Consider the following 43,439-nt stretch of genomic DNA (forward strand, 5'->3'; position numbering starts at 1 on the left):
AGGTGATCACCAACGTCCGAGGCCCCGTGCGCGCGACGGTCATCGCCTCCACGCCGCTGGCCAGGGTCCGGGTTCGAGCGGGCCGATCCAGCCCGAGGCCCGCCCGGTGGGGCCCGAGGAGCGGGCCGGTGAACAGGTCGGCGGAGCGCACGAGGTAGACGGTCTTGCCCTCGACCTCCCCGAGCCCCCCTCCCTTTGGATGGTCAGCGGACGCCTACTTGGCGCGCTGCACGATCTCGAACTCGATGCGGCGGTTGTTCGCCCGGCCCGCGCGAGTGTCGTTGGTGTCGACGGGCTTGTCGGGCCCGAAGCCGTCGGTGGTGATCCGGCTCGCGTCGATGCCGTGCTCGACCAGGTAGGTCTTCACGGACTCGGCGCGGCGCTTGGACAGGTCGACGTTGTGGTCGTGGTCGCCGCGGCTGTCGGTGTGACCGGTGACCTTGATGCGGATGTCCGGGAAGTCCGTGAGCACCTTGACCGCCTTGTCGAGGGTCCTGGTCGAGGACTTGCGGATCTTGTCCGAGTCGGTCTCGAAGGTGATGCCCTTGATCGCGCCGGTGAAGGCCGCGACCTCCTTGGGCACCTCGTCGGCGCAGCCGTCCTCGTCCTGGTAGCCGTTGGCCGTCTCCGGCTCGTCCGGGCACTTGTCGAGCTCGTCGAGGATCCCGTCGCCGTCGCGGTCGGACTCGGGGCAGCCGTCCTCGTCCTTGTAGTCGTTGACCGTCTCGGCCTCGTCCGGGCAGGAGTCCTGGTCGTCCCAGAAGCCGTCGCCGTCGCGGTCGGACTCGGGGCAGCCGTCCTCGTCCTGGTAGTCGTTGACCGTCTCGGCCTCGTTGGGACAGGTGTCCTTGTCGTCGATGAAGCCGTCGCCGTCGGAGTCGGGCTCGGGGCAGCCGTCCTCGTCCTGGTAGTCGTTGACCGTCTCCGGCTCGTCGGGGCAGGAGTCGACGTCGTCGGTCAGGCCGTCGCCGTCGCGGTCGCCCGCGGGCTTGGCCTTCTCGCGGCCCAGGGTCACCGACAGGCCCAGGAGGACCTCCGGGTTGTGGGCGCGGAAGGCCAGGTCGACGGACTGCTTGTGGCTGACGTTGTCGCGGATGTCGAGGCGCAGCATCACGTAGCGGTTGATGTACACCTTGACGCCCGCGCCGAAGTGGAGGATCGGGTCGATGTCGTTGCCGAGCGCCGCGCGCTCACTCGACACGCCCATCCCGCCCGCGCCCAGGACGACGAAGGGGGTGACGCTCCACAGCCCGAGCTGACCCACGAGGTGGCCGCGGACGTGGTAGAGCAGCGCGTTGCCGCCGTCGACGGAGGAGGGCATCACGCCGCCCTCGGCCTCGAGGCCGAAGAAGCGCCCGAGGTTCTGGCCGGGGTAGTAGCCCACGCGCAGGCCGATGTCCGGGGCCAGGGTCGGCAGCTCCTTCCAGCCCTGGAGCTCGCCGAGGTCCAGGGAGGGCTCGAAGATCTCGTGGTTGGGGCTGGGGAAGAACACGCCGCCGTAGATGCCGATCTCGGTCATCCCGCCCTCGGGCTCCCAGCGGTTGATCCACTTCTCGTCGCCGCGGTCCTTGGCCTTCTTGGGCTTGGCCGCGCCGCCGCCGGCGGAGGCGTCACCGCCCGCGTCGGCGTCGCCATCGGCGGACGCGTCACCGTCGGCCGCAGCCGACGCGCCGTCGCCCAGGGACAGGGAGGCCTCGCCCCCGGCCTCGGCCGAGGCGTCGCCATCGGCACCCTCCTCCGGGGCCGCGGAGGCGAAGGGGGAGACCATGAGGATCGGGAGCGCGGAGAGAATGGAGAGTCCGAATGTGCGGAGTTTCATGGTTGCTTGCTCGAGCATGGTGGTGAAGGTGGTGGGCTCGTGGGGCTCACGTCACAGGCAGCTGGACTGCCACGGCCCGTTGCAGGCCGACACCTGCGAGAAGTCGTAGGTGCCGAACTGGCCGCTGGGGTAGGTCCCATCAGCGACGACGAAGTTTGCGACGACCATCGCGTTGGAGGTGTCGGTGATGGTGATCTCGGTCTGCGTCGTGTCGTAGAGCACCTCCACGTCGTAGACCCGGTTGGAGATCCAGCCGTTGGTGGTCGTGTCCTGGGGCTCCATGAGCACGGAGACGTTGGGCGTGTCCGTGCCGCAGGCGAAGTCCGTGTTGGTCCAGTCCTCCTGGCGATCGACGAGCTTGACGGTGATGCCGGGGAGGCCGTCGCAGCCGAACCAGTTTTGGTAGGTCTTCTTCCAGCTCAGCATGTAGAACTGGTCGGCGCTCTGCCAGCCCCACACGAAGCCGATGATGTCGTCATCGTCGGTGGTCTGGACCTCCATGGTCCCGGTGATGCGCACCGACTCGTGGACGATCGGGCAGATGTAGGCCGTCGGGTCCGAGTTGCTCGTCGTGCAGGTCGTGGTCCCGTCCGCCGAGAAGGTGTGCGTGGCCGGGGCGCCGAGGAAGCCGACCGCCTCGCACTCGGCCTCGGGCACGCCGCCGAGGATCCACGACTTGTCGGTGATGTGCACCGTCAGGTCGTCGGTGCCCTGGTTCCCCAGGCCGTCCGTCGCCGTGACCGTGTAGGTCGTGATGTCCGTGGGCATGGCCTCGGGGTCGGGGATGAAGGCGTCGTTGAGGGTGTCGGCCGGGGTCCACTCGTAGGTGTAGTTGCCGTCGCCGCCCACGGCCGTCGCCATGAGCTGGGCGCTCCCGCCGAGGGTGGTGTCGACGCAGCCGGGGACGGCGTCGGGGCAAACCACCCGCGCGGAGTCGCTGTCGTCGCAGTCGTTGCCCGGGGCCACGCCCTCGATCGGGCTGCTCTCGCCCCAGCCGTCGTCGTCCGCGTCCTCCATGCACGCGTTGGGGTCGTCGATCTCGGCCGCGCCCGGGAAGGCCGTGGCGCTCGAGTCGTCGCAGTCCGTCCCGTTTTGCGAGCCGGGGTAGGTCATCTCGGCGTTCATGTCGCCGTAGCCGTCGTCGTCGATGTCGGCGGTGCACAGCTCGGGCTCTTGCTCCGCCGCGCCCGGGTAGACGTCGGGGTTGTCGTCGAGGCAGTCGTTGTCGCCCTCGACGTAGCCCTCGGGCGGCTCCTCGCCGGGGCTCACCTCGACGCAGTTTTGGCCGCCCACGCCGTCTTGGTCGGCGTCCTCGCACCACAGCGTGCAGTTGAACACCTCGGGGTTGGTGTCGTTGCAGTCCGTCCCGGGGATGGTCGTGCCGACCGGGGACGAGTCGCCGTAGTCGTCGTCGTCCTCGTCTTGCATGCACGCGTCGGGGTCGTCGTTCGGCGCCGCGCCCGGGAAGGTGTTCTCGCTGGTGTCGTTGCAGTCCGAGCCGGGCACCGCGTTGGAGTTGCTCGGCATCTCGTCGCCGAAGTCGTCGCCGTCGGCGTCGGTCATGCACGCCTCGGGGTCATCGTTCGGCGCCGCGCCTGGGAAGGTGTTCGCGTCGTCGTCGTCGCAGTCCTCGCCGTTGGACTGCGGCACGCTGCCCGCCGGCGGGTCCTCGCCCGCGGGCACCTCCTCGCAGTCCTCGGGATCGCCGTAGCCGTCCATGTCGTCATCGGCGCAGTAGGTCTCGGCCTCGCCGGTCTCCGTAGAGCCCTGGTCGGCGGTCCCGGTCTCGGTCTCGTCCATGGTGCCCTCGGCCGTCTCGTCGGCCGTCTCGTCCGAGGTCTCCTCGGAGCCGACCTCGTCGGCGTTGCTGCTCGTCGACAGGCACTCCCCCTTCCCGAGGCCATCGTCGAGGCAAGGGTCGCCGCAGGCGGCGACGGACAGGGACAACAAGCAGGCAGAGCCAAGACCAAGGTGACGAAGAATGGTGCGTTTCATGATGAGTACTCGTGATGGCTATCGCTCGTCATCTTACGTGTAGAGCTCCCTCGGACGGATCCAAAAAACTCGCGCGGAGTCGAGCCGAGCGCTCCTGCTCGACTCCGCGCGCGGCCAATTGGCCACGCCAGGGCCCCGCCGCGAGGTCGCCTTGGTCGCCGCGGTGGGGTTGGTCCGGCCAACGGCTCCGAGGCCGACTGACGGAATTTGTCACCGCAACTGCGATCAAAGACTGACCCGGACTGGGGTCATAGCGCCCCCAGCCCGCGTCGGCTTGATTGGGGCCAAGTGCCCCAATAACGATCACTCAATCACGAACACGTGACTGCGTTGATCGGGGATGTCCGCCTGGAAGCCGTCGCTGACCAGCGCGCTCGAAGCCCCGCCAAACACCTCCACGTCCACGCTGCCGCTGCCGTCGAGGACCCGGCGCACCGTGACATCGCCAGATACCCCTGCAGCATCCATCATGTCCTGAGGGAGACGGACCGGCCCGGCGGCGGAGCCTCCAGGGGTGAAATTCGCCACCACCACCATCACCCTCCCCTCGTTCGGGGCAAAGCGAGCGAAGCTATAAAAGCCGTCGGGGCAGTCCCCGAACATGCCGGGGTTGTTGAAGTATTCGAGACCCCAATACCTCCCGCCGAGGGCGGAGTCGTCCTGGCTCAAAGCCAACAGATCGCCATAAAACGAGCGCAGCGCGAGCTCGTCGGGTGTGAGTTGGCCCCCGTCGAAGGCCCCGTCGTTGACCCAGCGCGAGAGCGCCTCGAGGGACCAGTAGTCGAAGATCGACGTGCGCCCGTCCTCTTGACCAAAGCCCTCGGCCCCGCTCCCGGGTTCGCCGACCTCCTGGCCGTTGTAGAACAAGATCGGGCCGTTGCCGAACAGGTAGGCCACCGGCGCGAGCTGGTAGCCGGCCTCCTTGGAGCCGAAGCCCGAGTCGTCCGGGTTGTTGCCGCCGACCACCGGCGAGGCGATGCGCCGCTCGTCGTGGTTCTCGAGGTATTGGGCGTAGCGCGGGCGCTGGTCGTCGTCGAGGGCGAACATCGTCGCGGCGTAGTCCTCCTGGGAGGCCGCGCCCTGGTAGATGCGCTTGAGCGAGTCGTAGCCCGCGTCGTAGTAGACCGAGTCGAAGCCCGCGTCGAGCAGGCCGTCGAGGTTCTCGTAGGCCTCGGCGATGAAGTAGACCTCCGGATCGCGGGCCCGGGCCTCGTCGATGATCCAGGTCCACGCCGGCATGGGCACGAAGTGGGCGAAGTCCGCCCGGAAGCCGTCGACCCCGCGCGCCTGCCAGTAGGCGATGATCGCGTCCATCTTGAGCCAGGTGTCCGGCATCGGATCGTAGTCGGCGACGTCCTGGGTGAAGTCGTAGCCCCAGTTGAGCTTGACCGTCTCGTACCAGTCCGTCTCCGCCGGGCTGGCCGAGGTCTGGTTGTTGCCGGTGACCTTGGCCGAGCTCCCGGGCGAGCCGTCCTCGGGCGCGAAGGCCCCGTCAAAGCTGAAGCCCGGCGGGTTGTAGTAGCCCGGCTTTTGCAGGCTCAGGGACTGGCCGCTCAGGTAGAAAAAATTGTTGCTGGGGTCGAAGAACGCGCCCTGGTCGTCGCCCACGCCGAAGTCGGCGTCGGGCTCGACGACCGAGTGGTAGCTGCGCGCGACGTGGTTGGGGACCAGGTCGATGAGCACGCGCAGCTGGGCGGCGTGCAGGCGATCGACGAGGGCGTCGAACTCCTCGAGGCGCTGGGTCGGGTCGACGGCGTAGTCCGGCGAGACGTCGTAGTAGTCGCGGATGGCGTAGAAAGAACCGGCCCGGCCCTTGACGATGTCCGGGTCGTCCGGGGGCATGTCGTAGCCGGTGTAGTTGGTCAGCGTGGCCTGGCGGAGCACCCCCGTGAGCCACACGTGGGTGAAGCCCAGGTCGACGAGCGCGGAGATGGCCGTGTCGTCGACGTCGTTGAACTTGCCCACGCCGTTCTCCGCCAGCGAGCCGTTCTCCGCCCGGGTCTGGTTGGTGTTGCCGAAGTGGCGGACCACGAGCTGGTAGATGACCGTGCGCTCGCCGATGGGCTCTCCGCCCTCTTCGCCCGTGTCCGACTCGGTCTCCGACTCCGACTCCGTCTCCGTGCCCACGTCGCTCTCGCTCTCGGAGCTGGTGTCGGCCTCGGTCCCCGTCTCGCTGCCGGTCCCCGAGTCGGTGCCCGAGTCGGTGTCGTCCATCGGGAAGCCCGAGGTCGGCATCTCGCCCTCGTCGGTGCCCGTCGTGAACGCGAAGCTCTCGTCGGTGCCCTCGCCGTCGTCGGAGCACGCCGCGAGCCCCAGGGAGGCGGCGAGGATCAGCAGCGGGCCAGGACGCAATTCGAGCCTAGACATCGACCGATGCTAACCGAATTTGGCCGCGCGCAGGCCGGCCCGAACGGCGAGCTCGCGCCGCGCGTCACTCGATGGGCATGAAGCAGCCGATGGTCGTCTCGATGCGGAAGGTCGAGTCCGTCGAGCGCCGCTCGGCGTGGAAGATGTCCATGCTGTAGACGCTGCCCGGGCTCAGGCCCATCTCGTCGAGGTTCGCCGTGCCCGCCTGGGCCGGGTGCAGCCCGCCCAGGTCGATGGCCAGCTTGCCGTCGACGAACATCCACAGGTCGTCGTCCCCGACGAAGGTGAAGGACTGGCCCTCTTCGTAGGTGAACAGCGTGTGGATCTCGGTGGTGAACAGGTAGTTGTGCGGGACGCCCATGGCGTCGGTCAGGCCCTCGTCGCCCCAGCCCATGCCGTCGATGGGATAGAAGGTCTGATCGTCGAACACCCGGATGTCGCCCTCTTCCACGAGCGGCAGCTCGATCTCGAAGCGCTGGTTGACCTGGGGCACGTCGACGTACCACTGGGCGAAGGTCTCGGCCGAGGTGATCTGCGGCGGGTCGGCCTGGAGGCCCGAGTAGACCGGCAGCTCGTCGGGGCCCAGGTCCTCCTCGACCAGGCCCGGGGTCGCCACGTCGGCGCTGTAGGCCTGGAAGTCGGGGTGCTCGACCTTGAAGTCGCGGATCACGGCGATGATGTCCCCGCACTCCCCCGGGATCTCGCCCGAGGACGAGCCCTCGCCCTGGGGCATGTCGAGCTTGCCCTCCTCGGAGCTCGACTCGGTCTCGCTCTCGTCCGTGGACTCGGTGTCGGGGTCGGGGAAGTCGTCCCCGGACAGCTCGTCGGCGCCGATCGTCACCGCCTCGTCGTCCCCGGCCTCTTCGCGCTGGCACCCGAGCGAGGTCGCAGCGAGACCCACGCCCAGGCTCACCCCCAGTCCCAGCATGCGCGCGCGAGCCACCATGCCCCATCGTCGGCCAACTCCCGCGCCCAACGCAAGCCGCGGAATTCCCCGAACGGCGCCGCACAACTGGCTATTGTCTCGGCGTGTTCCTCGACCCCGCGCAGCTCCCGACCCTCCCCGCGAACGTGAGCGCCTACCGGCGCACGCCGAGCTTCGACGAAGGCAGCGTCCCCGCGGGATTGTTGCGCGCGCACGACACCAAGGCCGGCGTGTGGGGGCGCATCGTCGTCGAGTCCGGGGCGCTGATCTACACCATCCTCGAGCCGCAGGCGCAACGCTGGCGGCTCGAGCCGGGCGTCGACGGGGTGATCGAGCCCGAGGTCCGCCACGAGGTCCGGCCCGAGGGCGCGGTCCGTTTCTTCGTCGAGTTTCTGCGGGCCTAGGGCGGGCCTAACAGGTCTCGAGCGTGCTCCCGAGCCAGTCGATGAGCTCGCGGGTGACCTGGTCGCGCTCGCGCTCGTTGATCATCTCGTGGCGCCCCCCGGGGTAGAGGGTCTGCTTCACCCGGGCGTGGCCAGTGGCCCGCAGCCGATCGACGAGGGCGCGCACGTTCTTGCCCTGGGCGCCGACGGGGTCCTGGTCCCCGGCGAACACGTAGATCGGCAGGTCCGCGCGGATCTTCCGGAGCTTGGCGTCGTCGCCCAGCTCGATCAGCCCGCCCAGGAAGTCCACCCACCACTGGTTGGTGACGTCGAAGCCACACCAGGGGTCGGCGACGTACTCGTCGACCTCGGCCTCGTCCTTGGACAGCCAGTCGAAGTCGGTGCGCGCGGGCTTGAAGGCGTTGTTGAACGAGCCGAAGGACAGGAAGGCGAGCAGCTTGCTCTTGCCCCGAGGGCCCTGGCGCAGGCGCTCGAGCTTGGCGACCACGCGCCCGGCCTTTTGCAGCAGGTCGCCGCCGTTGCTCGTGCCCGAGAGCACCGCCACGTCGACCTTGGCCGAGTGCTCGAACAGGTAGGTCAGGGTCATGAACGAGCCCATGCTGTGGCCAAAGAGCACCCGCGGCAGGTCGGGGTGCTGCTCGGCGATGTGGGCCCCGATCGTGCCCAGATCGTCCGCGCAGGCGCGCCAGCTGTCCTCGCCGCCCCAGCCGAGGTTGGCGTCGCCCCCGGCCGACTTGCCGTGGCCGCGGTGGTCGTTGGCGTAGACGACGTAGCCCTCGGCGTTGAGGGCCCGGGCGAGCCGCTCGTAGCGGACGCCGTGCTCCGCCATGCCGTGGGCGATCTGCACCGTCGCTCGGAGCTCGCTGCCCTCGGGCGGGAGCCAGCGGTAGACGAACAGCTCTTGGCCGTCCTTGGCGGTGAGCGTCAGCTCCTCGGTCATGGCCGCAGATATAGCAAGTTCTCGCTCACTCGGCCTGATCAACAGGCTCGGGCTCGGGCTCGGGCTCGGGCTCGGGCTCGTCGCTGTCGAACACCCGGGCGAAGAAGCCGCCCGCCTCGCCCTTGCCGATGTCCCCGGGCTCCTCGGCGGACTCGCCAAATTCTCCGATGCCCGCGATCCGCCGGGCCAGGCGCTTTTTGTAGTCGAGCTGCTGCTGCCGCCCGATCTGGATGCGCTGGGCCTGGGGCGAGCCCGCGCCGTGGAGCGACTCGGTCAGGTAGCCGACGGCGTTGCGGCCGAGGGTCATGTTCTCGATCAGCCGCAGGATCTTCCACCGGTCCTCGACGGAGACCTCCGCCGTGGTCGCCAGGTACTTGCGCAGCAGCGGGCCGACCTCCTCGGACTCGAGGTCGGCGCCCGTGGGCAGGGTCGCCACCAGCCCGCCGGCGAGGTCCTGGGCGAGGCGCCCGAGCTCGAAGGGCAGGCGGGTCACGTGGTGCTTGCACACGTTGGCGAGCATCTCGTCGTTGATGTAGGCCCCCGAGGCCGTGGCCTGGCCCTGGTGCGAGGCCGCGATGCCCGTGGCGTAGATGGTCTCGTTGAGGTGGGTCATCTCGACGAGCTTGTCGCGGATGTGCGAGGCCCGGGGCACCCCGTTTTGCTCGGCGATGGTCGCCGCCGCGCCGATCAGCACGTCCCCGACCCCGCTCTTGCACACGTAAGAGCGCCGGTGATAGCAGGTGAAGCGCTCGACCAAGGTCGCCGCGAACTCGACCTCCCCGTCCATGAACACGCGCTCGGTGGGGATGAACACGTCGTCGAAGATGACCAGGGCCTCCTGCCCGGCGTAGCGCGGGTTGCCGCGGTCGAGGGCCGTGGGCTCGAGGCTGCGGCTGTCGCAGGACTGGCGGCCGTAGACGTAGGTGATGCCCGGCGCGTCGACGGGGATGGCCCCGATGATCGCGTAGTCGCGGTCCTCGGGGCCCAGGCGCATGGTCGGCATGACCACGAGCCAGTGCGAGTTGATGCAGCCGGTCTGGTGGGCCTTGGCCCCGCGGATCACCACGCCGTCCGCGCGGCGCTCGACCACGTGCACGAACAGATCGGGGTCGGCCTGCTGGTGCGGCGCCTTGCCGCGGTCGCCCTTGACGTCGGTCATGGCCCCGCCGATGACCAGGTTGCCCGCCTGAACCAGCTCGATGAAGGCCTCGAGGCGGGCGTGGTAGCCGGTCTGGTGGGCCGCGTCGATGTCGTGGGTGACCGAGTGCAGGGCGTTGAGGGCGTCCATGCCGACGCAGCGCTGGAAGCAGGTCCCCGTCAGCTGGCCCAGGCGGCGCTGCATCTTGTTTTGCAGCACCAGGTCCTCGCGGCTGCGCGCGACGTGCAAGAAGCGACTGACCCGCTCGCCGGAAGAGGGCGAGGTGACGCTGGCCAGCTCGGGCTCGCGCACGGCCAGGTCGTAGGTCTCGGCCACGGCCTGGATCGAGGGTCGAATCACCGGGTGATCGACGGGCTCTTCCACGCGCGCGCCGGCGTAGAACACCCGCAGGCCCCGGCCGCGCAAGCTCGCGATGTAGTCGGCACCGGTGCGCAGGGGGGCGGCGGAGGCTTGGGCTGAACCGTCGGGGGGCGCCATGGTCGGACCATTGTGCGTCCTGCTCACCGCGCGGCCCAGCGCGCTAGCCCGCCGACCGAGGCGCGGAGTTGGCACGAAGTGCCTCCCCTGACCGAGGCGTCCTGGATAAATTCGCCGCCGTCCGGAGATGATGCCCTTACGGTGCCCGCCCGCGATCCAGCCGCGCTCTCAGAGGACTTCGAGGCCCTCTATCGCGCGCACTTCGCCTTCGTCTGGCGATCCCTGAAGCGCCTGGGGGTGCCCCCGGATCAGCTCGACGACGCGACGCAGGACGTGTTCGTGACAGCCCACCGCCGCTTCGGGAGCTGGGAGGGGCGGGCCTCGGCCCGCGCGTGGCTCTACGGCGTCGCCCGGCGCGTGGCCTTCCGCTATCGACGCTCGCAGGCCCGACGAGAGCGCAAGCACGCGGCGCTGCCCCGGCCCGAGCCCCCCGAGTTCGACGCGCAGCTGAGCGACCGCGAGGACCTCGCCCGGGTCGTCTCGGCCCTCGACGCGCTCAGTCCCGAGCGCCGCCAGGTCTACGTGCTCTCGGTGGTCGAGGGGCTCCGCGCCAACGAGATCGCCGACGCCCTCGACTGCAAGGTCCCGACGGTCTACTCGCGCCTGCGCCGGGCCCGGGCGGACCTCGAGCGAGTGCTGAGCCTTGCCCACGAGCCGAGTCAGCCCGCGGCGGAGCACCAGGGTCACGGCGCCAACGATCGGAGTCGACGTGCACGAGCTCGATGAGTTCATCCGCCGAGCCTTGTCGGCTCGCGACGACCCGCCTCCCGAGGCCGAGGCCGAGGTCCTCGCCCGGCTGCGCGCGACCCTGGGACCTCCAGGCCCGCCCGAAGACGGCGGGGGGATCGACGGGACCCAGCCCCCACCGGCCTCCGGAGCTGCCGCCTCGAACTCGGCCGCGCAAGCTTGGTGGGTAGCCAAGAGCGTCGCGGCGACCTTGGCCCTGACGGCCACCGGCTTGCTCGCGCTTCGGGCCGGGGCCGTGGCGAGCCACGCCCTCGCGCCGAGCCCTGCGCCCGTCGCCGAGTCCGCAGGCGAGTCCTCCACCTCGAGCGCGGGCGAGCCCTCGTCCGCCCCTCGACGCGCACAGACTCAGTCGGCGACCCCGCCCCCGACCGAGCTCCCTGCTCGAGCGCCCGCTCCCCTCGTCGAGCCGCGCACTGACACGCCAGACAACGCCCCCGCACACCCGGCCATGCCAAAGGCCCATCCATCCATCGCGCAGGAGCTCGCGCTCCTCGACGAGGCCGAACGGCTCCGCGCCGCCAACCCTGCCCAGGCCCTCGCCAAGCTCGAGGAGCACCGGCGCCGCTTCACGACCGGCGTGCTCGCTCGCGAGCGCGAGAGCCTGCGCGTGAGCTTGCTCTGTCAGCTCGATCGAGCCGCCGACGCAGACGCGGCTCGGCGCGCTTGGGCCTCGGCGAACCCCAGCACGCCGCTCTCGCCCAAAGCCCTCGACGAATGCCCCGGGATGAAAATCGGCGCGGCCGGAGATGAGCCCCGATGAATGCAACGCCTACTCGAACCACTGACTTGCCTGGCCCTGCTCCTCGCTAGCTGCGTCGTCGACGACAAGGAGCTCGGAGATGAAGCCGGGGACGACACCGAGAGCAGCAGCTCGGAAGCCGGGACCAGCGACGCCGAGACCAGCGACGCCGAGACCAGCGACGCCGAGACCAGCGACGCCGAGACCAGCGACGCCGAGACCAGCGACGCCGAGACCAGCACCGGCGACGCCGAGACCGACGGGAGCGAGACCGACAGCGACACCGACAGCGACACCGGAGGTGAGCCCGGCGACCCCCTCGTTTCGGAGGACTTCACCATCTCCGAGCTGCACTTGCTGCAAGAGCGGGCCGCGGGCACCGCGACCTTCAACTTCGTGAGCCTCGGCGACGTGACCCCGAACTCGCCCGCGGAGTGGGAGCGGATCCTCGCGTCAGCCGCCGCCTTCGAGGCCTCCATGGAGAACTTCGTGGAGGAGCCGGTCCTCGACGACTGGGACGATCTGGTGACCCCAGACTTCTACAACTACTGGAACGGGCCGATCGCAGGCTGGCGTACGGTCTCCTCCCAAGATCCCCCCTACTGGGACGGCGAGGGCACGATCCCGACGTGGGCCCCCGCGACGAAGAAGAGCACGGGCAACGGCTTCGTGCCCTGCACCCCCTCCGACAACTACTGGACCTGCCAGGACGCCTTCAAGTACGGCGACGACCTGCTGTCCGCCGCCCTCGTCGCGGCCGTCCAAGAAGACGAGGCGCTGATGGACGACGTCCGCCGCGTGCTGCTGCGTCAGACGGACGTCTCCCGGGCCCCCGGCGTCGACTTCTCGAACCGGAGCCGGTGGGGGATCGGGGACCAAGCGCAGGGGCTCGGCGGCGGCCAGCAGGTGTCCAGCACCAACCCCTTCTTCTTCACCTCGCTGTGGGTCGTCAAGATCGCCAAGGCCTACGACTACACCCGCAACCGCGCGGTCGAAGGGCAAGTGATCGACAACCCGGTGTACACGGCGCAGGAGCGCGCGCAGATCGAGGCCTGGCTGTTCGAGGCCGGGCTGTACTTCCGCGACGCGATCGAACAATTCCTGCTCGAGGAGATCTCGATCTTTGACAGCCTCGACGCGCGCATCGCCGGGACCCCGAACGCGAACATCGACAACCCCCCCTACGACGACTTCTCGTTGTGGGACGGCGGGCCGTTCGCTACCTACGGTCAGCTCCAGACCCAAAACCGCATCACGGACTCGGCGATGTCGGTGTGCGTGATCGGCTGGATGCTCGAGGACGAGGTGCTGATCCGGGACTGCAAGCTGTTCTTCGAGGAGGTCATCCGCTACAACCTCCGCCCCGACGGCACCATGGGCGACTACTACCGCGGGGGCAACAACGGCGAGACGGGGCAGCACTACGTGAGCGGCCAGCTCGGCCACCTCGTCGAGATCGCCGACCTGTTCGCTCGTCACGGCGACCCTTCGCTCTACGAGTACTCGACCTCCGAGGGCTCCAACCACCCGCAGCACCCCGAGTCGAGCACGGTCGGGGGTCCCAAGAGCTTGCTGACCGCGCTGCTGCTCACGGCCAAGCTCAACCGACCGGAGGGCTACGAGGGTCGCCACAAGCAAGGCCAGCTGATCAACGGTGACACGGGCGGCCCCGGCCGGCGCTACCTCCAGCACTTCCTGGTCTGGGCGCGCGCGAACACCTACTACCGCAACGCCGAGCTCGCGGCGCTCCTCGACGGAGACGCGGACATGGGCTTTCGCCCCTTGCAGCCGCCGAACGAGGTGTTCAACAACGGCTACGTCGTCGACACGACGCGGGGCACCTTCGCGGCCAGCCCCGGCGAGCTGTTCCTCCACGGCAAGAAGAGCGACTGTGCGGTCGACCTGTTCCCCTACCCGGGGCTGACCGCGCCGCCTTGCCTGTAGCGCGTCGCGGGCTCGAGACCTGGCTCGAGGCCCGCTGAGCCGAGCCCTGTCCCTCGTGCCGATCACCGGGGGACCGGGCGCGGCGGCCCGCCTCCGAGACACGAGAGCGCATGAGCGACGTGATGCCAGATGGCATATGGCGCCCAGCTGACTGCTCCATGTAGACATTGAATCCCTTTGCCCAATCGTCACAAAGGCACGGATCGCCGGCCTGCGCCTGCGAGTCGGGCGAGGCGACGGCGCCCTCGCCCGCGAGCGACGGCTGCTGCAACTCGACACGGGTTCGCTATAACGACCTGGCGGTGCCCCCCCGACCCAACCTCAGCTCGAGCTTCGTGCGCCCCTGGTGGTGGGCGCAGCTCGGGCTGTGGCTCGCGCTGGTCGTGCTCGCGCCTGCGTCGGCATCTGCGGGGCCTCCCGCCGAGCCAGGCGCGGGCTGGTCCCTCGCCTGGGAGGCGGGGGGCTCTTGCCCCAGCCAGGGCGAGCTCGCGGCGATGATCGCCGCCTACCTGCCCGAGCTGGAGGAGCCGCGACCGGCGGACGCGGACGCGGCGATCCGCGCCCGGGCCGAAGTCACCGAGGACGAGGGCGGCTGGACCGTGGACCTGGAGCTCGAAGGGCTCCAAGGGCTCCAGTCGCCGCTTCGGCGGATCTTCTCGGCCCCCGAGTGCGACGAGCTCGCGGCGGCCGCGGCCCTGATCATCGCGGTCAGCCTCGAGCCCCTCGCCGTCTCGCGTCGCGTCGGGCTGCACGCGCCAGCCGAGCCAGCCGAGCCCGCGCCAGCCCCCGATCCGGCCCCGAGCACAGCGAGCGGAGGCCCCGCGACCGCCCCCGAGCGCGACGAAGTCGAGCAGCAACGGCCTGCCCCCTCGAGCTCCCCCCAAAGATCCAACGCGAGCTCGAGGCCCACCTCGAGCTCGCGCCGCGAGCGGCCGCGCGTCGGCGCGGGCGTCCGCGGCGGGGCGGGCTGGGGGCCGACCCCTGCGGTCTACGCCCACGCGGGGGCGAGCGTCGGCGTGTTCGGCCGGGGCTGGGCCTGGCGGCTCGACGGCGGCGCCTGGCTGCCACGGCGAACCCTCCTGGACGACGGCCGAGCGGCGCGCATCCACGGATGGTGGCTGGGCAGCGCAGGCTGCTGGTTGCCGAGGGCGGGGGTGGTCACGCTCCCGCTGTGCGCGGGCCTCGAGCTCGGCCAAGCCATCGGCCGCGGCCTGTCCCCGACCCCAAACCCTCGGCGAGAGACCCTCCCTTGGGTCGCGCTCGTCCCGAGCGTCGGGTTGCGCTGGCAGGCGCTCGACCGGCTCACCCTCGTCGCTGGGGTCGAGGTCCCCGCGGGCCTCGTGCGCGCGCGCTTTCGGATCGGCGGCGAGCCGCTCGCGCCCCTGACCGCCGCGGCCGTCCGCGCCTCGCTGGGGCTCGACCTCACCTTTTGAAGGGCCGCCGCCGCGCGCCAGCCCTCACTGCGGGACCAGGATCATGCTCGTGCGCGCGGGCAGGTCGACGCTGGTCCCCGAGACCACCTGGCCGCTGAGCAGGTCGACCCAGCTGCCCCCGGGCAGCCCGCCCGCGCTCCGGTTGCCGTCGGCGCGGTTGAGCGCGACCACGACCATGTCGTTGGCGTAGCTCATCTCGTAGACCAGGGTGTCCTGGTCCGCGCTCAGGGTCGTCCGCGAGCCCCGGCGCAGCGCCGTCTGCTCGGCGCGGATCGTCGTGAGCTGCTCGAGGTGATCCCGCAGCCCTTGCTGCCCCGAGCTGTAGCCCGACCACTGCATGAAGCGGCGGTTGTCCGGGTCGCCGCCGCCGGGCATGCCGTACTCGTCGCCGTAGTAGATGAGCGGCGCGCCGGGGATGGTGAAGATCAGCGTGAAGCCCAGGGCCAGGCGCTCGAAGGGCGCCTCGTTGCCCGGGAGCGGGATGTTGGTCCACGCCATGTCCTTGCCGTCGGTCCACGCGTTGTCCCACAGCGGGATGTCCTCGGCGAGGTGCACCACCCGCGGGATGTCATGGTTGCCGATGAAGGTGCTCATGATCCCCGCGCCGTAGTAGTCGTCGTTGGAGTCCATGAAGCCGGCGAGCTCGGACATGCTGCCCTGGCGCATGATCAGCTTGCTGGCCAGCTCCATGCGCAGGGGGAAGTCGAACTGCCCGTCGAGCATGCTCGGCTGGACGTAGTAGGCGATGGTGTCGCGGTCGCCGTCGAAGGTCTCGCCGACCATGTAAAAGTGCTCGCCGGTCATCGGCTCGATCTCGGCGGCCACCCGCGCGCGCATGTCGATGAGCCAGCTGTCCTCGATGTGCTTGACGGCGTCGAGGCGGAAGCCGTCGACCCCGGTGTCGAGGATCCACTGGGTCGCGTTGTCCACGGAGAAGGCCCGGGCCTCGGCGTTGGTGAAGTTGAAGTCGGGCAGGTAGCCGGTGAACCAGCACCGCCGGCCCTGGTCGCCGCCCCACGAGCAGCCCTCGCCGCACACGCAGTTGCCGCCCTCGCCGTTGTCGTTGGGCCAAAACCACTCGGGGTGGTCGGCGTAGACCGGCGCGGTGTCGTGGACGTGGTTCATCGCGTAGTCGATGATCACCTTGATGTCGCGCTCGTGGGCCGCGTCGACGAGCTGCTGGAGCTCGGCGAGGGTGCCGAAGTGCTCCTCGGTGGCGTCGAGGTTCTGCGGCCAGTAGGCGTGGTAGGCCGAGTAGAAGTAGCCGTCGTTGCCCTGGCCGCTGACGTTGGTGTTGTCGAGGGGCACGGACAGCCACAGGGTGTTGACCCCGAGCTCGCCGAAGTAGCCCTCCTCGATCTTGGCCGTGACCCCGGCCCAGTCGCCGCCTTGCCAGTCGGCGAGGGCCTCGACGCCGATCGGCCCGTCGTTGCCCGGGTCGCCGTTGTTGAAGCGGTCGACGAACACGAAGTAGATGACCGAGTCGCGCCAGTCGAAGTCGCCGATCAGCCCGGGGTCGCAGGTCCAGTCCTCGCAGGTCTGGCCGTCGAGCACGGAGTTGAAGCCCCCGAAGCCGTCCTCGACTTGGTTGGGGTTGTCGGGGTCGGGGATGTACTGGGCGCCGTCGTCGATCTTGAACTTGTAGAGCACCGGCGTGTCCCAGGGGACGTCGGCGGTCACCCGCCAGGTGCCCCCGTCCAGGCCCATGCCCAGGCCGACGTCCCAGCCCGAGGGCGAAAAATCGCCGATCAGCGTGACGTTTCCGTAGCCCTGATCGAGGAGGCTGAACTCGTGGGGGCAGCGCTTGTTCTCGTCGGCGCACTCGGGCGGGCCGGTGGTCTCGCTGCTGGTGTCCTCGCCGGCATCGCCCCCGCCCGTGCCTGTGGTGCTGCCCCCGTCGCCGCCCTGGTCGGGGTCGAAGGTGTCCCCGGCCGTGGGCGGGTTGCCGAACTCGTCGTCGGAGCCCAGGTCGTCGATGCTGCACGCGCTCGCCCCCAGGGCAGCGCTCGCCACCGCAGCGAGCGCCCACGCGCGCGCTCGACCGGTCGTCGTCCCCATCCAAGCCAAGGTAGACACGGCGCGAGCATAGCAGCCCGGCCCGCCCCTTCGATGAGCCGCGTCACCCTGCGGGCGCTCCCGGAACAATCGGAGTTCGCGCCCCTGAGCAGTCTCTGAAGAAAGACCGCCGACGTCCGGAGAACTGCCCTGCCCTGCTCGGATCAGCTCGGCTCGGGTCGACCGGAGTCCGGGGCGCTGCCCGCAGCGAGCATCGTCGGCCCGAGCATGGCGTGGCTGCGCATGAACTCCCGCATGACCGGCCACGAGCTCGCCAGGTAGTCGAAGCGGCCGTACTTCATGCCCCGCAGCACGCTGCCCAGGAGCTGGCTCTCGTCGGCGACGCGGTAGCGGTCGCCGGCGAGCTGGGCCAGGGCCAGGGCGCGCAGGAGATCGAGCTGACGCATCAGCGTGCCGACGATGGCGTCCTCGATGGCCGCCGAGCGCCGGTCGAGCATGTCGATGAGCTCCCGCCAGCGCTCGCCGCGAGCGAGCACGAAGGCCTCGGCCACGAACCACACCGGGGCCCTGGCGAAGTTGCGCCGCCGCCCGGCCTCGAGCCGCCGCCCGGCCTCGCCCAGGTCGCCCTCGAGGGCGGAGGCGATGACCAGGAACGCGTGGATCTCCGGCGCGATGTTGGCCAGACCCTGGCGCTTGTCCCAGCCGCTGTCGACCACCGCGGCCAGGCGCTCCTTGGCCGCCCGGTGCTCCCCGCGGCGCATCGCCGTCAGACCCCAAAAGTAGGTCGCCTGGGCGCGCAGCTCGGGCGGCCCCGACGACTCGGCGAGGGCCCCCAGCTCGGCGTTGGCGACCTCGAAGTTGCCCGCGCTAAAGGCCTTGTGCCCGCGCTGCATCAGGCCGTGGGCCTGGCGGCGGATCGCGGTGATGCGCACCTGGGCGCCGAGGATCATGACCACCGCGAGGATCGAGAACACGGCCAGCACCGCGCTGCCCGAGCCGACCACGCCGACCAGGCCCGCGACGCCGACGCTCAGCGCCATCCACACCACGATCAGCGGCGGGACCTTGAGGGTCGGGCCGGGCAGATCCAGCGCGGCAGACTTGGGCTCGGGTTGAGGCGCGAGCGCGGTGGTCGTCGCGCCGCCCGGCGTGACCTCGCCGTCGGGGCTGCGCTGCTCCGCGCTGCCCGACCCAGGCTGGCTCTGCGCTGCCTCGCTCACCGCCGGGGATGCTACTGCCCCAGCCCGGCTCCGACCAGGGAGCAAGCCGAGGACCGCGCCAGGCAGGCCTTGGGCCGCGAGCCACGTGCTACGGTGGCGCCCCGTGGAAGATCCAGGTCGGCGTCCCCGTGACCCTGCCGAGCTCGCCCGAGCCTGGACGGCCGCCCGCCGGGCCCTGTCCGAGGGGGTGGCCTTCCTCGACGCCGAGGGCCGCGTCGTCGACTGCGACGCGCGCTTCGCCGAGCTGCTCCGGGCCCTGGTCCCCGGCGCGCCCTCGGCCGACGCGCTCACCGGGCGCCCCCTCGCCGAGCTCCTCCACCGCCCCGAGTTCAGCCCGATCCACCGCCACCTGTCGAGCCCGCCGCGCTCGGCCGAGAGCGAAGCCTTCCTGCTCGCCGGGCGCGGCTTCGCGGTCCGCCTCGTCGCCTGGGACCACCCCCGCCCCGAGCGCGCCGTGGTCCTCGAGCGGCTCCACGCCGCCGACCTCGAAGACGACGCCGACGAGCTCCGCGACCAGCTGGCGATGCGCGACGAGCTCCTGGCCGCGCAGCAGCTGCTGATCACCGCGCTCGTCGCCCCGATCATCCCGGTGTTCGACGGTCTGGTCGCCGTGCCCTTCGTCGGCGCCCTCGAGGACGAGAGCCTCGAGCGCATCATCGAGCGCCTCTCGGACACCGTGTCCCTGGGCTCGGCGCGCACCGTCGTCCTCGACCTCACGGGCGTCACCCAGACCGACGACAGCGCGGGCGACGGGCTGTCTCGCCTGCACCGGACCCTGTCCATGCTCGGGGCCGAGCTCGTGCTCACCGGCGTGGGGGCGGAGCTGGCCGAGATCTTGTGCGACGCCGAGCTGCCCGCGCTGACGATCCGCAAGAGCCTCGAGGCCGCGCTCCGGGCTCACCTCCAGCGCGCGTCGAAGATCCAGCCCCCCGGGCCGTCGGCCGTGATCTCGAAGCCCACGTCTCGGGCCCCGCCGGCCTCCGCCGCCGCCCGAAAGGACGACGCGTAGCCCCGGCTCAGCAGCGGGCTCCAGTGGTGCGGCGGCCCGCGCATCGCCAGCTTCCCGCCCTTGCGCCCGATCTTGCCCACGGGCGCCAGCGTCGTGCCGGTGTGGAACACATCCCAGCGCGCGCTCGCCTGGGTGACGATCTGCTTGGGGCTCAAGACCTTGAACAGCACGCGGTAGGCCAGCGAGGTGAACAGCGCGTAGTTGGTCCGGTGGACGTGCTCGAGGTAGGCCTCCTCACCGCCGAGGACGTCGAAGGCCACGTAGGTGATGAGCGCGTGGCAGACCACCTCCGGGACCCACGCGCTCGACTTCGGCGGGCGGTGAAAGAGCGCGGCGATCGGCTCGGGCAGGTCGGGGGAGAGCGTGAACGCGGGCAGGCCACCGAGGTACGCGCGCACCGTCGCGCCCTTCATGCCGCACTCCGGGTAGGAGTCGAGGCCCTCGGGCAGCGGGGCGAGGTAGGCCTCCACGGCCTCGAGGCCCGCGCTCATGCCCGGCGCTCTCCCTCGCGGTAGGCCGCGGGCGTGGTCCCGTACCAGCGGCGAAAGGCGCGGAAGAACGACGCCTGCTCGACGTAACCCAGCAGATAGCCGATCTCGGTGAGGCTCAGCGCCGGATCGGCGAGGTAGCCCCGCGCCAGGGCCTTGCGCGTGCTCTCGACGAGCTCGCCAAAGCCCGCGCCCTCGTCCGCCAGGTGCCGCTGCAAGGTCCGACGGCCAAAGCCGAGCCGCTTGGCGACCGCCTCCGCGCTCGGGGTGCCCGTCGGCAGGAGGTCGCGGATCGCCAGCGCGACCTGGCGAGACAGGGCCTTCGCCTCCGCCGGCGGAGACGCGCGCTCGAGCACCGCCCGGAAGTACGCGGCCAGCTCACCGTCTGCGCTCGCCACGGGTGCCGCGAGGACGCTCGCGTCGAGGGCCACGGCCGCCTGCGGACAGCCGAGTTCGAGGGTCGTCCCCGCGAAGCCCTCCACCGCCTCGCGCTGCTCGGGGGGCACCCGCGCGCGCCGACTCTGCAGGCGGATCGCGGGCAGCGACTTCGCGGTCCCGTCGCGCAGCAGCTGGAGCGCGATGAGCAGCGTGTACTCGCTGATCAGCTGGCTCCCGAGGCTCGGGTCCTCGCGGGTCTCTCGCAGCCAAAACTGCCCCTCGACCACCTCGGTCGCATAGCTCGCCGTGCGGTTGGTGAGGTGCTGGTAGCGCTGGTGGCACTGCATCGCCTCGCCGATGGTCGCCACCGTCTTGCAGGCCAGACCCACCACCCCGAGGCTCGAGAGCGTGTGCCGCTTCGCCGCCGCGACCACGAAGGCGCCGTAGTTCGGCTTGGCGAGCATCAGCTCCATGTGGCGGTAGGTCGAGGCCCCGCTCACGAAGGCGTCCGGCGTCTCGAGCTGCGCGCGGGTCCAGCCGGTGGCGGCTTCGACTTCGGCCTCGCTGACCCCCCGCGCGAGGGACTCCTCGAAGGCAGGGCACACGTTGGTGGCCGCGATGTCATGCTCGGACAGCAGAAAGTCAGCTTCGGACACTGCGCACGACGGCGTCAAGCAACACCCTGGGCCCATGCATCGCCTGGCTCTCGTCCTGATCTCGATCGTCATGGTCGCGTGCGCCTCCGCGCCCGCTTCCCTGTCACCCGCCGACCGCGCGCGACTCACCGAGCTGGCCGAACCCGTGGGCACCCACGTCTACGATGGCAGCGTCGTCCCCATGGGCGCCGACGCCCCCGCCTTTCGCTACGAGCGCTGGGTCCGAGGCGAGGGCGAATCCAAACAGTCGACCCACGCCACCTACGACGCGAGCGGAGCCCTCGTCGTCGTTCAGCGCGCCAGCCATGACGACCAGTACCGGCTGCGCCGCTTCGAAGAAGTGCACGATCAAACCGGCGCCGTGAACACCGTCGAGGTCGACGACGACGGCTCCCTGCACTTCACCCGTCGCCGCGGTGGGCAACTCGAGACCGCCAGCGAAGGACCCGGGGCGCCGGTGGTCGTCGGGCCGACCTTGTTTGGCTTCGTCCGGCGGCACCTCGACCAGCTCGTGGATGGCGAGGTCATCGAGGTCCGCTTCGCCGCGGCCGATCGGGGCAAGAGCTACGCCTTCGAGCTCAGCTGCGCGAACGCGGACGGCTCGATCGTACGCTTCGCCCCCAAGAGCGCGCTCGTCTGCCTCGCCATCGCGCCGATGTTCATCACCTTCGAGGGCGCCGGCCTGCTCCGCTACGAGGGCCGCGTGCCCCCTCGACTCGACGGCGACGCCGTCGACGCCGTCGTCGACTACACCATGCTCACCGAGCGCTACCGCTGAGCCTGCACGAGCACCCGGGAGCTGCGCGGGCCGAGGGTGAGCTGCGTCGAGCCCTCGCCGAGCTCGACCTCGAAGTCCGCGTCGAGGGCGTCGACGTAGCGGCCCGCCGGGACCGAGCCGCCGGGCAGGGTCAGGCTCTGGTCCGCGTCCGCCCGCGACAGCAGCACGATCGCCACACCTGCGCCCAAAGTCGTGTCCGGGTCGGCCTCGAAGCGCGCGTAGGCGTAGGTGTCCGCGCCCACGAGCAGGGTCTCGCGGAAGCTCGAGCGCAGCGCGGGCGTGGCTCGGCGCAGCTGCCCCAGGGCCCGCGCGTGCGCCAGGAGCTGCTGGCGCGCGGGCGAGAGGGTCGCGGGGTCGGGCATCACCCGACGACAGTCCGGATCGTTGGCCCCCGCCAGGCCCAGCTCGTCGCCGTAGTAGATCACCGGCATCCCCGGCAGGGTCATCTGCAGCGTCCAGCCCAGGGCCGCCCGCTCGAGCACCGCCGCCGACTCGGCGTCCGCGCCCTCGGGCTGCGAGGCCGGCTCGTCCCAGGGATCGCCGAGGTGATCGCCGACCAGGGAGGAGACAAAGCGCGGCGTGTCGTGGTTGCCGAGCATGCGCGCGAGCAGAGCCCCCGAGCCCTCGAGCGCCGCGTCCTCCTCGTCCAAGAGCGCGTCGAGGCTGGCGAAGCCCTCGGCCCCCGAGAGCGTCGCCCGCAGGCTCCACATCAGGGGGAAGTCGAACACGCTGTCGAGGCCCTGGGGGCCCAGGTAGTAGCGCAGCCCGTCGATGCCTCCGGTCCCGCCGCCGGTGAACACCTCGCCGACGAGGAGGCGATCGCTCCCGGGCGCGGCCGAGCTGCGCAGCAGGTCCGCGACCCGCCGCGAGGCCGCCCGGGGCATCATCGACACGGCGTCGATGCGCAGCCCGTCAACGTCGAACTCGTCGACCCACCAGGCGATCTCGGCCATGGAGAAGTCCATGGCCTCGGGCTTCTCGAGGCGCAGGTCGGGCAGGTAGGGCGCGAACCAGCAGGTCTCTTGGTAGTCGGACCAGGGACAGGTCGGCGTCCCGCACACGCACTCCTCGGTGTGCCCGTGGGTGTTGAACCACCCCGCCGCGCTGGCCGAGGGCACGACCGCGTGGTCCTCGTAGACATGGTTGGGGATCACGTCGAGGACGACCCCGAGGCCCTCGCCGTGGGCCAGGTCGATGAGCTCGCGCAGCGCCGGCTCTCCACCGATGCGCCCGTCGACGGTCCGCGACTCGAGCACCCAGTAGCCGTGGTAGCTGGAGTAGAGCCGCCCGTCCGTGCCGAGGCGATCGGCGTCGGGGTTGAGGTAGACCGGCGAGAGCCACAGCGCGCTGACCCCCAGCTGAGCCAGCGAGCCGTCCTCGATCGCCGCGCGCACCCCATCGAGGGTCCCGCCGGCCCGCGACGCCGGGGTCTCCGGGGCGTCGAGGTAGGCCCCGCCCGGGCCGCGGAAGCGATCGGTCACCACCTGATAGAGGATCCCGTCGGACCACCGCGCGGCGATGGGGTCGACGAACACCGAGACCTCCGCCGAGGCCTCGCGCCCCGCCGCGTCGGCGGCCGTGAGCGCGACGCGATGACGCCCGCGCCCCAAACCCTCGACGCTCGCCTGCAAATTTCCAGTGGCCGCCGAGGGCTGAATCCATTCGAGGCCAGGGCTCCCGCCCAAGGACGCAGGCGCGAGCATCTCACCGTCGCGCGCCGTCAAAAATTGCGCGTCGATGTGCACCACCTCACCCTCCACGGCCACCGCTTCGACGGCGAGCGCCGGCTCGCCGCAGTCGGCAACGCGCGCGAGCGAGACCTCGAGCTCGTCCCCCGCGCGGAAGGTCGTCAGCGGGTTGAGGGCGTCGACGCGGGCGGCTCCATCCTCGACGACGAGGTAGCCGTAATCTCCCGCTGGGAGCTCGATCCCGGCGACATACCAGCCGCTGTCGCGCGCCTCGAGGGCTCGCCCCGGGGCCGCCCAGTCGTCCCAGCTGCCGACCACCCGCAGCTCCCCAGCGCCGCCGCCTTGAGGCTGCGCCCAGACCACCAAGCGACAGTCCCGCGCGGGCGGCCCCTCGTGCTCCGCGGCACACGACCCGCTCGACGCGACGATCATCAGCGCGGCGCACCACCGCGTCATCACCCCGTCGAGAGCCCGCCTCACCGCCTCAGCCTAGCTCGAAATCCATGCGAAGTTGGAGCGCCCTGGGGTAAGGTTCCGGCGGTGTCGAATACGGGCAATGCCACATTCCATCTGCGGCCCCTGGCCGCGGGCTGCCCCCCGCTGCGTTCCAGCAAGATCATCAGTGTGGGCGTGGGTCTGGCGCTGGCGCTGGGCCCCGCGCTGGCGAGCACGGCCCTGGCCGCGCCCCCGCCTGCGCCGCCCGAAGAAGAGAATGCAGGCGATGGATCCGGCGATGGCTCCGACGCAGCCACCGACGCGCAGCTCGAGGCCATCCAAGCGCGCCTCGACGCGCTCGAGCGCGAGGTCGATGCCCTCCGCGGCGAGCGAGACGAGGCCCGCGCGGCCCTCGAGCGCGTGGAGGCGGAGGTCGCCGAAACTCAGACCGAGGCCGAGCGCGCCGCGGCGGAGCAGGCCGAGGCCCTCGAAGCCCTCGAGGCGCCCGAGACCGCCGAGGCCACGCCGGTCGGCAGCGTGTCCGACGGCCAGGACCAGCCCAACTACGCCGACGGCTTTCACTTTGGCTCCTACGGCCGCGTCGTCGCGGCCGGGGACCTGCGCGGCCGACCGGGGCGCGACGGGGACATCGTCGCCCGGGGCTCGCGCTTCGACGAGTCGACCTACGCCGAGCTCGAGATGCGCCGCGAGGACTACTGGGAGGTCACGGACTCCTACACGCGCATCGTGACCACCGTCGCCTTCGCCCACCCGATCTTCCACTACGACGGGCAGTTCGACGCCAAGCTCGCGGTCCGCAACCTCTACATCGAGGAGCTCGACCTGGGCGCCAAGGGCCTGAGCTTCTGGGCCGGCTCGCGCATGTACCGGGGCGACGACATCTACGTCCTCGACTGGTGGCCCCTCGACAACCTCAACACCGTCGGCGGCGGCCTGGGCTACCAGTTCAAAGGCGGCACCTTCCTCAAGGTCCACGGCGGCCTGCAGCAGCCCAACGATCCCTTCTTCGTCCAGAACGCCGACCGCCCCCTGCCCCTGGACCAGCCCGGCTCCGCGACCGTCGACATCCTCAACCGGCAAAAATTCGTGTCCAGCTACAAGCTCGGCCACGTGTTCGGCGTGGGCGAGACCGGCGGGGTCAAGCTGGTCGCCTACGGCGAGACCCACCACGTGCGCGCCGGCCAGCGCGAGGTCGACTACCGCGAGTACGAGGACCTGCCCGACGACCACGGCTTCGTCGCCGGCGGCGAGGTCAGCCTGTTCACCGGCGAGCGCTCGACCCACATCAACTTGTGGGTGCGCCACGCCTGGAACCTCGCGGCCTACGGCGACCTCCAGTCCCCGCGCCAGCTCGCGCCCGACGGCACCACCCAGGGCGCCCGCGAGCTGATCATCGCGCTCGGCGGCAACTACGAGAAGAAATGGTTCGGGCTCATGGGCGGGGCCTACTTCCGGCGCTTTCGCAACGCCAGCCCCGACCTCGACTACGCCGACCTCAACGAGGGCATCGTGCTGCTCCGCCCCCAGGCCTGGTTCGGCCAGGTCGGCGGCGTCGCCCTCGAGGGCTCCTACCAGCTCCAGCGCCGCGGCGTGCTGACCGGCCTCGACATCGGCGAGCAAAGCGGCCCCATCACCGGCGGGCTCGGCCGCGTCGGCGTGATGCCCTTTTGGGCCCCGGGCGGCCGGGGCTCCTACGCGCGCCCGCACATCCGCGCCATGTACATGCTCTCGGTGCGCGACGCTGGCGCGCGCTCCCTCTACCCCCAAGACCACGTGCTGAGCCTGCGCCCCGTCGACCACTTCTTCGGCTTCGGCGCCGAGTGGTGGTTCGGCAGCACGAGCTACTTCCGCGACTAAAGGAGCCACGGTCATGTCCAAACGACGACACCCCCAATTCTCGGCTCGACTCTCCACCCTGGGCCTCGCCGCCCTGTTGGCCGCGGCGCCCGTGGGCCTGTCGAGCTGCCTGGACTTCGGCGGCTACGACGAGACCCCCGAGCTGACCAACGAGGTCGAGGACTGGCGCGACGAGGTCATCTACCAGATCCTCGTCGACCGCTTCGCCAACGGCGACAACGGCAACGACTACCGCATCGAGCTCGACGCCCCGGCCCGCTACCACGGCGGCGACTGGCAGGGCATCGAGGACAAGCTGCCCTACCTCGAGGAGCTCGGCGTGACGACCATCTGGATCTCCCCGGTGGTCAAGAACGTCGAGACCGACGCCGACGTCGACGGCTACCACGGCTACTGGGCCCAGGACTTCACCGCGCTCAACCCCCACTTTGGCGACCTGCCGGCCCTGCGCCGGCTGGTCGACAAGGCCCACGAGCGCGACATGAAGGTGATCATCGACATCGTCACCAACCACGTCGGGCAGCTGTTCTACTACGACATCAACCTCAACGGGAACCCCGACGAGCAGCTCCAGGGCAACGGCAGCAGCTCGCCGGTGATGTACATCAACGAGTACGACCCCGACTTCGACCCCCGCGGGATCCAGTCCTTCACCTCCCTGGGCGAGGCCGGCCCGGCGCCGATCATCTTCGGCAAGGACCCGGCCACCAACCACCTCCCGCCGAGCCCGGCGGTGTTCCGCAACCCCAACGTCTACAACCGCAAGGGCCGGACCCTCGACTTCGAGGTCGAGGAGCAGCTGCTGACCGGCGACTTCCCCGGCGGGCTCAAGGACGTCGACACCACGAGGTGCGACGTCAAGGAGGCCTTCGTCGAGGTCTACGCGCGGATCATCGAAGAGACCAACGCCGACGGCTTCCGCATCGACACCATCAAGCACGTCGAGTACGAGTTCTGGCGCTACTTCGCCCAGCGCATGCGCCAGCGCCTCGGGCCCCAGGGCAAGACCAACTTCTTCATGTTCGGCGAGGCCTTCGACGGGCGCGACGATCTGGTCGGCTCCTTCACCCAGCAGCTCCCGCCCGAGGACGGCGAGACCACCTGCGCGGCCGGGGGCCCGCCGCTGACCAGCGACCAGCTCGACAGCGCGTTTTACTTCCCGCAGTACTTCCAGGCCGTGCGCGACGTGTTCATCCAGGCCCAGGGCACGGACCGCATCCAGACCCTGTGGGAGCAGCGGACCACGACCTGGGGGACCACGGCGCCCACCGGGGGCGTCGGCATCGCGCCCAGCGACATCCCGGTCAACTTCCTCGACAACCACGACGTCCCGCGCTTCCTCTACAACGTCCAGGACCTCAGCGAGGAGGTCCAGGGCCAGCTGCTGCGCAACGCCCTGGTGTTCCTCTACACGGTGCCCGGCGTGCCCTGCCTCTACTACGGCACCGAGCAGGACTTCGCCGGCGGCAACGACCCGGCCAACCGCGAGGACCTGTGGGACAGCGGCTTCGACACCACCGGCACCACCTTCCAGTGGATCGCCCGCATGGCCAAGATCCGCAAGCAGTACGCGTCCCTGCGCCGCGGCGACGTGAGCGTGACCTGGGCCTCGGCGCGCGCCGGCGAAGAAGAGGACGCGGGCATCTTCGCCTTCCAGCGCAACGGGGGCACGAGCGGCAACGGCTACTCGCTGATGGTCTTCAACACCAACCAGGTCCACGACAGCCACACCGGCTTCGAGGGCGCGGCCATGCCGGTCATCGCCCCGGCGGGCACGGTGCTCAAGGACGCGCTGACCGGCGACACCTGGACCGTGGCCAGCGACGGCACCGTCGACGTCAGCCTGCCGCCGATGAGCGCCGTGGTGCTCGTGCCCGAGAGCGACTGGACCCCGATCTGAATCCGAACTGAGCTGCCCTCGGCATGGTCGCAGTCAAAGCCCAGAACATCGTCAAGCGCTTCGGCGAGGTCACCGTCCTGCGCGGGGTCGAGCTCGACATCCCCGACGGGGCCTTCGCCGTGCTCGTCGGCCCGAGCGGCTGCGGCAAGTCCACGCTCTTGCGCCTGCTCGCCGGCCTCGAGCAGGTGAGCGAGGGCAAGATCCTGTTCGGCGAGCGCGAGGTCACCCAGCTCGAGCCCCGCGACCGGGACATCGCCATGGTGTTCCAGAGCTACGCCCTCTACCCGCACATGAGCGTGCGCCGCAACCTCGAGTTCGGCCTGCGCCTGCGCAAGACCGACGCGGCGACCATGAACCAGCGGGTCGGGGAGGTCGCCAAGATGCTGGACATCGCCCACCTGCTCGAGCGCCTGCCCAAGGATCTGAGCGGCGGGCAGCGCCAGCGCGTGGCCATGGGCCGCGCCATCGTCAGGCGCCCGGCCCTGTTCTTGTTCGACGAGCCGCTGAGCAACCTCGACCCGGCCCTGCGCACCCAGGTCCGCGTCGACATCCGCAAGCAGCACGACGAGCTCGGGGCGACGAGCGTGTACGTGACCCACGACCAGGTCGAGGCGATGACCCTGGCCGACGTCCTCTATGTTCTAGAAGGCGGCGAGGTCCAGCAGCGCGGGCGGCCCATCGACATCTACGACGAGCCGCGCAACTGCTTCGTGGCCGGCTTTTTGGGCAGCCCGGCCATGAACCTGCTGCGCGCCCCGCTGACCCGCGCGGGCGAGCTGTGGCGCGCGGGCGAGGTCGCCGTGCGCGACGCGGGCCACTTCTCCAAGCTGCGCCCCGACGCCGAGGTGATCCTCGGCCTGCGCCCCCACGACCTGCGCGCCTGCGCCGAGGCCGAGGCCGACCTGCACCTCGAGGTCGAGGTCGTCGAGACCCTCGGGCCCGAGCTCACCGTCCACGGCGTGCTCCGCGGGGACGCCCAGCGCCAGCCCTTCATCGCCGCGCTCCCGGCCAAGCTGGCCGTGCAAAAGGGCGAGCGCGTGCCCCTTCGGGTCGAGCGCCTGCACCTGTTCGACGCCGCCACGGAGCAGAGCCTGCGGTGAGGGCCGCGCTGCACCGGCGCTGGGCCAAGCTGGCCTTCGCCCTGGCCTTCGTGCTGACGGCCCTGGGCCCGAGCCTGGAGGCCCGCGCGGAGGAGCCCGTGGTCCTGTGGCACGCCTACCGCGGCGCCGAGGAAGAGGCCCTCGAGGCCATCCTCGCCGCCTGGGGCGGGCCCGTGGAGGTGCTCGCCGTGCCCTACGACGCCTTCTCGACCAAGCTCGAGTCGACGGTGCCCCTGGGCGAGGGCCCGGACCTGTTCATCGACGCCCACGAGCGCCTGGGCAACTTCCGCGAGCGCGGCATCGTGGCGCCCATCTCGGCGGAGCTGCTGGCCCGCTCGGGCGGCGCCGAGGCCTACAACCTCGGCGCCCTCGAGGCCGTGCGCTTCGAGGGCGAGGCCTACGGCCTGCCGCTGTCGCAAAAGTGCATCGCGCTCTACTACAACCCCGCCCTGGTCGCCGAGCCGCCCGCGAGCCTCGAGGCCATCGCCGCCCTCGGCGACGCCCCCGATTGGCCCGAGGGCGTCTACCCCCTGGCCTACGAGGCCCGCGGCGCCTACGCCCACGCGGCCTTGCTCGCGGCCTTTGGCGGGGCCCTGCACGACCCGGTCGCCGACGACTACGCCTTCGAGGGCGAGGCCGCCGAGCGCTCCCTCGACTACGTGCTCGGGCTGATCGACGCCGGGGTCATCCCCGAGGACGCCGACGGGGCCCTGGTGACCAACCTGTTCAAGGCGGGCAAGGCAGCCACGGTGTTCTCCGGGCCGTGGCTCGCCGCGGACTTGGAAGGGGTCGAGTACGCCGTCGCGCCTCTCCCGGTCGTCGAGGCTACCGGCGAGCCCATGCGCCCGCTGCTGACCGTCGAGGCGATCATGCTCTCGCCCCACGGCGCCGAAAAGCAGGCCGCCCGCGAGCTGCTCGCGCACATCGCGGGGCCCGCGGGGGCGCGCATCCGGGCCGAGACCGCGCGCAGCCTGAGCGCGCGCACGGACGTGCCGCCCAGCGACGACCCCCTGCTCCAGGCCTTCGCCACCCAGGCCGCCCAGAGCACGCCGATGGCCTCGACGGCGGCCATGCGCGCGGTCTGGGAGCCCGCCAACCGGGCGATCCGCAAGGTCCTGCGCCGCGACCTCGAGCCCAAGCCCGCCCTCGAAGAGGCCCGCCGGCGCTTCGACGACGTCCGCCGGCCGCCCCCGCCCCCGGCCAACCCCGCGCCGGTGGTCGTGCTCCTGGGCATGCTCAGCCTGCTGGGCGCGGGCGCGCTGGTCCACCGCGCCCGCAAGCTCGGCGGCGCCTCCGGGACCCTCGACGCCCTGCGCCGCTCGCTGCCCGCCTACGCCTACATCGCCCTCGGCGTGGTCGCGGTGACCGTGCTCGTCATCCTCCCGATCTTCTTCGGCGCCGGCGCGGCCCTGTTCGCCGGCAAGCCCCACGAGATGTACTACGTCGGCCTGGCCAACTTCGTGGCCATCCTGACCGCCCGCGGCGCGCCCTTGCTGTCGACGGGCTCCTTTTACGTCGTCCTCGCCGTGACCGTGCTGTGGACCGTGGTCAACGTGTTCTTCCACCTGGCCATCGGCGTGGCCCTGGGCCTGGTCCTCTCGCGCCCGACCATGCGCCTGCGCGGCCTCTACCGCGTGCTGCTGATCGTCCCCTGGGCCGTGCCCAGCTACGTCACCGCCCTGGCCTGGCGCGGCATGTTCCACCGCCAATTCGGCGCGGTCACGGGGCTGATCCACGCCATCAACGACCTGTTCGGCTTCAGCCTCGAGCCCATCGCGTGGTTCAGCCGCTTCAGCACGGCCTTCACCGCCAACGTCGCGACCAACGTGTGGCTGGGCTTCCCCTTCATGATGGTGGTGACCCTCGGCGCGCTCGCGGCCGTGCCCAAGGACGTGCTCGAGGCCGCCGAGGTCGACGGGGCCTCGCGCTGGCAGCGGCTGACCCAGATCACCTTGCCGATGATCGCCCCGACGATGATCCCCGCGGTGACCCTCGGCGCGATCTGGACCTTCAACATGTTCAACGTCGTGTTCCTGGTCTCGGGCGGCGACCCCGACGGGAGCACGGACATCCTCGTGTCCGAGGCCTACCGCTGGGCCTTCACCCGCGACGCCCAGTATGGCTACGCGGCCGCCTACGCCGTGCTGATCTTCCTGCTCTTGTTTGCGACCAGCCGGATCACCGACCGCTTCATGACCGGCTCGAAGGAGGACCGCGCGTGACCGCGTCCCAGCGCGAGCTGCTCGAGTCCATCGCCGCCCACGCGGTGATCCTCGCCGCCGTCGCCTTCTCCCTCTACCCCATCTTGTGGGTGGTGAGCCTGGCCTTCTCGGGCTCGACCAGCCTCGAGGCCCAGGTCATGCCCGTGCCCACGGACCCGACCCTCGACAACATCCGCGAGGTCGTGGGCTCGACGCGTACGGAGGTCGACGGCTCACAGATCTGGCTGTTCGGCCGGCAGCTGCTCAACTCCATCGTGGTCTCCATCGCCACCGCCGTCGTGGGCGTGGCCATCGCCATCCCCACGGCCTACGCCTTCGCGCGCTTCGAGTTCATCGGCAAGCGCGGCGGCATGCGCCTGCTGCTCGCGACGCAGATGTTCCCCGCCGTCGCCAGCGCCGTGCCCCTGTTCATGATCCTCGAGACCCTCGAGCTGCTGAACACGCGCACGGGCCTGGTGCTGTGCTACGCGAGCACCTCCATCCCCTTCGCCGTGTTCCAGCTGCGCTCGGCCTTCGAGGCCATCCCCACGGACCTCGAAGAGGCCGCCATGGTCGACGGCGCGACGCGCTTTCAGGCCTTCCTGCGCGTGGTCCTGCCCGTCGCCCGCCCGGCCATCGCGGTGACCTTCCTGTTCGCGTTCATGACCGCCTACAACGAGTTCATCCTCGCGGCCACGCTGCTCAACGACGAGCGCGCCTTCACCCTGCCCGTCGTGCTCCAGCGCTTCATCGGCGAGTACGACGCGCGCTGGGACCTGTTCGCGGCCGGGGCGATCGTGGTCTCGCTGCCGGTGATGCTGCTCTTTTATCAGGTCCAGCGCCACATGGTCGCGGGCCTGGGCGCCGGCGGGGTCAAGGGCTGACTGATGGACGTGGGGCCTACGGCCTTCGTCCATCAGTCCATCGTGATCACGTAGGTGCTCGAGGCCGTGGTCGTGTCGATGGTCTGCGACCGTTGGATCACCATGCCGACGATGACGTCCCGGTCCCCATCGAGGACAAAATTCACCCTCGCGTCGACGTCCTCGGGAAGCGTCACGACCTTTGAGACGTTGGCGCGGCCATGCAGCGCCTGCACGGTGTAGGTCCCTGGCGGCAGCCCGTCGAAGCGATAGATGCCGCGGGCGTTCGTCATCCGCTCGCGCGCCTCGAAGTCCCCGGCCTGCTGCAGGACGATGATCGCGTTCTCCACGACCTCACCATCCGGATCGCGGACGAAGCCGCCGATCATCCCGCCCTCGGCGTCGGGGTCGAGGGTCTGCGACAGCTCGATCGCAGCGTCGCCGCCAGGATCGCGCACGCCCGGGGATGGGCTCGCGCAGCCCGTCGCCGACCCCGCCACGACCCCCGCCACGCCGAGGGTGAGCGCCAGCGCAGCTCCCCGATTGACCGTGCGAAGCACCTCGCCCACCACCCGCACACAGCGGCGCTCCGGGCTCGCGTCGGCCTCGTCGAGGAAAGCGCCGAGGCCCTCGTCGTCGAGCGAAGTCAGGTCGTTGACATGGCGCGCGCAGTGGCGACAGTGACGACCGGCGACCTCCGATCCTCGTGCATCGGGGTCGCCTCCAGGCGATGGCTCCATGGCCTCCCAGGACTCGGGGCACGACAAGATTGTCAGTCGACGCACGACCGACAACGAGCCCTAGAGGTGGGGCTTTCAGGCGCCCGCCCCGATGCCATCCCCACCATTTCGAACCAATCCCAACCCCAGTCGAGGCCCCCATGACAGGCGGCGTCAAGGCCTCGCTTTTGTCCACGAGAGCGCCGATGGACGTCGATCGACCGCCAACGCAGACCGCAATGGGCGAACTGGCACAGGTCCCAACTTGGGTCATACTTCGGCGTTGAGAAGAGCATCTTTGGGGCGTTAGGCCACGCTCATCTCCCTGCTCCACGCGCACCGAATTCCTCCTCCGACGCGCTCTGTTCGCCCCTTGAACCCCCCTGAAGTAGTTCAGCGGTAGAACGCCCGGCTCGGCCCGGGTCGGCGCAGGTTCGAATCCTGCCTTCAGGTTCGTGTCGTCATGACGCACTGGATCGTCCCAAAGGCCACCACGGGCTACGCCCACGCTCGACTCGAGCGTGCGGTCGAGGCGTTGGCCGCCCTGCCCATGCAGGGCGGTCCGACGGCCCGCGCTCGCGCCATGGCGCAGATCCACCGCTGGCGCGCCGTCATCGAGGGCATGCGCGGCGGGGCCCTCCACGCCAGCTCGCGCACACCCCTGGGCCACACACCCACATGGGCCACCCTCGAGGTCGCCCCCGGTGGGTTCTCCACGGGCCGCTACCTCGCCGAGGGCGAGCTCCAAGAGCACGAGCTGGCCCTGCTCTCGCAGCTGCCCCGCGCCGTCCCGGGACGCAGCGCGCGAGAGCGCCTCAACCACTACTTCCTCAGCGACGCCGGCATGCAGGCCCTCAGCGCGGCCGTGGACGCGGGCCAGCTGCACATCGAGCTCCCCGAGGAGGGTGCCCTGCCCGTCGTCGCGGCCCTGCTCGCGCGCGGCTACGCGGCCGAGGCCCTCGAGCTCATCGAGGTCCTGCGCCCGCTGATGCACCGCCTGCGCCTGTACCCCAAGCTGCGCGCGCGGCCGCGGCAGACCGGCGCGACCGTCCACCGCCTCGACGTGGGCGAGGTCGTCGACAAGCTGTGCGCCGTCGAGCTGCCCCCGCGCATCGCAACCATGAACGAGGCCCTGCGCGTGTGGAACCCGCTGTTCGACGAGCTCGTCGCGCTGTGGTTGGCGACCGTCGATCCGGCCGAGGTCGAGGTCGAGGACTGGCCGCACCTGCGCCGCGACCAAGCCGGCGCGCTCACGCGTCACGCCGACAACGGCCAGCCCGTGCTCGCGGGCGCGTGGCCGGGGAAGATCATGCCTGCGGGTTGGAGCGAGCGCCGTCAGGCCTGGCTCGAGGCCTACGCCCGAGCCGCGGCGAAGCATTCCCGCAGCGCCAAGCACCGCCACCCCAAGAGCAACTTCGCTCGCCTGCGCCGCGCCCTCGAGGCCGAGCCCGGCACCCTCACCCGGCGCGAGCTGGGCTGGGTTCGCCGCGCCCTGGCCAGCACGCTGACCAAACACGGCGCCCCCGGCCTGCCCTTGCGCACCCAGCTGCGCGAGCTCCAGGCCGAGATCGCCGACCTGCCCACGCACCCCGAGATGGCCGCGGTGCTCATCGCTCGCCTGGCTCGCTACCCCGTCGACGGCGGGCTGCCGAGCCTCGAGAGCATCAACGCGCCCCTGGGCGACGACGAGCACGCCGAGCTCTACGGCGGCGTCGAGATGCCCGCCGTGCTGCTCGACAAGATCGAGGGCGCCCTCGAGGCCCCCATCGCCGAGCTCGTCGAGCGCGGCGTGATCGCGTCGAGCGAGGTGCTCGCGGGTGTGCTCCCGCAGATCACCGCGCAGGTGTCCGCCGCGGGCATCGACGATCCGGCCGTCCGCGAGCTCTTCGCCCAGATCTACGCGGCCTTCCGCCGTCGTCGCTCGCTCTTGCTGGCCAACTACGCCCGCCCCGTGCAGCTCGAAGAGCTGCCGTGGATCGCCGCGCTCGCGCCCCTGCGTCGGCCCGACGCGGGCGTCGACGTGCACGTCGTCGACCCCCGCACCTTCACCCGCCAGACCCTCGAGCAGGTCACCACCCTCGCGCTCTCGGCCTTCCCCCAGTCCATCTTGCCCAACGTCCTGGTCCGCGAGATGGAGGCCCTGGTCCACGCCAGCGGCCTCGACCTGCCCTTGGTTCGCGAGCTCGCGGCCGACGTGTTCACGGGCGACTTCCCCCAAACCTTCGGCCACTCCGAGGTGCTCACCCGGCGCCTGCTCGTGGGCACGCTCTACGCCCGCTACTACGGGCTGTGGACGGGCTCTCTGGGCGAGCTGCCCTTTGGTCAGCGCTGCACCATGCGAGCCTACGAGGCTCGAACTCACGAGAACACCCGCGAAGCCGGCCGCAACAGCTGGATCGCGCAAAACGGTGCGATCCTCGAGCAAGCGCAGATCATGACCACGCACAACCTCGCGCCGCTGACCCTGCGCCTGGGCCTCTACGAGAACCTCAAGACCCACGCGCCCGAGCTGGTCCGCCAGGTGTTCACGTGGATCCTCCAGCGCTGGCGCCAGGCCTCGGTCCACGAGCACGCGCGCGCGCTGATGATCAAGCACACGGCCTACGCCTGGCGCCAGGCCATCTTCTTGCTCTCGCTGTGCGAGGGGGCCGAGCAGCGCCACGCCGCCGAGACCTTCGAGGCCATGGTCGCCGCGCAGCCCTTCGCCCTGGCCCGACGCATCGCGCCGGTGTCGGCGGGCCTGCGCCTGGCCTTCGAGGGCGGGGGCTTCGACGCCCGCGGCCGCGGCCGCACCCGCACCGGGGCGCCGGCTCGACGCTTGCTCGGGTGGAGCATCGGCCCGCACTGGCTCCTGGGCAGCTAGCCCTACATCAGGATCTCGATGTTCTCGCTGACGTCCCGGGTCTCGCCCAGGCGGATCAGCAAGAGCGCGAGGCGGCCGATGGGCGGGCGCCACAGCCCGTGACCGAAGGCCACCGCCCACGCGTCGCGGGCCGCGATGGTCTCGGCCTGCGCGCGCGCGTCTTGGTGGGCCAGCTCCGAGGCCAGCGCCCACGCGGCCTCCCGCGCCTTGACCATCGAAAAGTTCACCGCGACGTCCTCGAGGCTCCCCGACAGGCGATCGAGGGGCCCCAGGGGCTTCCAGATCTGCGCCAGCTCGGCCTTGACCTCGTCGACCAGGGACGCGAGCACGTCGTTGATGCGGTTGAAGTCCAGCTCGAGATCGGCCAGCGCCGCGCCCGGGGCGACCGTCGCCGCGGCGACGCCCAGGTCGAGGTTGATGTGCGCGTTCATGGCGATCAGCAGGTGCTGGATCACCGTCGGCATCCACGCCCCCGAGGCCCTAAAGGCCAGGTCCCACGCGCCGACCGGCCTTCGCCCGCTGCGGTAGGTCGCGAGCGCGTCGAGGTAGCGGTTGGCGAAGGCCACGTCGAGGGCCTCCATGCGCGGGCCGTCGTCGAACTCGCCGGCCTCGATGCCGGCTTTCACCTGCACGGTGACCTTGCGGTAGAGCGCGGCGAAGTAGCCGACGCGGCTGTCCTCGCGCCGGGCCCACTCGAGCACGCGGTCGAGCTCGGCGATGACCTCGTCGATGGTCTCGGCCGCCATGCTCCGCTCAGGGGACTGTGAAGTTTTCACAGTCCCTGTCCGCTTTGACCGTCGTGGACGACGCCACGCCCTCCCTGCCCCACGTCCACGACTCAGTCGGCCTCGCCGCGGACCACCCGGAAGATCTCCTCGTCGCGGAGGGTCTGGTTGTGGCTCTTGGCGTAGCTGAAGATGCGGTCGACGAGCTCGTCGGTGGGCTCGATGCCCCGCTCGCGCAGCCAGTAGATCACGTTGGAGCGCCCGCTGTAGTGGCCGATCTCGATCTCCTGGCGCCGGCCGAACACGCGGGCCGGGACGGCGGAGTAGACCCGGTCGGCGAGCTCCTTCTCGCCCCGGGACTCGGCCTTGATGATCGCCGCCGCGTGCACGCCGGTGGCCGTGCGGAAGGCGTCGCGGCCGACCAGGGGGTAGCTCGGGTGGATCGGCACCCCGGTGTACTCGCTGACCTTCTGGACGTAGTCGACGAGGCAAGACAGGTCGTGCTCTTCGGGGTCGAGGCGGCCGAGCAGATGCTGGTTGAGCAGCAGGTGATCCATCGAGGTGTTGCCGACGCGCTCGCCGATGCCCAGGGCGCAGCCGTGGGCCCGGTCGACGCCCCACTCGAGGGCCAGGGTCGCCAGGGTCAGGGCGTGGCCGCGGTCGTTGTGCCCGTGCCAGTCGAGCTTGACCTCGTCCTCCGCGCCCATGCCGCGCAGCAGGCCCTTGGTGAAGTTCAGCAGGTTGCGCAGGCCGTGGGGCACGGCGTGGCCGCAGGTGTCGCACAGCACCAGCCGGGTCGCGCCGGCGTCGATCGCCGTGCGGAACAGGGTGTCGAGGGTCTTGGGGTGCGAGCGGGTCGTGTCCTCGGTGACGAAGGAGGCCGGCAGCCCGTTGCTGACGATGAGCTCGATGGCCGCCTTGGTGTGGCCGACCAGGCGCGCGACGTCCCAGTTCTCGGCGTAGGCGCGGATCGGGCTCGAGCCGATGAAGGCCGTGACCTCGATGGCCATGCCGACGCGCTGGGAGATCTCGATGATCGGGCGGATGTCGGCCTCGACGGTCCGCGCGGCGCAGTTGGGCTGGATGCGCAGCTTCTCGTCGACGATCATCCGCAGCAGGGCCTCGACGTCCTCCTGGGCCCGGCGCCCCGCCCCCGGCAGGCCGAGGTTGACCACGTGGATGCCCAGCCGGTCCATGTAGCGGACCAGCTCCATCTTCTGCTCGATGCTCGGGTCGCGGACCGAGGGCGACTGCAGGCCGTCGCGGATGGTCTCGTCGACGAAGCGGGGGGCCTTGGTCGAGGTCCGGCGCTTGTCGAGTTCGTTCCAGTCGTAGACGAGGGCGGCGACGTCGTTGGAGTCGAGCATGGGCAAAATCCTCTCGCGGGTGGGCTCAGACGCCGGGGACCAGGCCCTCGATGTCGAAGAAGCGGTCGAGCTCGTTGACCAGGGACTCGACGATGGCGTCGGCGATCTCCTCGTCGCTGTCGATCTCGGCCACGATCATGTCGCGGAACAGCACGATGCCCTGGAGCTCGGCCGCGGCGTCGTCGGTGCTCGGGCGGCCCTCGAAGATCACCGCCGAGCGCGGGTCGTAGCCCCCGCGGATCATCGCCTCGCTGACCCAACGCTCGACGCGGATCGGCGCGGTCGCGACCAGCTTGAGCACGGGGTCGGGCAGGCTCTCGAGCACGTCCTCGAGCTGGCGCTGGAGGTCGTCGCGCTCGTCGGCCTCGAGCTCGGCGTCGGCGTCGACCTCGAGCTGAGCCAGGTCGCGGCGGCGCAGCGCGAGCCAGGACTCGACGGCCGCGTCGACCTTGCCCGTCGCGCGCTGGGCCAGGCCGAGCTGGTAGAGCAGCTCGGCGCCCGCCTCGGGGTCGGTCTCGCGCTCGACGGCCCCGGCGAGCAGGCCCTCGCCCTCCTCGGCGCGGCCGAGGCCGGCGAGGGCCGCCGCGCGCACGCTGACCCAGGCCGGGTCGGTGTGCAGCGAGGGATCGATCTGGTCGAGGAGCTCGAGGGCCTCCTCGGGGTCGGCGTCGAGGTGCGCCAAGCGGGTCTGGGCGAGGAGCAGCAGGACCTCGGCGCGGTCTTCCTTGTTGAGCTCGAGGTCCTCGCGCTCGAGGGCCGTGCGCAGCACGTCCTCGGCGTCGTCGAAGTTCATCATGTCGGCGTAGAGCTCACCGGCGTCGACGTAGAGCCGGGGCTCGACGGGCTTGGCCGCGAGCGCGCGCTCGAAGCTCGAGACCGCCTCGTCGATGTCGCCGCCGGCCCACGCGAGCAGGGCCCCGAGGTGCAGCAGCCGCGGGTCTTCCATGTTGGCTCCGCCCGTCGCGGCCGCTTCGAGGAGGCGCTGGGCGCCCTCGAAGTCACCCTGCTCGAGAGCGGCGCGAGCCTGGTCCACGGTAGCGTCGAGATCGGCACTCATGGAGCGCACCGTAGCGCTCGCGCCCGGCCCCGTCACGCGTGCTATGCCCGCATCGTGAGCGCCTCTTCCCCTGGCCAACCTGGGTCCGAGCCCGGCCCCGAGCGCAGTTTCGGCTCCGCCGCCGATGGCACTCCCGACGCCCCCGTGAGCGCTCTCATGACCGTGCTGCGCGAGCGCTGGGTCATGAGCCTCGCGCTCGTCGATCCGCAGGACCCGGCGCCCGGATCCACGCCCTTGTTCTTCGCCCTCGTCGAGCCCGACAGCGTCGGCCGCCACGCCGCGCCCTTGCTGGTGTTCGCCAGCTCACCGACGAGCCGCCACGGGCAGCTGTGCGTCGACGCCCTCGCCCCCGTGGCCGCCGGCGCGTCGGTCTACCTCGAGAGCGAGACCGTCGGTGAGCTCCGCGGCGCGCAGCTGCGCGGCACCGTCCACCGCGCAGCCCGCTGCACCCCTGCCGTCGCCGAAGCCCTGCGCGCGCGCTACCTCGCCCGCCACCCCGTCGCCGCCCCGGTCCTCGACGGCGGCCGCCACGAGCTCTACGTGTTCGAGCCGCGCTGGGCCAAGGTCACGGACAACCGCCTCGGCTTCGGCGTCCACCCCACCGCGCAGTTCAGCGCCCCCTGGTCGGGGGCTCCGCTATCCTCTGCGCCATGACCGAGGACGGCCCCAAAGACGGCCCCACGCCCGAGCCCCCCGACGCCGAGACGTCCGGGGGCATGCAGCTGTACACCAAGATCCTCATCGGAATGGTCGTCGGCAGCGTCCTGGCGGTGCTCTGCAAGGAGCTGCTGACCGGGACCGACGCCTGGGTGTCGGTGTTCGCCGACCAGGCCGCCCTCCAGACCTTCGGCGAGCGGTGGATCGAGCCCGTCGGCAAGCTGTTCATCCGCTCGATCATCCTGACCGTCGTCCCCCTGGTGTTCACCTCCATCGCCACGGGCATGCACTCCCTCGGCGACCCCCGGGATCTCGGGCGCCTCGGCGGACGCACCGTGCTCGTGTTCATGACCACCGCCTTCCTGGGCGCGGTCCTGGCCACGCTGCTCTACCTGGCGATCCAGCCGGGCTCGGTGATCTCGCCCGAGACCCGGGATCTGCTCGCGGCGCAGTTCGCCGAGCAGGCCACCACCAAGACCGCCACCGCCGGCCAGGCCCAGAGCTACTTCTCGGGCTCGATCCTCCAGATCCTCGTGGGGCTGATCCCCGAGAACATCGTGCTGTCCATGACGAGCAACCGGGACCTGCTCAAGGTGATCCTGTTCGCGCTCGCCTTTGGAATCTCGCTCACGCTCATCGACAAAGAGCGCGCTCGCCCCGTGGTCGCCGTCCTCGACGGGGTCAACGAGGCGATGATCAAGCTCATCGAGCTGCTCATGAAGCTCGCCCCCTACGGCGTCGCCGCCCTGGTGTTCATGGTCGTGGCGCGCTTTGGCCTCGACGTCCTCCAGGCCCTCGCGCTGTACACGGCCGTGGTGCTGATCGCGCTCGCGGCTCACCTGCTGCTGGTCCTCGCCCCCCTCATCCGGCTGCTCGCCGGCATGCGACCCATCGAGTTCATCCGCGCGATCCGTGAGGTCTGGATCACGGCCTTCTCGACCTCGTCCTCGGCCGCGACCTTGCCCACGACGATCCGCGTGACCCAAGAGAAGCTCGACGTGCCCAAGCCCATCGCTGGCTTCGTCCTGCCTCTGGGCGCCACGATCAACATGGACGGCACGACCATCTACCAGGTCATCGCCGTGCACTTCGTCGCGCAGGTGTGGGGCATCCAGCTCGAGCCCTCGGCCTATCTGACGCTGATCCTCGTGTCGATGCTCATGGCCATCGGGGCCGCTGGCGTCCCTGGCGGCGTCATCCCCCTGCTCTACGTGGTGATGGTCACCGTCGGCATCCCCGAGCCCATCGTCGCCATGGGCATCGCGCTCATCCTCGGCATGGATCGAATCCTCGACATGTGTCGGAGCGCAGTGAACGTCGTCGGGGACTCGACGACGGCGGTGATCATCGCGCGCTTGGAGGCCCGGCGCGCGACGCCGAGTTAGCCGCGGGGCCAACCCTCACGCTCCCGAGCTTTGTGCGTAGGGCCCCGCTGCGCGACCGTGAACGACGTTGCGCCCGTGAGCCAACGTACCTCTAATCCCGTGACAAGGCATCGCGGCCCCGCCATACTCGTCCGACAGTACTTTGGGCCGCGGGTGCGGCCATCGAGACCCATATGGACACCTTCCCCAAGGCCCAAGAACGCGAGGCCCTCGAGTCGGTGGTCATCCGCTTCGCCGGTGACTCTGGCGACGGCATGCAGCTCACTGGCAGTCAGTTCACGAACACGACTGCCTTGATGGGCAACGACCTCGCGACCTTCCCCGACTTCCCCGCCGAGATTCGGGCCCCCGCGGGCACGACCTACGGCGTCTCGGGCTTCCAGATCCACTTCGCCGCCCACGACATCATGACGCCCGGCGACGAGCCGGACGTGCTCGTGGCCATGAACCCCGCGGCGCTGAAGACCAACATCGGCGACCTCAAGGAGCGGGGTCTGCTGATCGTCAACTCCGGCGCCTTCATCAAGGGCAACCTCAAGAAGGCCGGCTACGCCGAGAACCCCCTCGAGGACGAGGCCTTCCTGTCGCAGTACCGCGTCATCAAGCTCGACATCCAGGCGATGACCCTCGCGGCCGTCGCCGAGTTCGAGCTCGGGACCAAGAACGCGCTGCGCTCGAAGAACATGTGGACCCTCGGCCTGGTGCTGTGGCTGTTCGGACGCGAGACCAAGCACACCGTCGCCTGGCTCGAGCAAAAGTTCGCCAAGAAGCCCGACATCGCCAAGGCCAACGTCGCGGCGCTCAAGGCCGGCCACGCCTACGGCGAGACGGCCGAGCTGCCCAGCGGCATCGGGGCCTACGAGGTCCCCAAGGCCAAGCTGCCCGCGGGCACCTACCGCAACATCACCGGCAACGACGCCCTCGCCTGGGGCCTGACCGCGGCCTCGAAGCTCTCGGGCCTCAAGCTGGTGCTCGGCTCCTACCCGATCACCCCGGCCTCCTCGGTGCTCCACGCCCTCGCCAAGCTCAAGCACTTCGGCGTGACCACCTTCCAGGCCGAGGACGAGATCGCGGCGGTGTGCGCCGCGGTCGGGGCCAGCTGGGGCGGCGCCCTGGGCATCACCACGACCTCCGGCCCCGGCGTCGCCCTCAAGGGCGAGGCCATCGGGTTGGCGATCATGCTCGAACTGCCGCTGATCGTCTGCGACATCCAGCGCGGCGGTCCGTCCACGGGCATGCCGACCAAGACCGAGCAGTCGGACCTGCTCCAGGCCGTCTACGGCCGCAACGGCGACGCGCCCATGCCGGTGCTCGCCGCCTGCACCCCCGGCGACTGCTTCTTCATGGCCATCGAGGCCGCGCGCATCTCGGTCAAGTACATGACGCCGGTCATGCTGCTGACCGACGGCTACCTGGCCAACGGCGCCGAGCCCTGGAAGATCCCGGCCATGGCCGACCTCGAGCCCTTCCCGGTCAGCTTCCCGACCGAGCGCCCCGAGGGCTTCCACCCCTACCTGCGCGACCCCGAGACCCTCGCCCGGCCGTGGGCCATCCCCGGCACGCCCGGCCTCGAGCACCGCATCGGCGGCCTCGAGAAGGACTTCGACTCGGGCAACATCTCCTACGACCCCGACAACCACCACAAGATGACCAAGACCCGCGCGGCCAAGGTCGCGGGGATCGCCAAGGACATCCCGGCGGCGGCCCCCGAGGTCGGGGAGACCAGCGGCGATCTGCTGGTCATCGGCTGGGGCTCGACCTACGGGGCGATCACCCAGGCGGTCCGCCGGGCTCGCGCCGCGGGCAAGAAAGTCTCGCAGGTCCACCTGCGCTACATCAACCCGCTGCCGCCCGGCCTGGGCGAGCTCATCGCCGGCTTTGACAAGGTCATCGTGCCGGAGATGAACAACGGCATGCTGAGCAAGATCCTGCGCTCCGAGTTCCTCGTCGACGCCGTCGGCATCAACAAGATCTCGGGCCAGCCCTTCAAGGTCAGCGAGATTCAGAAAGCCATCGAGGAGAACCTGGCATGAGTCCCTCCGATCCTCCCAAGAAGCTCACCCGCAAGGACTTCGCCTCGGACCAGGACGTCCGCTGGTGCCCGGGCTGTGGCGACTACGCCATCTTGGCGACCATCCAGCGCACCCTGCCGACGGTCAACGCCGACCCGGCCAAGACCGTGTTCCTGTCGGGCATCGGCTGCTCCAGCCGCTTCCCCTACTACATGAACACCTACGGCTTCCACAGCATCCACGGCCGGGCGCCCGCCTTCGCCACGGGGCTGAAGCTGACCAACCCCGAGCTCGACATCTGGATCATCACCGGCGACGGCGACGGCCTGAGCATCGGCGGCAACCACCTCATGCACGTGCTGCGGCGCAACGTCGACGTGCAGCTGATGCTGTTCAACAACCGCATCTACGGCCTGACCAAGGGCCAGTATTCGCCGACCTCGCTCGTCGGGCTGCGCTCGCCGTCGACGCCCAAGGGCTCCATCGACATGCCCGTCGTGCCCGCGCTCATCGCCCTCGGGGCGGGGGCCCGCTTCGTCGCGCGCTCCGTCGACACCCTCGCCAAGCACCTCGGCCCGACCCTGGTCGCCGCCCGGGAGCACCGCGGGGCCAGCTTCATCGAGATCTTGCAGAACTGCCCGGTGTTCAACGACGACACCTGGGCGCACGTCAAGAGCAAGGAAGCCGGCGCGGACGCGGTGCTCCTGCTCGAGCACGGCAAGCCCATGATCTTCGGCAAGGAGAAGAGCAAGGGCCTGCGCCTCAAGCCCAACAGCCTCGAGCTCGAGGTCGTGACCATCGGCGAGGACGGCATCACCGAGGCGGACATCCTCGTCCACGACGAGACCAACCGCCCGATGGCCTTCCTGCTCGCTGGCATGGAGCCGCCCACCTTCCCCATGGCGCTGGGTGTGCTGCTGCGCGATCCCGCGCCGGCCTATGACGCGGCTGTCCTGGCTCAGGTCGCCGACGCCCAAGCGGCCGGCGAAGGCGACATCGACCAGCTCCTCAATTCCGGTCACACCTGGACGATTGAGTAGAAAACGGGCGGCCTTGGCCGCCTTTTTTCTGCTCAATCTCTGAGTTTGATGGAGG

Annotated in this window: 32 protein-coding genes and 1 tRNA gene; 18 read left to right on the forward strand and 15 right to left on the reverse strand. The window is 70.5% G+C overall.

From position 1 onward, the window contains the following. Positions 1 to 214: 214 nt before the first annotated feature. The 4 genes from PPSIR1_RS44315 to PPSIR1_RS30555 form a co-directional block, all read right to left on the reverse strand. Positions 215 to 1,768, reverse strand: coding sequence for an OmpA family protein (locus PPSIR1_RS44315; RefSeq protein ID WP_006975091.1), 1,554 nt, complete (start codon positions 1,766 to 1,768; stop codon positions 215 to 217). 102 nt (positions 1,769 to 1,870) lie between these two features. Next, a complete protein-coding gene (locus PPSIR1_RS30545) occupies positions 1,871 to 3,766 on the reverse strand; it encodes a hypothetical protein (RefSeq protein WP_006975092.1) in 1,896 nt (631 codons plus the stop codon). A 351-nt stretch (positions 3,767 to 4,117) separates the two neighbouring features. Further along, positions 4,118 to 6,181, reverse strand: a complete 2,064-nt coding sequence (locus PPSIR1_RS30550) for an alpha-amylase family protein (protein ID WP_157596132.1) — start codon at positions 6,179 to 6,181, stop codon at positions 4,118 to 4,120. Between the two features lie 64 nt (positions 6,182 to 6,245). Next, the gene (locus PPSIR1_RS30555) at positions 6,246 to 7,109 is read right to left on the reverse strand and encodes a fibro-slime domain-containing protein (protein WP_157596133.1); all 864 of its coding nucleotides are present in this window, start codon (positions 7,107 to 7,109) and stop codon (positions 6,246 to 6,248) included. A 101-nt stretch (positions 7,110 to 7,210) separates the two neighbouring features. Between PPSIR1_RS30555 and PPSIR1_RS30560 the strand changes: the two genes are divergently transcribed. Beyond that, positions 7,211 to 7,510, forward strand: coding sequence for a TehB family protein (locus PPSIR1_RS30560; RefSeq protein WP_006975095.1), 300 nt, complete (start codon positions 7,211 to 7,213; stop codon positions 7,508 to 7,510). Between the two features lie 7 nt (positions 7,511 to 7,517). Here PPSIR1_RS30560 and PPSIR1_RS30565 read toward each other — a convergent pair whose 3' ends face one another. Then, on the reverse strand, positions 7,518 to 8,450 hold the full coding sequence (locus PPSIR1_RS30565; RefSeq protein WP_006975096.1) for an alpha/beta hydrolase: 933 nt from the start codon (positions 8,448 to 8,450) through the stop codon (positions 7,518 to 7,520). A gap of 25 nt (positions 8,451 to 8,475) precedes the next feature. Beyond that, positions 8,476 to 10,086 carry a 4-hydroxyphenylacetate 3-hydroxylase family protein gene (locus PPSIR1_RS30570; RefSeq protein ID WP_006975097.1) on the reverse strand — a complete coding sequence of 537 codons (1,611 nt, stop codon included), beginning with the start codon at positions 10,084 to 10,086 and terminating at the stop codon, positions 8,476 to 8,478. Positions 10,087 to 10,227: 141 nt separating this feature from the next. Here PPSIR1_RS30570 and PPSIR1_RS30575 point away from each other — a divergent pair, with 141 nt between their 5' ends. From PPSIR1_RS30575 to PPSIR1_RS30590, 4 genes are all read left to right on the forward strand, one after another. Continuing rightward, positions 10,228 to 10,812: an RNA polymerase sigma factor gene (locus PPSIR1_RS30575; RefSeq protein WP_006975098.1), complete on the forward strand. Its 585-nt coding sequence runs from the start codon at positions 10,228 to 10,230 to the stop codon at positions 10,810 to 10,812. Further along, positions 10,796 to 11,593, forward strand: a complete 798-nt coding sequence (locus tag PPSIR1_RS30580; protein WP_006975099.1) for a hypothetical protein — start codon at positions 10,796 to 10,798, stop codon at positions 11,591 to 11,593. The genes PPSIR1_RS30575 and PPSIR1_RS30580 overlap by 17 nt, the downstream gene beginning before the upstream one ends. Then, positions 11,594 to 13,516 (forward strand): hypothetical protein, encoded by a 1,923-nt coding sequence (locus PPSIR1_RS30585; RefSeq protein WP_006975100.1) that lies wholly within the window; start codon positions 11,594 to 11,596, stop codon positions 13,514 to 13,516. 302 nt (positions 13,517 to 13,818) lie between these two features. Then, the gene (locus PPSIR1_RS30590) at positions 13,819 to 14,949 is read left to right on the forward strand and encodes a hypothetical protein (RefSeq protein ID WP_006975101.1); all 1,131 of its coding nucleotides are present in this window, start codon (positions 13,819 to 13,821) and stop codon (positions 14,947 to 14,949) included. A gap of 24 nt (positions 14,950 to 14,973) precedes the next feature. Here PPSIR1_RS30590 and PPSIR1_RS30595 read toward each other — a convergent pair whose 3' ends face one another. Both PPSIR1_RS30595 and PPSIR1_RS30600 read right to left on the reverse strand, forming a co-directional pair. Then, the gene (locus PPSIR1_RS30595) at positions 14,974 to 17,025 is read right to left on the reverse strand and encodes an alpha-amylase family glycosyl hydrolase (RefSeq protein WP_157596134.1); all 2,052 of its coding nucleotides are present in this window, start codon (positions 17,023 to 17,025) and stop codon (positions 14,974 to 14,976) included. 143 nt (positions 17,026 to 17,168) lie between these two features. Then, positions 17,169 to 18,185 (reverse strand): hypothetical protein, encoded by a 1,017-nt coding sequence (locus PPSIR1_RS30600; RefSeq protein WP_006975103.1) that lies wholly within the window; start codon positions 18,183 to 18,185, stop codon positions 17,169 to 17,171. Between the two features lie 103 nt (positions 18,186 to 18,288). Here PPSIR1_RS30600 and PPSIR1_RS30605 point away from each other — a divergent pair, with 103 nt between their 5' ends. Continuing rightward, positions 18,289 to 19,194 carry an STAS domain-containing protein gene (locus PPSIR1_RS30605; protein WP_157596135.1) on the forward strand — a complete coding sequence of 302 codons (906 nt, stop codon included), beginning with the start codon at positions 18,289 to 18,291 and terminating at the stop codon, positions 19,192 to 19,194. Here the strand turns inward: PPSIR1_RS30605 and PPSIR1_RS30610 are convergent. Both PPSIR1_RS30610 and PPSIR1_RS30615 read right to left on the reverse strand, forming a co-directional pair. Next, positions 19,083 to 19,685 (reverse strand): hypothetical protein, encoded by a 603-nt coding sequence (locus tag PPSIR1_RS30610; protein ID WP_045117086.1) that lies wholly within the window; start codon positions 19,683 to 19,685, stop codon positions 19,083 to 19,085. The genes PPSIR1_RS30605 and PPSIR1_RS30610 overlap by 112 nt on opposite strands. Further along, positions 19,682 to 20,716: a helix-turn-helix transcriptional regulator gene (locus PPSIR1_RS30615; RefSeq protein WP_006975105.1), complete on the reverse strand. Its 1,035-nt coding sequence runs from the start codon at positions 20,714 to 20,716 to the stop codon at positions 19,682 to 19,684. The genes PPSIR1_RS30610 and PPSIR1_RS30615 overlap by 4 nt, the downstream gene beginning before the upstream one ends. 34 nt (positions 20,717 to 20,750) lie before the next feature. Here PPSIR1_RS30615 and PPSIR1_RS30620 point away from each other — a divergent pair, with 34 nt between their 5' ends. Continuing rightward, positions 20,751 to 21,494, forward strand: coding sequence for a hypothetical protein (locus tag PPSIR1_RS30620; protein ID WP_006975106.1), 744 nt, complete (start codon positions 20,751 to 20,753; stop codon positions 21,492 to 21,494). On the opposite strand, the gene PPSIR1_RS30625 is transcribed toward PPSIR1_RS30620, so the two are convergent. Continuing rightward, positions 21,485 to 23,662 (reverse strand): alpha-amylase family glycosyl hydrolase, encoded by a 2,178-nt coding sequence (locus PPSIR1_RS30625; protein WP_157596136.1) that lies wholly within the window; start codon positions 23,660 to 23,662, stop codon positions 21,485 to 21,487. The two genes, PPSIR1_RS30620 and PPSIR1_RS30625, sit on opposite strands and share 10 nt — an antisense overlap. A gap of 150 nt (positions 23,663 to 23,812) precedes the next feature. Here PPSIR1_RS30625 and PPSIR1_RS30630 point away from each other — a divergent pair, with 150 nt between their 5' ends. The 5 genes from PPSIR1_RS30630 to PPSIR1_RS30650 are packed head-to-tail and all read left to right on the forward strand — an operon-like array spanning position 23,813 to position 31,580. After that, positions 23,813 to 25,495 (forward strand): carbohydrate porin, encoded by a 1,683-nt coding sequence (locus PPSIR1_RS30630; protein WP_006975108.1) that lies wholly within the window; start codon positions 23,813 to 23,815, stop codon positions 25,493 to 25,495. A 13-nt stretch (positions 25,496 to 25,508) separates the two neighbouring features. Continuing rightward, the gene (locus PPSIR1_RS30635) at positions 25,509 to 27,395 is read left to right on the forward strand and encodes an alpha-amylase family glycosyl hydrolase (RefSeq protein WP_157596137.1); all 1,887 of its coding nucleotides are present in this window, start codon (positions 25,509 to 25,511) and stop codon (positions 27,393 to 27,395) included. A 23-nt stretch (positions 27,396 to 27,418) separates the two neighbouring features. After that, entirely contained in the window at positions 27,419 to 28,495 is a 1,077-nt protein-coding gene (locus PPSIR1_RS30640) for an ABC transporter ATP-binding protein (protein WP_006975110.1), read from the forward strand. Next, a complete protein-coding gene (locus tag PPSIR1_RS30645; protein WP_006975111.1) occupies positions 28,492 to 30,717 on the forward strand; it encodes an extracellular solute-binding protein in 2,226 nt (741 codons plus the stop codon). The genes PPSIR1_RS30640 and PPSIR1_RS30645 overlap by 4 nt, the downstream gene beginning before the upstream one ends. Then, positions 30,714 to 31,580 (forward strand): sugar ABC transporter permease, encoded by an 867-nt coding sequence (locus PPSIR1_RS30650; protein ID WP_006975112.1) that lies wholly within the window; start codon positions 30,714 to 30,716, stop codon positions 31,578 to 31,580. The genes PPSIR1_RS30645 and PPSIR1_RS30650 overlap by 4 nt, the downstream gene beginning before the upstream one ends. A 32-nt stretch (positions 31,581 to 31,612) precedes the next feature. On the opposite strand, the gene PPSIR1_RS30655 is transcribed toward PPSIR1_RS30650, so the two are convergent. Continuing rightward, the gene (locus tag PPSIR1_RS30655) at positions 31,613 to 32,344 is read right to left on the reverse strand and encodes a carboxypeptidase-like regulatory domain-containing protein (RefSeq protein ID WP_157596138.1); all 732 of its coding nucleotides are present in this window, start codon (positions 32,342 to 32,344) and stop codon (positions 31,613 to 31,615) included. Between the two features lie 316 nt (positions 32,345 to 32,660). Here PPSIR1_RS30655 and PPSIR1_RS30660 point away from each other — a divergent pair. Beyond that, positions 32,661 to 32,731 (forward strand) — tRNA-OTHER (locus PPSIR1_RS30660). 10 nt (positions 32,732 to 32,741) lie between these two features. Further along, positions 32,742 to 35,141, forward strand: a complete 2,400-nt coding sequence (locus PPSIR1_RS30665) for a hypothetical protein (protein WP_006975114.1) — start codon at positions 32,742 to 32,744, stop codon at positions 35,139 to 35,141. Positions 35,142 to 35,143: 2 nt separating this feature from the next. Here the strand turns inward: PPSIR1_RS30665 and PPSIR1_RS30670 are convergent, their stop codons facing one another. The 3 genes from PPSIR1_RS30670 to PPSIR1_RS30680 form a co-directional block, all read right to left on the reverse strand. Continuing rightward, on the reverse strand, positions 35,144 to 35,887 hold the full coding sequence (locus PPSIR1_RS30670; protein WP_006975115.1) for a DUF5995 family protein: 744 nt from the start codon (positions 35,885 to 35,887) through the stop codon (positions 35,144 to 35,146). A gap of 92 nt (positions 35,888 to 35,979) precedes the next feature. Beyond that, positions 35,980 to 37,233: a LeuA family protein gene (locus PPSIR1_RS30675; protein WP_157596139.1), complete on the reverse strand. Its 1,254-nt coding sequence runs from the start codon at positions 37,231 to 37,233 to the stop codon at positions 35,980 to 35,982. 25 nt (positions 37,234 to 37,258) lie between these two features. Continuing rightward, entirely contained in the window at positions 37,259 to 38,290 is a 1,032-nt protein-coding gene (locus PPSIR1_RS30680) for a tetratricopeptide repeat protein (protein WP_086001847.1), read from the reverse strand. A gap of 144 nt (positions 38,291 to 38,434) precedes the next feature. On the opposite strand from PPSIR1_RS30680, the gene PPSIR1_RS30685 reads away from it, so the two are divergent. From PPSIR1_RS30685 to PPSIR1_RS30700, 4 genes are all read left to right on the forward strand, one after another. Then, positions 38,435 to 38,944 (forward strand): PNPOx family protein, encoded by a 510-nt coding sequence (locus PPSIR1_RS30685; protein WP_045117089.1) that lies wholly within the window; start codon positions 38,435 to 38,437, stop codon positions 38,942 to 38,944. Continuing rightward, positions 38,941 to 40,332 carry a dicarboxylate/amino acid:cation symporter gene (locus PPSIR1_RS30690; RefSeq protein ID WP_006975119.1) on the forward strand — a complete coding sequence of 464 codons (1,392 nt, stop codon included), beginning with the start codon at positions 38,941 to 38,943 and terminating at the stop codon, positions 40,330 to 40,332. Before PPSIR1_RS30685 ends, PPSIR1_RS30690 begins: the two co-directional genes overlap by 4 nt. Before the next feature lie 173 nt (positions 40,333 to 40,505). Continuing rightward, a complete protein-coding gene (locus PPSIR1_RS30695; RefSeq protein WP_006975120.1) occupies positions 40,506 to 42,365 on the forward strand; it encodes a 2-oxoacid:acceptor oxidoreductase subunit alpha in 1,860 nt (619 codons plus the stop codon). After that, positions 42,362 to 43,384 (forward strand): 2-oxoacid:ferredoxin oxidoreductase subunit beta, encoded by a 1,023-nt coding sequence (locus tag PPSIR1_RS30700; protein ID WP_006975121.1) that lies wholly within the window; start codon positions 42,362 to 42,364, stop codon positions 43,382 to 43,384. The genes PPSIR1_RS30695 and PPSIR1_RS30700 overlap by 4 nt, the downstream gene beginning before the upstream one ends. Positions 43,385 to 43,439: the final 55 nt, after the last annotated feature.

The organism is Plesiocystis pacifica SIR-1 (assembly GCF_000170895.1).
GTDB lineage: Bacteria > Myxococcota_A > Polyangia > Nannocystales > Nannocystaceae > Plesiocystis > Plesiocystis pacifica.

Excerpts from the sequence above, each read along its gene's own strand:
- PPSIR1_RS44315 (WP_006975091.1), bottom strand. The coding sequence starts at position 1,768 with ATGGTCTCCCCCTTCGCCTCCGCGGCCCCGGAGGAGGGTGCCGATGGC.
- PPSIR1_RS30550 (WP_157596132.1), bottom strand. The coding sequence starts at position 6,181 with ATGTCTAGGCTCGAATTGCGTCCTGGCCCGCTGCTGATCCTCGCCGCC.
- PPSIR1_RS30555 (WP_157596133.1), bottom strand. The coding sequence starts at position 7,109 with ATGCTGGGACTGGGGGTGAGCCTGGGCGTGGGTCTCGCTGCGACCTCG.
- PPSIR1_RS30565 (WP_006975096.1), bottom strand. The coding sequence starts at position 8,450 with ATGACCGAGGAGCTGACGCTCACCGCCAAGGACGGCCAAGAGCTGTTC.
- PPSIR1_RS30570 (WP_006975097.1), bottom strand. The coding sequence starts at position 10,086 with ATGGCGCCCCCCGACGGTTCAGCCCAAGCCTCCGCCGCCCCCCTGCGC.
- PPSIR1_RS30585 (WP_006975100.1), top strand. The coding sequence starts at position 11,594 with ATGCAACGCCTACTCGAACCACTGACTTGCCTGGCCCTGCTCCTCGCT.
- PPSIR1_RS30610 (WP_045117086.1), bottom strand. The coding sequence starts at position 19,685 with ATGAGCGCGGGCCTCGAGGCCGTGGAGGCCTACCTCGCCCCGCTGCCC.
- PPSIR1_RS30620 (WP_006975106.1), top strand. The coding sequence starts at position 20,751 with ATGCATCGCCTGGCTCTCGTCCTGATCTCGATCGTCATGGTCGCGTGC.
- PPSIR1_RS30635 (WP_157596137.1), top strand. The coding sequence starts at position 25,509 with ATGTCCAAACGACGACACCCCCAATTCTCGGCTCGACTCTCCACCCTG.
- PPSIR1_RS30640 (WP_006975110.1), top strand. The coding sequence starts at position 27,419 with ATGGTCGCAGTCAAAGCCCAGAACATCGTCAAGCGCTTCGGCGAGGTC.
- PPSIR1_RS30665 (WP_006975114.1), top strand. The coding sequence starts at position 32,742 with ATGACGCACTGGATCGTCCCAAAGGCCACCACGGGCTACGCCCACGCT.
- PPSIR1_RS30670 (WP_006975115.1), bottom strand. The coding sequence starts at position 35,887 with ATGGCGGCCGAGACCATCGACGAGGTCATCGCCGAGCTCGACCGCGTG.
- PPSIR1_RS30675 (WP_157596139.1), bottom strand. The coding sequence starts at position 37,233 with ATGCTCGACTCCAACGACGTCGCCGCCCTCGTCTACGACTGGAACGAA.
- PPSIR1_RS30680 (WP_086001847.1), bottom strand. The coding sequence starts at position 38,290 with ATGAGTGCCGATCTCGACGCTACCGTGGACCAGGCTCGCGCCGCTCTC.
- PPSIR1_RS30690 (WP_006975119.1), top strand. The coding sequence starts at position 38,941 with ATGACCGAGGACGGCCCCAAAGACGGCCCCACGCCCGAGCCCCCCGAC.
- PPSIR1_RS30695 (WP_006975120.1), top strand. The coding sequence starts at position 40,506 with ATGGACACCTTCCCCAAGGCCCAAGAACGCGAGGCCCTCGAGTCGGTG.
- PPSIR1_RS30700 (WP_006975121.1), top strand. The coding sequence starts at position 42,362 with ATGAGTCCCTCCGATCCTCCCAAGAAGCTCACCCGCAAGGACTTCGCC.